Raw genomic sequence first — 55,111 nt, forward strand, 5'->3', positions numbered from 1 at the left:
CACGCCTCCCGACGTCCCCGCGGAAGGGTTCATGTGCGCAGCCGACGCACGAGACCCACGACCGCGACGACGAGCGAGCCCCAGACCAGGCCCCAGATCGCGGAGGTGAGGGTCTCCACCAGCCAGGCGATGACGGATCCGGCGCCCTCGACCGCGTGGACGATGGTGTGCTGCAGCTCGTAGAGCCACGGCAGGCCGAGCGTGGCGAGCTCCATCAGCACGATGTGGCCGCCGACCCACAGCATGGCGACGGTGCCGATCACGGAGATGACGCCCATGACCACGGGCATGGCCTTGACCAGGCCGAGGCCGAACCTGCGCGCGCCGGAGGTGTGCGCGTTCTCGTGCATGTGCAGGCCGACGTCGTCCATCTTCACGATCAGCGCCACCGCGCCGTACACGGCCACGGTGATGACCACCGCGACGATGGCGAGGATGGCCGCCTTCATCCAGAAGCCCTGGTCCGAGACCTCGTTCATGGAGATCACCATGATCTCGAGGGAGAGGATGAAGTCCGTGGTGATGGCGCCGCGCACCACCTTGTCCTCCGCCTCGGGGCCCTGCTCCACGGCCGGCGTGTCCTCCTGCGGCTCGTGGTGGCCCGTGAGCTTGTGCCACACCTTCTCGGCGCCCTCGAAGGACAGGTAGGTGCCGCCCGCGAGCAGCAGCCACGGCAGGGCCCACGGGGCCAGCCAGTCCAGCAGCAGCAGGCCCGGCAGGATGAAGACGAGCTTGTTGCGCAGCGACCCCCGGACGATCCGCAGGATCATCGGGAGCTCACGCTGCGCCGCCGCGCCCTCCATGTACTGCGGCGTGACCGCGGCGTCGTCGACCACCACGCCGGCGGCCTTCGCGGACGCCTTCGCCGCACCGGCGGCGACGTCGTCGACGCTCGCGGCGGCCAGGCGCGCCAGGGCGGCGACGTCGTCGAGCAGAGCGACCAGACCGCTCATTCTTCCTCCTGTGAGGTGGGACGGGACGACGCGCGGGCGTCGGCGCACGCGGCGCGGGGTCAGCCTACCGACTGCCGCGGACCGGCACGCCCCCGGCCCGGACCCTCAGGACGGGACCGGGCCGGAGCGGACCGCGGGGGAGCGAGTGGTCAGCCCGCGTTCTCGGTGGTCTCCACCGGCCGGGCGCCGAGGGCCGAGTCGATGCGGAGCAGGCCGGAGCCGTCCTCGCCCACCAGCTTCAGCTGGCCCACGATCTCGCCGACGGTGGCCTCCTCCTCGATCTGCTCCTCGAGGAACCAGTTCAGCAGCGGCCGGGAGGAGAGGTCCCCGGCGGCCTCGGCCGCGCGGTAGAGCTCCCGGATGGCCTCGGAGACCTTCCGCTCATGGGCGAGGGCGGCCTCGAAGATCTGCACGGGGGTGATGTGCTCCGGCACGTCGGGGGCGGGGATCGCGCCGATCACGGCGCTCGCCTCGCGGTCCACCACGTGGTCGATGAACTTGTTGGCGTGCACGATCTCCTCGTCGGCCTGGTGCCGCAACCACGCGGCCATGCCGGAGAGGTCCTGCATGTCCGCGGCGATCGCCAGCTGGCGGTACACCATGGACGCCTCGAACTCGAGGGTGATCTGCTCGTTGAACTTCCGCGTCAGGTCCTTGTCGATGCTCATGCCCCCGGACCCTAGCCGCGCCCCGCCGCGGATGTCAGCCCCCGCATCCCGCCCGACCTGCCGCACGTTGGTAGGGTGGCGGCCGCCCACGTCCGCCTCCCCTCCGCGAAGGAGCCCTCCCATGACCCCGCCCCACGACGACGCCCCCCGCGGGCCCGGCGGACGCCGCGCCCTGGTCGGGCGCCGGGTCTTCCGCTCGCCCCTGCGGCGGCGGATCGTCTTCGCGGTGGTCTTCGAGCTGCTGGCGATCCTGTTCACCACCCTCATCCTGCGGGCCGTCGGGAACGAGGGGGCGGCCTCGTTCGCCGTGGCCGTGGTGTCGTCGACGGTCGCGCTGATCTGGAACGTCGTCTACAACTCGCTGTTCGAGCGGCTCGAGCGGGCGCTGGGCGTGCATGGCCGCCCCTGGTGGGCGCGGGTGGGGCACACCGTCGGCTTCGAGGGCGGCCTGGTGCTGTTCCTGGTGCCGGCCGTCGCTCTGCTGCTGGGAGTGACCCTCTGGGAGGCGTTCCTGATCGAGCTGGGCCTGATCGTGTTCTTCCTCGTCTACAACGCGGTGTACACCTATCTGTTCGACGCGGTGTTCGGGCTGCCCGACTCCGCCGGCGTCACAGCCCCAGGAACTCCTTGATGGCCGGCATCTCGCGCCGGGCCTGGGCCAGGCCCAGCTCATGGGCGGCCGCCAGCTTGGCCACGGAGCGCTCGCCGTTGGAGACGGGCATGACCTCCGGGACGAAGAGGTAGGCGGTGCCCTCGCGCTCCATCTCGAACAGGCGCTCGCGGGTGGCGTTGTACCGCTGCCACCGCGTCACCAGGGCCTCCGCGACGGCCGGGTAGCGGCGGAACGCGCGCTGATAGAAGGCGGGGAACCGCTCGGGCCGCTTCACGTACGAGCGCTCGCGGGTCATCACCACGAGCAGCTTCGCGAGGCCGGCCTCCTCGGCGGCGGTCACGGGGATGCCGCCGTCGACGCCGAGGGCCCCGTCCACGTAGACCGTGTCCTCCAGGTGCACCGGGGGCATGAGGATCGGCATGGTGGATGAGGCGCGCACCCGCACCATCAGGTCCTGCAGCGTGGTCATGTCCTCCCGGCCCCACCAGCGGGTCTCGCCGGTGACGGCGTCGAACCCGGCCAGGGCCAGGCGCGCGGGGTTCGCCCGGTAGGCGGCGAAGTCGTAGGGCAGGTCCGCCTCGGGCAGGCCCGCGTGCTCGTAGATGTACTCGGCGTTGAACATGCCCTTGCCGCGCAGGAAGGTGCGCCAGTTGCCGAACCTGGGGTCGTCGGCGAAGTCCACGAACGCCTGGCGGGCGCGCAGCGGGTCGCGGGCCAGGTAGTTGACGGCGTTGGACGAGCCGGCGGAGATCCCCGCCACGAAGTCCACGTGCACCCCGGCGCGCAGCAGCTCCGCCACCACGGCGGAGGTGTGGGAGGCGCGCATGCCGCCGCCCTCGAACAGCAGCGCCGTGTCCGTGACGTTGGAGGTCAGCGCCTCCGCCGTGTGGTCCTGCTGCTCCGCCATTCCGTCCCCCGTTCGCCGTGCGCCGTGCGCCGAGACCCGGCGGCGATCGCGTGCGCCGGGCCTGGCCACATCCTAGGCTGGACCCCATGGCCACCACGCATTTCAAGGGCACGTCCGTGCACACCGTCGGCGAGCTGCCGGAGGTGGGCTCCGCCGCCCCGGAGTTCACCCTCACCGGCTCGGACCTGAGCTCCGTGACCCTCGCGGACCTGAAGGGCCGCACGGTCGTGCTGAACATCTTCCCGTCGCTGGACACCGGCGTGTGCGCCGCCTCGGTGCGCCGCTTCAACCAGGAGGCCGCCGGCCTCGAGGACACCACCGTCCTGGCCGTCTCCGCGGACCTGCCGTTCGCGGCGGGGCGCTTCTGCTCGGCCGAGGGCATCGAGAACGTCGTCACCGGCTCCGTGTTCCGCTCGGACTTCGGCACCGCCTACGGCGCGGAGCTCGCCGATGGACCCATGCGGGGCCTCCTGGCGCGCGCCGTCGTCGTCGTGGACGCTGAGGGGACGGTGGCCTACACCGAGCTCGTCCCGGAGATCACCACCGAGCCGGACTACGAGGCCGCCCTCGCCGTCGTCCGCGGCTGACGCATGACCGCTGCACCGCCCCCCGGGGGTGACCCGTACGGCCCGCCTCCCCGCGGGCCGTATGCGTCCGCGCCCCCGGCTCAGCCGCACGGCGCCCCGCCGCCCCACGTCGGCGCGCCCTACGGGGCCGCGCCCCCGGGCTGGCCCGGGCCCGCTCCGCGTCGACGATCACCCCTGAGCGTGGCCATTGCCGTCTTCGGCGTGCTCGGAGCCGTCGTGCTGGCGGTGGGGCTGACCCTCCTGGCCGGCGGCCGGCTGATCGCCGCGGTCGGCGCGGGCTCGTCCTCGTCGGCCGCCGCCCCCTCCGGGCCGCAGGTGACGACGCGGAGCCTGGACGCCCTGGCCGCGAGCCTGGACCACGCGCACGCCGGGATCGCCGTGCCGGCCGCGGACGCCCCGCCCGCAGACGGCTCGCTCGACCCGGGGGAGCGGGTGCGTCGCGCGCCGGGGGTGCTGCTCGTGGAGACCCGCCTGGAGGCCATGCAGGGCACGGGCACCGGCATGGTGCTCACCTCGGACGGCCTGGCCCTGACCAACTACCACGTCGTGGAGGACTCCACGGCGGTGTCCGTGGTCGTCGCCGACACCGGCGCACGCCACGCGGCCACGGTGCTGGGACGGGACGCGAAGAACGACGTCGCGGTGCTCCAGATCGACGGCGTGTCCGGGCTGACGACGACGTCGGTCTCCCGCGACCCCGTGCGGCCGGGGGAGGCCGTGGCCGCCGTCGGCAACGGCGGGGGGCAGGGCTACCTGACCTCGGTCGGGGGCGAGGTGCTGCGCGTGGACCAGTCGATCCTGGCCGCCACCGAGGGCACGGACGACTTCGAGCGCCTCACGGGCCTGATCCAGACGGACGCGGACGTCGTGCCCGGCTACTCGGGTGGGCCCCTGGTGGACGGGGAGGGCCAGGTCGTGGGGGTCACCGTGGCCGCGAGCGAGGGCCGGACGGCCGCGCAGGTGGACGGCTACGCCATCCCGCTCTCCACCGCGTTCGACGTGGTGGCGCAGGTCCTCTCCGGTGAGGAGACGGACTCTGTGAGCATCGGCGCGGACGGCTCGCTCGGGATCTCCGTGGCCGGCTCGCGGGACGGCGTGGAGGTGCTCTCCGTGGACCGCGGCTCGGCGGGGGAGGAGCTCGGGCTGCGCCCGGGGGACGTCATCACCGCCATCGACGGGCGCACGCTGGACGGCAACGCCACCGCGATGTCGCGGCTCGTGAACGACCACGAGGTGGGCGACCGCCTGTCGGTGCAGTGGCGCACCGCCGACGGCGAGGCCCGGCAGGGCGAGGCCGTCCTCCAGAAGGCTCGCCACAACTGAGCCGCCCGCTCGGGCGGGCGTCCGCTCAGGCCAGCAGCGAGAGGGACCCGAGCATCGCGGCCGCGCCCGCGGCGGCCCCGGCCAGGGCCGTCGGGACGCCGCCGCAGCGGACGGCCCCGGGCAGCAGTGCCGCCAGGGACAGTGCGGCCATGACGCCGGTGACGGCGCCGTAGACCCCGCCGAGCACGGCGTCCGTGAGGAGGGGACGGAGCAGCCAGTAGCCGAGCAGCGCGCCGGCCGGCTCGAGGATCCCGGCCGTCGCGGCCCACAGGAAGCCGGTGCGCGCGGAGCCCGTGGCCCGGCGCACCGGCACGGAGACCGCGATGCCCTCGGGCACGTTGTGCACCGCCATCGCCACGGCCAGGGCCAGTCCCACCGCCGAATCCTCGAGGGCTCCGGCGAAGGTCACGAACCCCTCCGGCAGGTTGTGCGCGCCGATCGCGAGCGCGGTGGCCACGCCGAGCCGGCCCACCCGGGCCTCACGGGCGGCGGAGGCCGAGGAGCCGGACGGGGTCGCGGCCTCGGGCAGCAGGCGGTCGATCAGCAGATACGCCAGGGCCCCGCCGCCCACGGCGGCGCCGGCCGCGAGGACGCCGGGTCCGTCGCCGACCGCTGTTGCCAGCCCGCGCGCCGCGGCGGGGCCCATCTCCACTGCGCCGACGGTGAGCATCACACCCGCCGCCAGGCCGAGCGCCGCCGCCAGGGCGCGGTCGGAGACCGGGCGGCCCAGGGCGCCGAGCGCGCCGCCCACGATCGTGGCGGCCCCGGCGAGGGAGGTCAGCGCCACGGCGGTCCAGAACGGTTCCACGGGCTCCTCTCCCTGCAGCGTGTCCGACGATGTGCGTCCACCATGGTGGCAGAGCCGCAGCCCCTCGACCGCCAGGAGAGCCCATGCCCCGCGACGCAGCCCCGATCGACGCCCCGGCCGCCCGCGACCGTGGCTTCGCCCTGCCGCAGGGGGCGGAGCCGGGGCGGGCCGTCGTCGTCGGTGCCGGGCCCAACGGGCTGACCGCCGCCGCGCTGCTCGCCCGGGAGGGCTGGGAGGTGGACGTCTACGAGCGACACCACGCCCCCGGCGGGGCCAGCGCCTCCGCACCCCTGCTCGGCCGGGGCACCGTCGTGGACCTGGGCGCGGCCGGGCACCCGTTCGGCGTGGTGAGCCCCGTGTTCCGGGAGCTGGACCTGACCGGTCACGGCCTGCGCTGGGTCCACCCGGAGTTTCCCATGGGCCACCCTCTGCCGGACGGCCCGGCCGCCGTCCTCCACAGGGACCTCGACGCCACCGCCGAGGGGCTGGGCGTGGACGGGCGGGCCTGGCGCGCCCTGCACGCGCCCCTCGTGCGGGATGCGGACCGCCTCGCGGCGGACGTCCTCGGACCCCTGCTGCGACCCTGGCCGCACCCCGTGTCGATGGCCCGGCTGGGCCTGCGCGCCCCGTGGCCGGCCGGCTGGGTGAACCGCGCGGTGTTCCGCACGGAGCAGGCCCGCGCGCTGTACACGGGCGCTGCGGCGCACGCGATCCTCCCGCCCGGCCGGCCGCTCACCAGCGCGTTCGGCGCGCTGTTCGGGGCGCTCGGCATGTCCTCGGGCTGGCCGGTGGCGGCGGGCGGCTCGCAGTCCATCGTCGACGCCCTGCTCGCCGTGCTCCGGGCGCACGGCGGCCGCCTGCACCTCGACCACGAGGTGACGGACCTCCGGGAGCTGCCGGCCGCGGACGCCGTCGTCCTGGACCTGACCCCGCGGCAGGTGGCGGCGCTGGCCGGGACCGACCTGCCGCCCGCCTACGCGCGGTCCCTGCGCCGCTGGCGACACGGCTCGGCGGTCTCCAAGGTGGACTTCCTGCTGGACGGGCCCGTCCCGTGGACGGACGTGCGCCTGGCCGGGGCCGGCACCGTGCACCTGGGCGGGAACGCCGCGCAGCTCCAGCACGCCGAGGCCGAGGCCGTCGCCGGGCGCATGCCGGAGCATCCGTTCGTCATGCTCTGCCAGCAGCAGGCCGCGGACCCCTCGCGGGCCGTCGGCCCCTCCGCCGGGCGGACGGTGGTCTGGTCCTACGCCCACGTGCCGTTCGGCTGGGACGGGGACGTGCGACCGCTCGTCGAGGAGCAGGTGGAGCGCTTCGCCCCCGGGTTCCGGGATCGCATCGTGCACGCCGTGGCCACCCGGCCTGCGGACCTCGAGGCGTGGAACCCGAACCTGGTGGGGGGCGACATCGCGGGCGGCTCCATGGGCGGCCTCCAGCTGCTGCTGCGCCCGACGGCGTCGCCCCGCCCGCACCGGGCGGGCCGCCCCGGCCTCTACCTGGCCTCCGCTGCCACCCCGCCGGGCGGGGGAGTGCACGGGATGGCGGGCGCCTGGGCGGTGCGCACCCTGCTGCGCGACCGTGCCCGGGCCGCCTTCTGACCCCGCTGACGCGGCCCCGCCACGGACGGAGCCCGTTCACTGCGAGGTCGCTTCCCGTTCACAGGTGATTGCCGTTACAGTATGTCCCATCTCACGTGGTGGTCGTCACTCGTCCGCCGCGGAGGCGGATCGGTCGGTCACTCGCCCGCCGGTCCTCCTAGCACCTTCTGATGAACGGAAGACCCTTCCATGAAGCACACGAAGCTCTCCGCTGCGGCGGCCCTCGCCTTCGGCTCCGCCCTCGTCCTCTCCGCCTGCGCGCCGGCCGGCCCGGCCGCGTCCGGCTCCTCGTCCAACGGCGGCGGCTCCTCCGCCGCGTCCGGCTCCTCCGCCGCGTCCGGCTCCGACGCCGCCGGCGGCGTCACCACCGGCGAGAAGGGCGAGAAGCTCACCGCCCCCGCCGACGGCCCTGGCATGGCCGACCTGGGCGACGTTAAGACCGAGGAAGGCTCCGTGGCCTACTCCGTGGGCAAGGACGACTTCCTCTCCTACAACGGCGTGCAGGCCAACACGTACTCCACGTACAACTCCGCCATCGTGGACCGCCTGTTCTCCGGGTTCTACTACTTCGGCACGGACGGCACCATCGTCCGCAACGAGGAGTTCGGCACGTTCGAGAAGATCTCGGACGACCCGCTCAAGGTCAAGTACACGATCAACGAGGACGCCACCTGGTCCGACGGCACCCCCGTCACCGCCGCGGACTTCATCGTGCAGTGGGCCGCGGACAACCCCAACATCGTGGACGAGTCCGGCAAGGCCGACCCGAAGACCGGCCAGAAGCCGCAGCTCTTCGAGTCCATCACCTCCGAACCGGGCAAGTACATCCCGGAGGCTCCGGAGGGCGACCCCAAGGGCAAGGAGTTCACGGTCACCTACGCCGAGCCCTACGCCGACTGGGAGATCCTCATCACCACCGCCCTCCCGGCGCACGTGATCGCCAAGGGCGCGGACATGTCCCTCGACGACCTGGTCGCGGCCGCCAAGGCCAAGGACTCCACCAAGCTCGTGCCCGCCGCCAAGTTCTGGAACAACGGCTGGGACTTCAACCCGGGCGAGCTCCCGTCCGCGGACATGATCCCCTCCATGGGCCCGTACAAGATCAAGGACGGCGGCTGGGTCGCCGGCCAGTCGATCACCCTCGAGGCCAACGACAAGTACTGGGGCACCCCGGCAGCCACCAAGAACCTGGTCATCAAGTTCGCCGCCCCCGAGACCCACGTCCAGGCGCTGCAGAACAAGGAGCTCGACGTCATCGAGCCGCAGGCCACCGTGGACACCGTGTCCCAGCTCGAGGGCCTGGGCGACTCGGTCAACATCCAGAAGGGCGACCAGCTGACCTGGGAGCACCTCGACTTCAACCGCGGCACCGGCTCGACCTTCGCCGACAGCAAGGAGCTGCGCGAGGCGTTCGCCCTCTGCGTGCCCCGCCAGCAGATCGTGGACAACCTGGTCAAGCCGATCAACCCGGACGCCACGGTCATGAACGCCCGCGAGGTCTTCCCCTTCCAGGACAACTACCAGGAGGTCGTGGACGCGGCCTACCCGAAGGAGATGGACCAGCCGAACATCGAGAAAGCCAAGGAGCTCGTCGCCAAGTCCGGCGTCTCCAAGCCGACCGTGCGCCTGGGCTACCAGGCCGGCAACCAGCGCCGCGCCGAGACCGTGAAGCTGATCAAGGCCTCGTGCGACCAGGCGGGCTTCGACGTCCAGGACGCGAACTCCAACGTGTTCTTCAAGGAGGTCATGCCGACCGGCGACTACGACGTCGCGCTCTACGCGTGGTCCGGCTCCGGCCAGAAGGCCTCCGGCGCCAACATCTACCAGTCGGACGGCGAGCAGAACCAGCAGTCCTACTCCAACAAGACCGTGGACGAGGCGTGGGACAAGCTCGCCGGCTCCCTGGACGAGAAGGAGCAGCTGGAGCAGGTCAAGGTCATCGAGAAGGCGCTCTGGGAGGACTTCCAGGCCATCCCGCTGTACGCCCACCCGGGCGTCGTGGCCCACCAGGCCGACCTGGCCAACGTGCGCGACACCGTCGCGCAGCAGGGCGCGCTGTGGAACGTCGAGCAGTGGAAGCGTGTGAGCTGACGCTCCCCTGACACCGCCCGGGGTCGTTCCCCCCGGGCGCCGCACGACCATCGACCTGGGCCCGGCCGCCAGTGGCCGGGCCCAGGCATGTGGAACGGCGGAGCCACCCCCACCTCCCCCACGAGCACGGAAGGCCACCCCCTGTTGTGCTGAAATTCATCCTGAGACGCCTGGGCAGCTCCGCGCTGGTCCTCTTCGGCGCGTCCATCCTCCTGTACGTCCTGACCGTCAACTCCGGCGACCCCCTGAAGGACCTGCGCGAGTCGCAGGCCAGCAACCGCGAGCAGCTGATGCAGGCCCGCATCGACTACATGGGGCTGGACGACCCCTGGTACGAGCGGTACTGGAACTGGCTCACCGGCGTCGTCAAGTACCTGATCGGCGCCGGCACTCTGGGCACCGACCGCTCCGGCGTGCAGGTGGAGAGCCTGCTCGGCAACGCGGCCGCCTCCACGCTGCGCCTCGTGGTGCTGGCCACCGTGCTCGCGATCGTCATCGGCGTGGCCATCGGCATCATCACCGCCATCCGCCAGTACTCGGGTCTCGACTACGCGGTGACCTTCCTGATCTTCCTGTTCTTCTCCCTGCCCGTGTTCTGGGCCGCCGTGCTCCTGAAGGAGTACCTGGCGATCGGGTTCAACAACTGGATCGCCCGCCCCACCATGGACTGGCCGCTCGTCATCGGACTCGCGGTGGTTCTGGGGCTGGCCCTGCAGGCGGCCATGGGCGGCCGCCTCGTCCGCCGTCTCCTGACCTTCGCGGCCACCGTCGCCGTGATCGTGCTCGGCGGCTACCTGCTCTTCGCCCTAGACATGTGGCGCAACCCGCGCATGGGCCCGCTCGTGCAGCTGCTGATCGGCCTGGCCGTCGCCGTGGGCGGCACCGCACTGGTCGCCGGCCTGAAGAACCGCTCCGTGCTCAAGGCCGCCCTGGCCACCGTGGCCGTGGGCGTCGTCGCCTACTACGCCACGTACGGCGTGCTGATGCAGAGCCCCTCCGGCTGGCTCATCGCCGGCCTCGGCGTCATCGCGGTGCTGGTGGGCGTGCTCGCCGGCCGTCTGCTCGGCGGCTTCTCGAAGGGGTCCGCGGTGTCCGTCTCCGTGGTGACCGCCCTGGTCATGGGCCTGTCCATCTTGGCCGAGCACATGATGAACTACTGGCCGCAGCTGCTGAAGGCCAAGCCCCGTCCGATCGCCACGATCGGCGCGGAGACCCCCAACCTCACCGGTCACTTCTGGGTGCTGTTCCTGGACAAGGGCACGCAGCTGCTGCTGCCCACGGTGCTGCTGACGATCATCTCCGTCGCCACCTACTCCCGGTACACGCGCTCCTCGATGCTCGAGGTCTCGCGTCAGGACTACATCCGCACCGCACGGGCCAAGGGCCTGGGGGAGCGCCAGGTGATCCTGAAGCACGCGTTCCGCAACTCGCTGATCCCGATCACCACGATCATGGCCTTCGACTTCGCCGGCCTGATCGGCGGCGCCGTCATCACCGAGAGCGTGTTCGGCTGGAAGGGCATGGGCGAGCTGTTCCGCACCGGCCTGGACCAGGTCGACCCCGCGCCCGTGATGGCGTTCTTCCTGGTGACCGGCACGGCTGCCGTCCTGATGAACCTGGTGGCGGACATCCTGTATGCCGTCCTCGACCCCCGGATCCGAGTGTGATGACCATGAGCCACTCCGCACAGCAGAACCCCCGGAGCACCTCACCGGCCGTCGTCGACCTCGCCGAGGCCGAGGACCTGAAGCTCCAGCAGAAGACCGGCAAGTCCTATTCGCAGGGCGCCCTGATCCGCATGCGCTTCTTCCGCCACAAGGCGGCCATGGTCTCCCTGGTCGTCCTGGCCTTCATCGCCCTCATGGCGTTCACCTCGATCGGCTTCGCCGGCATCCCCGGTTGGTGGGACGAGTCCTACTCGGCCGCGTCCACCGTCGTGGACGGCGGGCGGCCCACCCTGTCCGTCGTGCCCCAGTTCCTGGGCGGCGAGGGCCTGCGCTGGGGTGCACACCCCTTCGGGCAGACCTCCACCGGCACGGACTTCTTCGCCCTGGTGATGCGCGGCACCCAGCAGTCGCTGATCATCGCGTTCATCGTGGGCCTGATCTCCACGGCCATCGGCGCGCTGGTCGGCGCGGCCTCCGCCTACTTCGGCGGCTGGGTCGACTCCGTGCTCATGCGCCTGACCGACCTGATCATCGTGATCCCGCTGCTCGTCCTGGCGGCGGTGCTGGGCAAGATGGCGGGCGGCCTGCAGCTCGGCATCCTGCCGCTGGCCTTCGTGCTCGGCATCGTCTCCTGGACCTCCCTGGCCCGCCTGGTGCGCGGCGAGATCCTCTCCCTCCGGGAGAAGGAGTTCGTGGCCGCCGCCGTGGCCATGGGCGCCAAGCCCGGCCGCATCATCGGCAAGCACCTGCTGCCCAACACCATCGGCGTGATCGTGGTGAACGCGACCTTCGCCATCGCCGGCGCCGTGCTGCTGGAGACCTCGCTCTCCTACCTGGGCTTCGGCGTGAAGTCCCCGGACTCCTCGCTGGGCCTGCTCATCAGCGACTACCAGACCGCGTTCACCACGCGCCCCTGGCTGTTCTGGTGGCCGGGCATGACCATCCTCGCGATCGCCCTGTCCGTGAACTTCCTCGGCGACGGCCTGCGTGACGCGTTCGATCCGCGCCAGTCCGGCTCGGGGCGTCGCAAGCGCGGCCTGTTCAGCCGCCGCGCGGCGGTCACCGAGGCCACGCCGACGACGGCGGGCGGCCTGCAGGCCTCCCCGGCGTCCGCTCCGGCCGGCCACGCGGACGTCGTAACCGACTCCCGCGGCCTGGACGCCCCCGCCGCCTGGACCGTCACGGACGCCGACGGCACCTCCCGCCCCGCCGGGGACGACGTCGACACCACGGAAGGGGACGCCCGATGAGCTCGAAGGCATTCGATCCCAAGGACTCCGGAACCACCGAGACCTCCGCCGAGGACCTGCGGGCCCGGGCGGAGACCCTGCCGGGCTCGTCCGGCGAGGCGCCCCAGGGCGTCGTGACCACCGCCACCGGCTCCCTCAAGGTGCCCGGGCCGGCGACCACCACGATGGGCGTCGTCGAGCACCACGACGACCTCGGCGGCGAGCCCGTGCTCGCCTTCCAGGACGTGGCCGTGCGCTTCGCCACCGAGTTCGGCTCGGTGCACGCCGTGAAGGGTGTGACGTTCGACGTCAAGCCCGGCGAGGTCGTCGCCCTGGTGGGCGAGTCGGGCTCCGGCAAGTCCGTGACCAGCTCCACGGCCATGGGTCTGCTGCCGCCGTCGGCGGACATCACCGGCTCGGTGAAGCTCGGCGGGCGCGAGGTCCTCACCATGACCGACTCCCAGCTGCGGTCCATCCGCGGCCAGGACGTCGCCATGGTGTTCCAGGAGCCCATGACCGCCCTCAACCCTGTGCTCACCGTGGGCGACCAGCTCACGGAGGCCCTGCAGCTGCACGGCCTGGCGTTCGGCACCGAGGCGACCAAGCGGGCGGTCGAGCTGCTCACCATGGTGGGCATCCCGGACGCGGCCGACCGCCTCAAGCAGTACCCGCACCAGTTCTCCGGCGGCCAGCGCCAGCGCATCGTGATCGCGATGGCGATCAGCTGCTCCCCGCGCGTGATCATCGCGGACGAGCCGACCACCGCCCTGGACGTGACCGTCCAGGCGGAGATCCTCGAGCTGCTGCGCTCCCTCAAGGACAAGATGAACACCGGCATCCTGCTCATCACCCACAACATGGGCGTGGTGGCGGACATGGCGGACCGCGTCTGCGTGATGCTCCACGGCGAGCTCGTGGAGTCCGGCACGGTGCAGCAGGTGCTCCAGCGTCCGCAGCACCCGTACACCCAGCGCCTGCTGGCCGCGGTGCCGCGCCTCGGGGAGGCGCTCGAGACCGCGGAGCCGGAGCCCGTCACCTCCACGCAGACGGCCGTGAAGTACGCGATCGAGGCCGAGGACCTCTGCATCGAGTACGACCACCGCGGCAAGAAGAACCGCGTGGTCCACGACGTCAGCTTCCAGGTGGCCCCGGGCGAGATCCTCGGCCTGGTGGGCGAGTCCGGCTCGGGCAAGTCCACGATCGCCAAGGCCGTGCTCGGCCTGCTCCCGGTGGCCTCCGGCGCCCTGCGTCTGCAGGGCGAGGACCTGGCCACCATGAAGGCGGCCGAGCAGCGGGCGCTGCGCAGGAAGATCGGCGTGGTGTTCCAGGACCCGGCGGCCTCGCTGGATCCCCGGTTCCCGATCGGGGACGTCATCACCGAGCCGATGGTCATCCACGGGGTGGGGGACCGGCGCTCGCGCCTGGCCCGCGCCGAGGAGCTCCTCGACGCCGTGCGCCTGCCGCGCGACGTGGTGAACCGCTACCCGCACGAGCTCTCCGGCGGCCAGCGGCAGCGCGTGTCCATCGCGCGCGCGCTGACCCTGGACCCCGAGGTCCTGATCGCGGACGAGCCCACCTCCGCCCTGGACGTGTCCGTCCAGGCGGCGGTGCTGGAGATGTTCGCCGAGCTGCAGACCCGGTACGAGTTCGCGTGCCTCTTCGTGTCCCACGACCTCGCCGTGGTGGACATGCTGGCCCACAAGGTGCTGGTGCTCAAGGACGGCCGCCAGGTCGAGCAGGGCCCCACGGGCCGCGTGCTGCACCACCCGCAGGCGGAGTACACCCAGCGCCTGCTGGCGGCCGCGCCCGTCCCGGATCCGGACCAGCAGGCCGAGCGCCGCCGGGAGCGCCGGCGCCTGCTGGCCTCCTTCGGCGAGTCGGCGTACTGACCCGCGGTCCCGCGGAGCACGACGGCGGCCCCCACCTCACGGTGGGGGCCGCCGTCGTCGCCGGGGGGGAGGGCCGCGGCCCGCTCGGGGCGCGCCGTGGGGGTGTCCGCGGCGCGTATGATCATCCGGGGCCGCCCGTGTGCCGTGCCCGCACCCCTCTTCTCAGACCGGACAGGACTTCCATGACCTCGACCGACACCCGCCGCTCCGACCTGCGCAACGTGGCCATCGTTGCCCACGTGGACCACGGCAAGACCACCCTGGTGGACGCCATGCTCCGGCAGACCGGCGCCTTCAACACCCACGGGGACGTCGCCGAGCGCGTCATGGACTCGGGCGACCTCGAGAAGGAGAAGGGCATCACGATCCTCGCCAAGAACACCACGGTGTTCTACTCGGGCCCCTCGGCCCCCGAGGGCGAGACCGTGACCATCAACGTCATCGACACCCCCGGCCACGCCGACTTCGGCGGCGAGGTCGAGCGCGGCCTGTCCATGGTGGACGGCGTCGTCCTGCTGGTGGACGCCTCCGAGGGCCCGCTGCCGCAGACCCGCTTCGTGCTCCGCAAGGCCCTCGCCGCCAAGCTGCCGGTGGTGCTCGTGGTCAACAAGACCGACCGCCCGGACGCCCGCATCGACGGCGTCGTCTCCGACTCCATGGACCTGCTGCTGGGCCTGGCCTCCGACCTGGCCGAGGAGGACCCGGAGCTGGACCTGGACTCCGTCCTGGACGTGCCCGTGGTGTACGCCTCCGGCAAGGCCGGCCGCGCCTCCCGCGAGCAGCCGGGCGACGGCGCCCTTCCGGACTCCGAGGACCTCGAGCCCCTGTTCAACGTGATCATGGAGCACATCCCCGCCCCGGTGTACGACGAGTCCGAGGTCCTGCAGGCCCACGTGACCAACCTCGACGCCTCCCCGTTCCTGGGCCGCCTCGCCCTCGTGCGCATCGTCAACGGCACCCTCAAGAAGGGCCAGACCGTGGCCTGGGCCCGCCAGGACGGTCAGCTCAAGTCGGTGAAGATCACCGAGCTGCTCGCCACCAAGGGCCTCGAGCGCGTCCCGGCCGACGAGGCGGGCGCCGGCGAGATCGTCGCCGTCGCCGGCATCGAGGACATCATGATCGGGGAGACCCTCACCGACCTCGAGGACCCGAAGCCGCTGCCGCTGATCACCGTGGACGATCCCGCGATCTCCATGACCGTGGGCATCAACACCTCCCCGCTGGCCGGCCGCGTCAAGGGCGCCAAGGTCACCGCCCGCCAGGTGAAGGACCGCCTGGACAAGGAGCTCATCGGCAACGTGTCCCTCAAGGTGCTTCCCACCGAGCGCCCGGACGCGTGGGAGGTCCAGGGCCGCGGCGAGCTCGCGCTGGCCATCCTGGTCGAGCAGATGCGCCGCGAGGGCTTCGAGCTGACCGTGGGCAAGCCCCAGGTGGTCACCAAGCAGATCGACGGCAAGCTGCACGAGCCGATGGAGCGCATGACCATCGACATCCCCGAGGAGTTCATGGGCGCCGTCACGCAGCTCATGGCCGCCCGCAAGGGCCGCATGCAGGAGATGTCCAACCACGGCACCGGCTGGATCCGCATGGAGTTCCTGGTGCCGGCCCGCGGCCTGATCGGCTTCCGCACCCGCTTCCTCACGGACACCCGCGGCGCCGGCATCGCCTCGTCCGAGGCCGCCGGCTACGAGCCGTGGACCGGCGACATCGAGTACCGCACCAACGGCTCCCTGGTGGCGGATCGCGCGGGCACCGCCACGCCGTTCGCCATGATCAACCTGCAGGAGCGCGGCACGTTCTTCATCCAGCCGGGCGCCGAGGTGTACGAGGGCATGATCGTGGGCGAGAACGCGCGGGCGGACGACATGGACGTGAACATCACCAAGGAGAAGAAGCTCACCAACATGCGTGCCGCCTCCTCCGAGTCCTTCGAGGGCCTGACCCCGCCCCGCACCCTGACCCTCGAGGAGTCCCTCGAGTTCGCCCGGGAGGACGAGTGCGTGGAGATCACCCCCGAGGACATCCGCATCCGCAAGGTGGTCCTGGACGCGAACGAGCGCCTCAAGGCGGCCCGTGCCCGCGCCCGCGCCTGAGCCGCGCCACGGCGCGCACCCCACGACGGCGGCGCCCGTCCCCTCCGCGGGGGGCGGCGCCGCCGTCGCGGCACGCAGGGGACGACGCCGGCCGGCCTGGCGGGACGTGCTGCCCGGCCTGGCGCTCGGCGTCGGGACGGGCGCGCTGGGCACCGCCACGCACCTGAGCCTGCTGCCCGTCGGCTCCTGGCTGCTCCCGTGGGGGCTGGTGCTCGCGCTCGTGCTGGTCGGCTCCACGCAGCGCTGGTGGATGCGCCGCGCCGCGGCCGCCGGGGGACGCCCGGTGCGGGCGGGCGCCGCCGTCGTGCTGGCCGCGTTCACCATGGCCTCCGCGCTGCGCTGGCTGCCGGCCACGGACCGGCTGGACCTGCCCTGGACCGCGGGCGTCGCGCAGGCCATGCCCGTGGCGTTCGCGGCCTCGGTCGGCTGGACGCTGGGCCTGCCGGTGCTCGGCGTCGTCCTGCTGTGGCTGGGCGCCCGTGCCGGCGAGGGACGGGCGGCCGGAGAGAGTACCCTGGAGCGAACCCCGAACCCCGTGCCTGCCAGGAAGGTGGACGGTCAGCCATGACCTATGTGATCGCGTTGCCGTGTGTGGACGTCAAGGACAAGGCGTGCATCGACGAGTGCCCCGTGGACTGCATCTACGAGGGCGAGCGCTCCCTCTACATCCACCCGGACGAGTGCGTCGACTGCGGCGCCTGCGAGCCGGTGTGCCCGGTGGAGGCCATCTACTACGAGGACGACGTCCCCGAGGAGTGGGCCGACTACTACAAGGCCAACGTCGAGTTCTTCGACGACCTCGGCTCCCCGGGCGGCGCGGCCAAGCTCGGCCAGATCGCCAAGGACCACCCGCTGATCTCCGCGCTGCCCCCGCAGGGCGAGGGCGCCTGAGCGCATGCTGACGCTGCCGGACTACCCCTGGGACACGCTCGCCCCCTACCGTGAGCGCGCCGCGGCGCACCCCGAGGGCACGGTGGACCTGTCCATCGGCACGCCGGTGGATCCCACGCCCGCGCTGATCCGCGACGCGCTCACGGCGGCCGCGGACGCCCACGGCTACCCGACGACGCACGGCACCGCCGAGCTCCGGCAGGCCGTCGTGGACTGGTTCGCCCGGCGGCGCGGCGTCCCGGGGCTGGACCCGGAGGCCGTCCTGCCCACGGTCGGCTCGAAGGAGCTCATCGCGTGGCTGCCTACGCTGCTGGGCCTGGGGGCGGGGGACGTCGTCGTCTTCCCGGCCACCGCGTACCCCACCTACGCGATCGGCGCGCAGATCGCCGGCGCCGAGGCCGTGGCCGCGGACACCCTCGCCGAGCTCGACGACGACGTCCGCTCCCGCGTGCGCCTCGTCTGGACGAACTCCCCGGCCAACCCCACCGGCGCCGTCCTGGACGCCGCGGAACTGAGGGCGATCGTGGACGACGCCCGGGCCCTGGGCGCCGTGGTCTGCGGCGACGAGTGCTACGCCGAGCTCGGCTGGGACGAGTGGGAGGACCGCGTCGTCCCGTGCATCCTCGCTCCCGAGGTCTCCGGCGGGGACCTCACCGGCCTGCTCTCCGTGTACTCGCTGTCCAAGCAGTCCAACCTCGCCGGGTACCGCGCGGCGTTCGTCGGCGGCGACCCCGAGCTGATCGCGCCGCTGACCAACACCCGCAAACACGCCGGGATGATCGTGCCCGGGCCCGTGCAGCACGCCATGGCCGTGGCCCTCCGCGACGACGCCCACGTGGCCGCCCAGAGGGACCTCTACCGGGAGCGGCGCGCCGCGCTGAAGGCGGCCCTCGAGTCCGCCGGGTACGCGGTGGACCACTCCGAGGCCGGCCTGTACCTGTGGACCCGCCGGGCGGACCTCGCCCCCGGTCAGGGCACCGCGCAGGACTCGTGGGACCTGCTCGGCGAGCTCGCCGAGCTGGGGATCGTGGCCGGGCCGGGCGTCTTCTACGGCGCCGCCGGCCACGGGCACGTCCGTGTGGCGATCACCGCCTCGGACGAGGCCGTGGCCGCCGGCGCCGCTCGGCTGACCGCGCGCGGCCCGCTGCCCCGCTGAGACGCACGGACGACGGCGCCCCCGGCTCCGGGGGCGCCGTCCACGGCGCGGCCCCGCGGGTCCACCGGTGGCGTGCCGCCCGGCCCGACTGGGTAGAGTGGAGAAGAATCGTCCCCGTGTGCGCGCCCAGTCCTGCGCGCCGCGGGCCCACCTGACAGGAAGACGAGGGAGACACCCGTGAGCGAGATTGAGTCCGCCCGACTGACGGTCGGCGAGAAGACCCTGGACCTCGGCGTCGAGAAGGCGGCCGAGGGCAACGACGGCATCGTCGTCGCCCCGCTGCTCAAGGAGACCGGCAAGGTCACCTACGACCCGGGCTTCATGAACACCGCCAACGCCAAGTCCGCCATCACCTACATCGACGGCGACCAGGGCATCCTGCGCTACCGCGGCTACGCGATCGAGGACCTCGCCGAGCACTCCTCGTTCATGGAGGTCGCCTACCTGCTCATCTACGGCGAGCTGCCGGAGTCCAAGGAGGCCCTGGAGGCCTGGGAGACCAACATCCTGCGCCACAACATGGTCCACGAGGACCTGAAGATGTTCTTCAACGGCTTCCCGCGCGACGCACACCCGATGCCGGTGCTGTCCTCCTCCGTGTCCGCCCTGTCCACCTTCTACGCGGACTCCCTGGACCCCAAGGACCCCGAGCAGGTCCACATCTCCACCGTGCGCCTGCTGGGCAAGCTGCCGGTGCTGGCCTCCTACGCGTTCAAGAAGTCGCTGGGCCAGCCGTTCATGTACCCGCACAACAACCTCAACTACGTGGAGAACTTCCTCCGCCTGTGCTTCGGCGTGCCCGCCGAGGAGTACGAGATCGACCCGGACATGGTCAAGGCGCTCGACCTGCTCCTCATGCTCCACGCGGACCATGAGCAGAACGCGTCGACCTCCACGGTGCGCCTGGTGGGCTCCACGGACGCCAACCTCTTCGCCTCCGTCTCGGCCGGCATCAACGCCCTCTACGGCCCCCTGCACGGCGGTGCCAACGAGGCCGTCCTCAACATGCTGCGCAGGATCCAGGCCGAGGGCATCAAGCCCGAGGACTTCATGGAGAAGGTGAAGCACAAGGAGGACGGCGTCCGCCTGATGGGCTTCGGACACCGCGTCTACAAGAACTACGACCCGCGCGCCAAGATCGTCAAGAAGACCGCCGAGGACATCCTGGCCAAGCTCGGCGGCAACGACGAGCTGCTCGAGATCGCCATGCGCCTCGAGGAGAAAGCCCTCGCCGACGACTACTTCGTGGAGCGTCGTCTCTACCCGAACGTCGACTTCTACACCGGCGTGATCTACAAGGCCATGGGCTTCCCCGAGAAGATGTTCACCGTCCTCTTCGCCCTGGGTCGCCTCCCCGGCTGGATCGCCCAGTGGCGCGAGCTGACGGAGGACCCGGCCACCAAGATCGGCCGCCCGCGCCAGATCTACGTGGGCGAGCAGCTGCGCCAGTACCCGCAGCGCTGACCGGGGCGCCGGGGCGCGCGCCCCGGACCCCGCCGACCGCGCGACGGCCCCCGCACCCGGACAGGGTGCGGGGGCCGTCGGCGTTCAGCTCAGGAGCGTCAGTTCGCGTGCAGCTCCGCGTTGAGCGCCACGGTGCGGCCGTCGCGGGGGAGGACCTCCACGCCGCCGGTCACGGAGTTGCGGCGGAACAGCAGGTTGGTCACGCCCGAGAGCTCGACCGCCTTGACGGTGCGCGGCTTCCGGCCGGGCTCCACCACGGTCACCACGGTGCCCGCGGTGACGTACAGGCCGGCCTCCACCACGGAGTCGTCGCCGATGGAGATGCCCACGCCGGAGTTCGCGCCGAGCAGCACGTGCTCGCCGATGACGACCTTCTGGGTGCCGCCGCCGGAGAGGGTGCCCATGATGGACACGCCGCCGCCGAGGTCGGAGCCGTCGCCCACCACCACGCCGGCGGAGATGCGGCCCTCCACCATGGAGTGGCCCAGGGTGCCGGCGTTGAAGTTGACGAAGCCCTCGTGCATCACGGTCGTGCCCTCGGCCAGGTGCGCGCCGAGGCGGACGCGGTCGGCGTCGCCGATGCGCACGCCGGTGGGCACCACGTAGTCGGTCATGCGGGGGAACTTGTCCACGCCGTAGACGTTCACGGCGCCGCGGGCGCGCAGCTTGGCACGGGTCGCCTCGAAGCCCTCGACCGCGCACGGGCCGAAGTTCGTCCACACGACGTTGGTGAGCAGGCCGAACACGCCGTCCAGGTTCAGCTCGTTGGGGCGCACCAGGCGGTGGGAGAGGGCGTGCAGGCGCAGCCAGGCGTCCTCCGCGGAGGCGGGGGCGACGTCGAGGTCCGCCTCGAGGGCGACGATGTCCTGGGTGGTGCCGCGATCCGCGTCGGCGGCTGCGAGGCCCTCGAGGGTGCCGGCGAGGGACGCGTCGGCGGAAGCCAGCGGGCCGGTGACGGGCGCGGGGAACCAGACGTCGAGGACGGCGCCGTCGGCGGCGCGGGTGGCCAGGCCGTGGCCGGAGACGAGGCGGGCGGAGGAGGTCTGCGAGGTGTCGGTCATGCGCGTCAGACTACCGACCCGCCCGTGCCGGGTCCGGTGCAGCGGCCCGCCCCGTCCGTAGGATGGACGCCATGACCGACGCCGTCGCCCCCGTCCTGCCCGACCTCGCCGCCGCCGACCTCGACGTCGCCGCGCTGACCGCCACGCTGCTGGACGCGCCGTCGGTCTCCGACGACGAGGGCCCGCTCGCCGACGCCGTCGAGGCGGCGCTGGCCCGCCTGCCGCGGCTGGGCGTGCGGCGCTTCGGGGACGCGATCGTGGCCCGCACCGAGCTGGGCCTGCCCGGCCGGGTGATCCTCGCCGGCCACCTGGACACCGTGCCCCTGCCCACTGCGCCCGGAGCGCGCGGCACCGTCCCCTCCGCCTGGGAGGGGGACGTGCTCTACGGCCGTGGCGCCGTGGACATGAAGTCCGGCGTCGCCGTCCAGTTGGCCCTGGCCGGCCTGTTCGGACGGGCGGACGGCCCGGACCCGGTCCACGACGTCACCTGGGTGTTCTACGACCACGAGGAGGTCGACTCCGCGCGGTCCGGCCTCGCCCGCATCGCCCGCCAGGCCCCGGAGCTGCTCGAGGGCGACTTCGCCGTGCTGCTCGAGCCCACGGACGGCGTCGTGGAGGGCGGCTGCAACGGCACCTGCCGGTACCGGGTGCGGTTCGAGGGGGTCGCCGCGCACTCCGGGCGCGCGTGGCGCGGGGACAACGCGATCCACAAGCTGGGCGCACTGCTGAGCGCCCTGGCCGCCTACGAGCCCGCCACCGTCACGGTGGAGGGGCTGGACTACCGCGAGGGCCTGAACGCCATCCGCGTGTCCGGGGGAGTGGCCGGCAACGTCATCCCCGACGCCGCGGCCACCGAGGTGAACTACCGGTTCGCCCCGGACAAGACCCTCGAGCAGGCGCACGCCCACGTCCGGGAGGTCTTCGCGGCCGCCGGCGTGGACTGGGACGCCCAGGTGGAGGTCACGGACGCCTCGCCCGCCGCCCGCCCGGGCCTGGACCGGCCCGCCGCCGCGGCCTTCGTGGCCGCCGTGGGCGGGGAGCCCATGCCCAAGTACGGCTGGACGGACGTCGCCCGCTTCTCCGAGCTCGGCGTGCCCGCCGTGAACTTCGGTCCCGGGGACGCCCTGCTCGCCCACACGGACGACGAACACGTGGAGCGTGCGGCCGTCGAGCGCTGCCGGGACGCCCTCGAGGCCTGGCTGCGGGGCTGAGCCGCCGCCCTGTCATCCCTCCGCCCCCCGAGACGACCACGGGCCGGGCGTCCGTGAGGAGACCCGGCCCGCGGCGACGGAGACCCGTCGGGGGGGGGGGGGGGGGGGGGGGGGCTCAGTCCTTCCCGATGGTCACGGCGGTCGAGCCGGCGTGGGGCTTCGTCCTCCCGGAGGTGCGGGAGGACAGTCGGCGGGAGAGCAGCGTGGCCAACCAGGTGAGCAGCATGTTGATCAGGATGAAGATCACGGCGGCCACCACCAGCGTCTGCAGGATGTTGCCCTGGCCGGAGCCGAGCTGGCGGGCGTACTGCAGCAGCTCGAAGAAGCCGATCAGGTAGCCCAGCGCCGAGTCCTTGAGGATCACCACGAACTGGCTCAGCAGGGACGGGAGCATGGCGACGAGCGCCTGCGGCACCTCCACGAGGCGCAGTGACTGGTTCGGCGTCATGCCGATCGCCGCGGCGGCCTCGCGCTGGCCCTTGGGCAGGCCCGTCACGCCGGACCGGACGAGCTCGGCGATGACGGAGCCGTTGTAGAGGGTCAGGCCCACGATCACGGCGTAGTACGGGCTGTCCGCGGCGTTGATCGCCCCGCCGCGGGCCGCCAGCGCGAACGCCTGGTAGAAGAAGACCATCATCACGAGGACGGGCACGGCCCGCAGGAACTCGACGACGACGGCCGCCAGCCACCGCACCGGCGCGACCGGCGCCAGGCGCAGGAAGCCGAACACCAGGCCGAACACCACCGAGGTGACCACGGCGATGCCCGCGGACTGCAGGGTGAACTGCAGGCCCGGCAGGTAGTAGTTGGTCCAGGCGTTGGCGTCGAGCGCGGCCAGCCAGCGGCGCGGCTCGAGCTGGCCGCGGTCCTGGAGCGCCATGCCGACGACGACGGCCACGGCCAGCACGAGGGCCAGGGCCACGAGGTTGACGATCAGGATGCGCCGCCGGGTCGCCGGACCCGGGGCGTCGAACAGCACGGAGGCCTGCGCGCTCATCGGCTCACCGCCCACTTGTCGGAGGCCCACGTGGTCAGCAGGCCGATCGGGATGACGATCAGGCAGAACCCGATCGCGATGGTCAGGAAGATCGCCACCATGGCGTCGGGCCGGAACTCGATCATGGTTTTCATCAGCCCGGAGGCCTCGGCCACGGACGCGGCGGCGGCCACGGTGGTGTTCTTGGTCAGGGCGATCACGGTGTTGCCGATCGGGGTGATCGCCCCGCGCAGGGCCTGCGGCAGGATCACCAGGCGGGCGGCGGGCAGGAAGCCCAGGCCGATCGCGCGGGCGGCCTCGGCCTGGCCCAGGGGCACCGTGTTCACGCCGGAGCGGATCGCCTCGCACATGAACGCCGCGTGGTACAGGGACAGGGCGAGCACGGCGTAGACGAAGAAGTTGACCTTGAAGTCCGGGGCGAACGTGACCTTCAGCTGGCCCCAGACCGCGAGCACGCCGATCAGCATGATGATGGTCAGCGGGGTGTTGCGCACGATGTGGACGTAGCCCGCTCCGACGGCCCGCAGGGAGGGCACGGGGGAGATGCGGCAGAGGGCGAGCAGCACGCCGAGGACGAAGGCGCCCAGGGTGGCGAGCGCGGCCAGCCGGATGTTCATCCAGAAGGCCTGCGGCACGGCGGCGCCGTACTGCTCGACGAGGGTGGACAGGGATTCCATGTCTCCTCCGGGGATCGGGAGCGGGTGCCAGACGACGGCGGCGGCTCCGGTCTCGGAGCCGCCGCCGGCGCGTGGGGCGTCAGGAAGGGATCAGGCGCAGGGCTCGAACTCGGCGTCGGCGCCGGAGTTCTTGTCCTCGGAGTACTCGTAACCGGTGCCCTCGGTGTTGGCCTTCAGGGACTTCTCCCACTCGCCGGAGTCCTTCATGGCCTTGATGGCCTCGTTGATGTCCTTGCACTTGTCCGAGCCCTTCTGCAGGCCGACGCCGTAGCGCTCGGTGGTGAAGGGCTGGCCGACGACCTTGAACTTGCCCTTGTTGGCGTCGGTCGCCGCGAGGCCGGCGAGGATGATGTCGTCCGTGGTCACGGCGTCCACCTGGCCGGACTCCAGGTAGGTCACGCACTCCGCGTAGCCGCCCTGCTCGACCAGGTTCACGCCGGAGGCGTAGTTGTCCTTGATCTTCTGGGCGGAGGTCGAGCCGGTGACGGAGCACAGGTTCTTGCCGTTGAGGGAGTCCGGGCCGGTGATCGAGGTGTCGTCCTGGCGGACCAGCAGGTCCTGGCCGGCCACGAAGTAGGGGCCGGCGAAGTCCACGCGCTGCTTGCGCGCGTCGGTGATGGAGTAGGTCGCGAAGATCATGTCGACCTCGCCGTTCTCCAGGGCGTTCTCGCGGTTCGCGGACGGGGTCTGGACCCACTCGATCTTGTCCTCGGCAACGCCGAGCTTGCCTGCCACGTAGCGGGCGACGTCGGTGTCGAAGCCGGTGGGCGCGTTCTGGCCCTCACGGAAGCCGAGGCCCGGCTGGTCGTACTTGATGCCGATCCGGAGGGTGTCCGAGGAGCCGGACTGGGCGGCGGTCGAACCGGAGGCGGACGACGCGGAGCCCGAGCCGCCCGAGGAGGAGGGGGAGCAGGCGGAGAGGGACAGGGCCGCGGCGGCGGCCACCGCGGCGACGGAGAGGATGCGGGAACGGGCCATGATGACTCCTTGGGTGCGGAGGGTGCTGACGGGGAGGGTGACGACGACGGCGCCCCGGTCGGGGCCGGCACGCGTCAGTGGACGAGGATCTTGCCCAGGAATTCCTGGGCGCGGGGGTGCTGAGGGCGGGTGAAGAAGGACTCGGGGTCGGTGTCCTCGAGGATCTCGCCGTCCGCCATGAAGACGACCCGGTCGCCGGCCTTGCGGGCGAAGCCCATCTCGTGGGTCACGACGACCATGGTCATGCCCTCGCGGGCCAGGCCGACCATGACGTCGAGGACCTCCTGGACCATCTCCGGGTCCAGGGCGGACGTGGGCTCGTCGAAGAGCAGCGCCTGCGGCTCCATGGCCAGGGCGCGGGCGATGGCCACGCGCTGCTGCTGGCCGCCGGAGAGCTGGGCGGGCATCTTCTTGGCCTGGTGGGCCACGCCCACGCGCTCGAGCAGCTCGAGGGCGTGACGCTCGGCCTCCGCCTTCTTCCTGCCCTTCACCCGGATGGGGCCCAGGGTGACGTTCTCGAGGATTGACTTGTGCGCGAAGAGGTTGAAGGACTGGAAGACCATGCCGACCTCGGCCCGCAGGCGGGCGAGTTCGCGCCCCTCGGACGGCAGGGGCCGGCCGTCGATGAGGATGCGGCCGCCGTCGTCGTCGATGGTCTCGAGACGGTTGATGGTGCGGCAGAGGGTGGACTTGCCCGAGCCGGACGGCCCCAGGACGATGGCCACCTGGCCGCGCGGGATGGCGAGGTCGATGTCCTTGAGGGCATGGAACTCGCCGAAGTGCTTGTTGACGTGCTCCAGCCGGATGAGGGCGTCCGAGGCCGCGGCGGGCGCCGGGCCGGAGGCGGCCGTGGAGCCGTGGACGGTGCCGGAAGTGATCTCGCTCATACCCGGGAATATAGCGCACGTCACACCTTGCGCCGCCCACCTGTTCGGTGGGGTGACCCACGAGCAGAGGACCGCCCGCGAATGGGGCACGGCGCCGGTCAGCCGCAGCGGGAGGCGTCCGGGGCGGGGCGCCCCTGACTAGGCTGGAACCATGACCGACAAGCCCGATCCCGCCCGCGCGGACCGCGTGGACCGTCACCGCGTGCACCGCGGCGGCCAGATCCTGCGGGGGGACGCGGCGGCGTCCCCCACCTTCGACCAGCTCCTGCTCGACGCGCGGCGGGCGCCGGCCGGGAAGACCCGTACGCCCTCGACCTCGTCCACCTCGGACGCCTGGCGGGTGCTGCGCATCCAGTCGGAGTTCGTCGAGGGGTTCGGCACGCTGGCGGACCTCGGGCCGGCGATCTCCGTGTTCGGCTCGGCCCGCACGGGTGAGGGCACGGACGAGTACGCGCTCGGCGTCGAGATCGGCCGTCGGCTGGCGGAGGAGGGCTGGGCCGTCATCACCGGCGGCGGGCCGGGGGCCATGGAGTCCGCGAACCGCGGCGCGGACGAGGCCGGCGGCGTGTCCGTCGGCCTGGGGATCGAGCTGCCGTTCGAGACCGGGCTGAACCCGTGGGTCGGGATCGGGGTGGACTTCCGCTACTTCTTCGCCCGCAAGGTCATGTTCCTGCGCTACGCCCAGGGGTTCGTCGTCCTGCCCGGCGGGTTCGGGACGCTGGACGAGCTCTTCGAGGCTCTCACCCTGGTCCAGACCGGGACGGTCACCCGCTTCCCCGTGGTGCTCGTGGGCACGGAGTTCTGGGGGCCGCTCGTGGACTGGATCCGCGGCACCCTGACGGCGCGCGGCATGATCTCGCCGGGGGACGCGGACCTCATCACGGTGGTGGACACGGCCGAGGAGGCCGTGGCCCACGTCAGCGCGACGTGCGGGGGTGCCCGCGCATGACGCAGCCGATCTGGATCGCCGTCCTCGTCGTGGCCGTCGTCGCCGTCGCCGCGCTGGCGGCCGCCGCCCTGGGCCGCGCCCTGCCCCGGCCCGCCGACCCCGCAGGGCAGGCCCCGCCCCACCCGGTGCTGCTGCCGGAGCACCCGCGCGCCGCCGACGTCGACCGCCTGCGGCTGGCCACGGCGGTGCCCGGCTACCAGCGGGATCAGGTCGATGAGGTGCTCGCCCGGCTGCGGGCGGCGCTCGCCGCCGACGAGGAGCGCATCGCCGCCCTGGAGGCCCGCCTGGGCGAGGGGGACGGCGTCGGGCGGTGATGGCGCACGGCGGCTCGTTTGGCGCGGCCCCGCCGGATCCGCGATAATGGCTGTGTGTCCCGTCACGCGCGCCACCGACGCGCGGGGGCGGGACGACCTCTGACACGTGGCACGGTCCGCGCGTCTGATTCGCGAAGCCAGAGAAGGGAAGTCGCAATGGCCGCCATGAAGCCCCGCACCGGGGACGGTCCCATGGAAGTGACCAAGGAGGGCCGCAGCCTCATCATGCGCGTCCCGATCGACGGCGGCGGACGCCTGGTCCTGGAGATCAACGCCGACGAGGCCAAGGAGCTCCAGCAGTGCCTCGAGGGCGTCACCCAGGCCTGAGCCCGGCCCCGCGCGCACGACACGGCCCCCGCACCGCACGGTGCGGGGGCCGTTCCGTGTCCGGACGGGGAGGCGCCGGTTCAGCGGCGCACGGCCAGCAGGACCCCCGTGCCCGTGGGGACCACGGCCGAGACCCACGCCTCGTCCTCCCGGACCAGGCGGTCGACGTCCCGGGCGGAGACGGTGGAGTCCTCCCGGACCGCCGCGCGCGGCACGCGGTCCGAGTCCAGGGCGTCGACGACCACCAGCAGCCCGCCGGGGGCGAGCATGCGGGCCGCCTGCTCCACGTCGAAGGCCCGGGAGGCGGGCTCGCCGTCCACCACGACCATCTCGTACGCGCCCGTGGTGAGGCGGGGGAGGACCAGGCGGGAGCGGCCCGAGATCATGCGCGTCCGGCTGGTGGGCAGGTGCGCCTCGGAGAAGGCCTCGCGGGCGGCGCGCTGGGCCTCGGCGTCGGGGTCCACCGTGGTGAGCACGGTGCGCTCCGGCAGCCCGCGCATCAGCGCGAGCCCCGAGACGCCGGCGCCGGTACCGATCTCGACGACGGCCGAAGGCGCCCGGGTGGCCGCCAGGACGGTGAGCAGCGCCGACGTCCCCTCGCCGACCGCACGGACGCCCAGCTCCGCGGAGCGCTCCCGGGCGCGCAGCAGGACCTCGGACTCCGCGGTGCGGGCCTCGGCCCACGCCCAGGAGGCGTGCTTGTCGGTGGGCTGGGGATGCAGGGCGCTCATGGGGACCTCGGAGTCGGCGGTCGGAGGCGGCGGCTGCCCCTCCGGGGGCGGGGCCAGTGTACGGAATCCGGGCGCGGCGCCGGGGGACGGTCCAGCCTCCTCCCAGGTGCGGTGGCCATGATGGAGGCCATCACGAGCGCACCGGCCCCGCGGACCCCTCCAGCCCCGCGACGGCCCGGCCGAGGAGACGAGGAGGTGGGGGTGCTGGCACGAGGACACTGCCTGCCCGTGCTCGACTCCTACCTGGAGGGCGTGCTGGCCCCCCGGGCGTCCCGCCGGGTGGAGGCCCACCTGTCCCGCTGCCCCGACTGCCGGGCGGTGGCCGGCCAGCGGGCCCGGGTGCTGGACGCGGCCCGGTCCGTGGACGCCCGCCCGGCGGCCGGTGCCGTCATGCGTCCCCGGGGCGTCTCCGGGCGGGCGGTCGTCTGCGGCCTCCTGGTGCTCGTCGTCCTCGCGGGGTTGGTCGCGGCCGTCTGGATGCTGGGCGGGCCGGCCTCCACGGCCGCCCCGGCCGACGTCGACCCCGTCCGGGCGGTCAGCGCGCCCGTCAGTGCGAGCGCGGACGAGGACGACGTGGCGACCCGCGTGGACGAGCTGCGCGGCCAGGGCTGGGCCCTGCCGTCCCTCTCCGCCTCCGGGATGCGCCCGCTGTCCGTGCACGCGGACCGCGTGGGGGAGGCCGCGGAGGTCTCCGTCGCCTGGGGTCGCACGAGCCCGGTCGTCACCGTCCGGGAGTGCCGCGGGGCGGACGCGGACGAGCGCACCCGGTGCGCCCGCCAGGGTGGGGTGGGGGTGTCCGGAGCGAGCGAGGCCCGGCTCCCCGTGGGCATGGACTACCGCATCGCCGACCACGCCGACGGCGGCTGGGAGGCGTGGCTGAGCACGTCGGACGCCGTCTACCGGGTGGACGCCTCCGTGCCCCGGTCCCAGGCGGAGGCGCTGCTGAGCCAGCTCGTCGTCGTCGAGCGCTCGGGGCTGGCCCCGCCCCGCCGCGACGAGGATCCCCGCGACCGGCTGGAGCGCGGTCTGGACCGCCTCCTGGACGGCCGCGTGGGCGGCGCGGCCGTGCGGAACCCGGCCGCGGGCGCCCGGTGAGCGTCTAGTAGAGTCACGAGCGTGTTTGGCATCAACGGCTCCGAGCTGATCGTCCTGATCGTCCTGGCCTTCGTGGTCCTCGGGCCGGAGAAGCTCCCCGAGTACACCCGCGCCCTGGCACAGGGCATCCGCAAGACCCGGGACATGGCCGAGGGCGCCAAGACGCAGTTCAAGGAGGAGACCGGGACGGACTTCGACTCCGTGGACTGGCGCAGGTACGACCCCCGCCAGTACGACCCCCGCCGGATCATCCGCGACGCGCTCCGCGAGCCGGCCGACGGTTCCACGGCCGCGGCCCGCGCGCAGGAGCTGACCGGCGTGGCCGCCGAGGACCTGCAAGGCGGCCTCTCCGCCCAGGACCTGCGGGACATGGACCCCCGCTCGCTGTTCCGCCGCCCCTCGGGCGACGGCAGCACGGCCGCCCCGGCAGGCGGGGGCGCCTCGGCGCCGTCCGACGCCCCCACCCCGGAGGACGTCCCCTCCGCCGCGGTCCCCGTGGCGGCCGCGTCCCCTTCCCCGGCCGGGGCCGCCGCCGCCGGCGTCGCGGCCGCCCTCCTGGCCTCCGGACGCGCCGAGGAGGTCCTCACGGACCCGGCCCCGCTGCAGCACCTGGGCACCGACCCGGATCCCCTCGACCTGCTCGGCAAGGCCCCGGCGCCGTTCGACGTCGACGCCACCTGAGCGCCCGCCCCTCCGGGCCCCGCCCGGTCAGCGAGGGCTGACGGGGAGCCCGCGCCCGCGCAGGCTCCCGGGGCGCACCGCCAGCCGAGCGGCGACCTCCTGCAGGGCCGCGGCCGCCGGGCTCTCCGGCGCGGAGACGACCACGGGCTCGCCCGCGTCGCCCCCGCGGCGCAGCGCCGGGTCCAGGGGCACGGTGCCCAGCAGCGGCACCGACGTGCCCAGCGCGCCGGAGAGCCGGTCCGCGACCTCCTGGCCGCCGCCGGCGCCGAAGACGTCCAGCACGGTGCCGTCCGGCAGGGCCATCGGCCCCATGTTCTCCACGACGCCGGCGACCCGCTGACCGGTCTGCGCCGCCAGCTGACCGGCCCGCGCGGCCACCTGCGCGGCGGCGTGCTGCGGGGTGGTCACCACCACGAGCTCCGAGGCCGGCAGCAGCTGCGCCGTCGAGATGGCGATGTCCCCGGTGCCCGGGGGCAGGTCCACGAGGAGCACGTCCAGGTCCCCCCAGTGCACGTCCGTGACGAACTGCTCGAGCGCGCGGTGCAGCATGGGCCCGCGCCAGGCCACCGGCCGGTCCGCGTCCAGGAACATGCCGATCGAGATGACCTTCACGCCCCGCGAGACGGGCGGCAGGATCAGCTCACCCACGCGTGTGGGGGAGGCCTGGACGCCGAGCAGGCCCGGGATGGAGTAGCCGTGCACGTCCGCGTCGATCAGCCCCACGGACAGTCCCCGGCCGGCCAGCGCGACCGCCAGGTTGGCCGTGACCGTGGACTTGCCGACGCCGCCCTTGCCCGAGGCGACCGCGAGGACGCGGGTGAGCGAGTCCTCCGCGAAGGGGTTCGCGGGGCGTGCCCCGCGCAGCGCCTCCTGGAGGGCGGCACGCTCGGTGGGGGTCATCACGCCCAGGCGCACGTCCACGCCGGCGCACCCCGGCACGTCCGCGACGGCGGCGGCCACGTCCGCCTGGATGGTCCCCTTCAGGGGACACCCGGCGATGGTCAGCAGCACCTCGACGGCCACATGGCCCCCGCCGGTCTCCGCCACGGAGCGGACCATGCCGAGCTCCGTGATCGGCCGGCGGATCTCCGGGTCGACCACGCCGTCGAGAGCCGCGAGGACCGCAGCCTCCAGAGGGGTCCGCACCTCCGGGCGGGGCAGGGCCGGGGCGCTCACGGGGCGTCCTGCCCGGCGTCGTCGGCGGCATGGGCCGCGTCAGGGGCGGCGCCACCCTGATCCGCAGCCTCCTGGGCGGCGATGATCGCCAGCGTGGTCGTGTGCGCCTCCGTCCCGTCGGGACGGCCCGGCTCCCGGCGGGACGACTTCTTCTTGGACTTCTCCTTGGGCTTGGGGGCCACGGCCGGGCCCGCCTCCTCGGCGCGCAGCTCCTCGCGGACCTCCTCCCGGACGACCTCGCGGAGCGCGGCCACGAGGTCCTCGTTCATGGCGCGGAGCTCACCGCGGACGTAGTCGCGGGTGGCCATGTCCTGGAGGGCGATGCGCAGGCCGGAGATCTCGCGAGTCAGGAACTCGGTGTCCGCGAGGTTGCGCTCGGCACGGTCGCGATCCTCGCGCAGGGCCACCTTGTCGCGGTCGTCCTGCCGGTTCTGCGCGAGCAGCAGCAGCGGGGCCGCGTAGGAGGCCTGGAGGGAGAGCATGAGGGTCAGTGCCGTGAAGCCCAGGGCCGCGGAGTCGAAGCGCCAGGGTTCGGGGGCGTAGGAGTTCCACCCCACCCACACTAGGCAGAACAAGGTCATCCACAGCAGGAACTGCGGGGTGCCCATGAACCGGGCGATGCCCTCCGTCCACTCGCCGAACGCGTCCGGGTTGGGCGTCAGGCGCGGCATGACACGCTCACGGGCCCGCATCGGCGTGTCGAGGCCGGTGGCGCGGGTGTCCCGTGGGTCGCGGGGGCTCTGGGGCATGGTCAGTCCTGGCCTTCCGTCTCGGGGTGGTCCTCGGGGTCCATGGCGCGCCAGTCCTCCGGCAGGATGTGGTCCAGCACGTCGTCCACGCTGACGGCGCCGACCACGCGGTGCTGGGCGTTGACCACGGGGATGCTCGTCAGGTTGTAGGTCGCCAGCTCGCGGGTCACGTGGGCCACGGAGTCCATGTCGGAGACCGGTTCGAGGTCCTTGTCCATGATGTTGCCGATCGCCTCGGGCGGAGGGTAGCGCAGCAGGCGCTGGAAGTGCACGACGCCCAGGTAGCGGCCGGTGGGGGTCTCCAGGGGAGGCCGGGCGACGATCACCAGGGACGCCAGCGCCGGGGAGATCTCCTGCTGGCGGATGGTGGCCATCGCCTCGGCCACGGTGGCCTCCGGGGGCAGCACCACGGGCACCGGCGTCATGATCGAGCCGACCGTGTCCTCCTCGTACTCGAGCAGGCGCCGCACGTCCTCCGCGTCCTCGGGCTCCATGAGCTCCAGCAGGAGCTCCTGCTGCGAGTCCGGCAGCTCGTTGAGGAGGTCCGCCGCGTCGTCGGGATCCATCTCCTCCAGGACGTCCGCGGCGCGCTCGATGTCCAGGTGGGAGAGGATCTGGACCTGGTCGTCGTCGGGGAGCTCCTGGAGGACGTCGGCGAGGCGCTCGTCCTGCAGCTCGTTGGCGACCTCGACGCGCCGCTTGTCCGTCATCTCGTGGAGCATGTCCGCGAGGTCCGCGGGCTTGAGGTCGTCGTGGGCGGCGACGAAGCTCGAGGCACCCTGCGGCTCGGCCGCCGCGCCCCAGGCGACCTCGTCCCAGGAGACGAGCAGGTGCTCGCCGCGGGGCCGGCCGAACGCGGTGCGGCCGTCGTCGCGGCGCACGTAGTAGTCCGTCACCAGCCAGTCGCCGTTGCGCTGCTGCTCGATGCCCAGGTCCTCCACGACGGCGCGGCCGGAGCCGTCCGTCAGGTGCACCCGCCGGTCGAACAGGTCGCCGGCCACCGTCTGCTCCGCGCCCCGCCGGGAGAACCGGCGGAGGTTGATCAGGCCCGTGGTGATGATCTGGCCGGAGTCCATGGAGGTCACGCGCGTCATCGGCACGAACACGCGCTTCTTGCCGGGGACTTCGATGACGAGGCCCGTGGCCGCCGAGCGGGCCCCGCGTCCGCGGTCGAGCACCACCACGTCCCGCAGACGGCCGAGGCGGTCGCCGAGCGGGTCGAACACGTCCAGGCCCAGCAGTCGGGCCACGAAGATCCGAGGGGAGTTCACCGGACCAGCCTAGTGGGTGGCGCCCGTCCGCCCGCGGCGGAGGCCGCCGCGGGCGGGCGGAGGGCCGGGCACAATGGAGGCATGTCGATGATGATGTCCGGACCCGCCGCCGGCGGCCTGCCTCAGGGCGAGCTCCTGGCCACGTACAGCACCTACGAGCAGGCCCGTGAGCAGGTGGACCGCCTGGCCGAGGCCGACTTCCCGGTGACCGCGCTCTCCATCGTGGGCAAGGACCTGCGCGTCGTGGAGCGGGTGCGCGGCCGCCTGAACTACGGCCGGGTGGCCCTCGGAGCGGCCGTGCAGGGCGCCCTGTTCGGCGCGATGATCGGCGCCTTCCTGCTCCTCCTCGACTCCTCCGCCGGCGGCATGCAGATCGTCACCTCGGCGCTGCTGGGCGTGGCGGTCTGGGTGATCTTCGGCGTCGTCGGCTTCGCCTCCCGCAAGGGCCGCCACGGCTTCGCGTCCACGCAGGCCCTCGTGCCCGGCGGCTACGACCTCGTGGTCGCCTTCGAGCATGCCGGGCGCGCCCGCCAGGAGCTCGGCCTCGGCGCCCGCGGGGCGGCGACGCCGGCACCCGCACCGATGCCCGTGCAGGAGTCGGCCCCCGCCCCGGCCCCCGCCCCCGCGCCGTCCGGCTCGGCGGTGTCCGGCCCCTCGGGCTCGCACGCCGCCCCGGCCTCCTCCGCCGAGCCCGCACCGGCGCACGTCGACGGCCCGGCGCAGGACCCCGCCGCGCCCGCCGGCCTGGACCGCTCCTACGGGGTGACGCTGCCCCCGGAGGAGGTCGCCCGGCTCATCGAGGCGCGCGGCGGCCGACCGCGGCAGGATCCGCAGGCCCCGCAGGGTCAGCCGCACCCCTGGGACCGTCCGCAGTCCTGAACCGCCCCCGCGGCATGCACCGTCAGAGCGACCAGGAGCGCAGGCGGCGCAGCATGTCGCGCTTCTTGTCCGCGTGGCCCCCCATGCGGGTGAGGATGTCGGAGAGGGCCCCGATCGCCTCGTCGATGTACGGGCCCTTGTTCAGCATGGCCGCCTCGGCGCGCTGCGCCATGGCGGCGTCCGTGATCTCGGCGCGGGACGGCAGGCCCTGCTTGGCCAGGGTCTCCAGGATCTGCGTGGCCCAGACGGCGGGGACGTGCGCGGCCTCGCAGAGCCAGAGGATCTCCTCCTGGAGCTCGGCCATGCGCTCGAACCCGGCCTCCACGGCGAGGTCGCCGCGGGCGATCATGACGCCCACGTCGTTCCACCGCATGGCCTCGAGGAGCATCGCCGGCAGCCGCTCGAACGCCCCGACGGTCTCGATCTTCAGGGAGACGCCCACGCCCCGGGCGTCCTCCGCGTCGAGGGCGTCGATGAGGGCGGCGACGTCCGCGGGGGAGCGGACGAAGGACATGTTCACGACGTCCGCGTGCGCGGCCGCGAACGGCAGGTGAGAGCGGTCCTCGTCCGTCAGGGCCGGCAGGCGCAGGTCCGTGTCCGGGAAGTTCACGCCCTTCTCCGCCCGGAGCTTGGCCCCGGTCGGGCCCGCCTCGGTCACGGTCAGCGTGATGGCCTCGCCGTCGTTCGAGACGACCTCGCCCGTGATCTTGCCGTCGTCGATCAGGACGCGCTCGCCCGGGCGCACGTCCTGGAACGCCTGAGGCAGGGAGCAGCCGATCGTGAACGGCCCCTCGCTCACCGCGGGGCGCGGGTCCATGGAGCGGGTGAGCACGATCTCGTCGCCGGCGTGCACGCGCATCGCCTGGGGGACGGACGGCAGCGCGCCGACCACCAGGGTCCCGCGCGGGGTGTCCACCTCGAGGCCGGTGTGCCAGTACACGGTCTTGCGGCAGGCCAGGAGCACGCCCGCCTCCGTGGCGGCCAGCACGTGCAGGGTGCGGTCGGAGTCGCGGGCGTCGGTGAGCATCGCGTGGTCGCCGGGGCGCAGCGCGGACAGCACCGGTGAGTGCCCCGAGCCGGCCGGGTCCAGCGGCAGGACGACGGCGTCCGCGGCCTCCGGGGCGTCCGCCTCGCCCAACCACACGCGGGAGCGCTCCAGCACGGTCCCGTCCACGTCCCGGCGGGGCTTGACCTTCACGACGCCGGGTCCCGGCTCGAGCGGCCCCGTGCGCAGCTTCGGCCCGGCCAGGTCCATGCAGATGCGGGGGGCGGGACGGCCCCCGTCCCGGGCGACGCCGCGGATGTTCGCGACCATCGCTGCCCAGGCGGCCTCGCCGTCATGGGCGGCGTTCACGCGGGCCAGGTCCATGCCGGCGTCGGCCATGCCCTGGACCAGGGCGGCGTTCGTGGCGGCCTCGGAGGGCATGGTGACCATGATCCGGGTCTCCCGGCCCGGGCGGCTGGGCCCGAGGAGCGACTCCGCGTTGGCGGCGAGGAGTGCGCGCCCCTCCGCGGGGGAGAGGGGGTCGTCGTCGGCCGGGTCGGGTGCGGGGCGGCCGCCCAGGGGGTGGAGGGCGGTGCGCACGGCGTCGAGGTGGCCGAGCACGCCGGCCTCCATCCGGCCGAGGGAGGACAGGCCGACGGCGGACAGGGCGTCCTGGAGGGGGCGCAGGTCCTCCCCGCGCAGCGTCACATAGTGGACGAGGTTCCGCGCCGACGCGCGGTGGCGGTCGGCGACGCGGTCGAGGCGCTCCGCATGGGCCTGCTCGGCGGCGACGATCCGCGCGCGGAGGGCGTCGATCGCCTCGATGAGCTCGGTGACGGCGGCACCGGGGGCGACGACGGGAGACTCGGCGGTCGGACGGGAGTCGGGGGCGTTCTCCGGGAGGGTCGACATGCCGCCGACCCTAGCCAGGCCCCGGCCCCCGGGGCACGGTCCCGCCCACCGCGCCCCGGGAGCGCGCAGGAGACGCCGACGGTTCAGCCCTGCAGGCGCGCCATCCAGGCCTCGACGTCCTCCGGGGTGCGCGGCAGCGCGGCGGAGAGGTTCTCGGCGCCGTCCTCGGTCACGAGGATGTCGTCCTCGATGCGGACGCCGATGCCGCGGTACTCCTCCGGGATGGCCAGGTCCTCGGCCTTGAAGTACAGGCCCGGCTCGATGGTGAACACCATGCCCGGCTCGAGCACGGCGTCCAGGTAGAGCTCGCGCCTGGCCTGGGCGCAGTCGTGCACGTCGAGCCCCAGGTGGTGGCTCGTGCCGTGCGGCATCCAGCGGCGGTGGTGCTGGCCGGCCTCGGACAGGGCCTCCTCGGGGGACACCGGCAGCAGGCCCCACCCGTGGAGGCGGCCCGCGAGCACGCGCATGGCCTCGGCGTGGATCTCCCGGAAGCGGATCCCCGGCTTCACGAGCGCGAACGCGGCGTCGGCGGCGTCGAGCACGGCCTGGTACACGCGGCGCTGGACGTCCGAGTACGTGCCGGAGACCGGCAGGGTGCGGGTGATGTCGGCGGTGTAGAGGGAGTCGTCCTCGACGCCGGCGTCCACGAGGATCAGCTCGCCCTCACGCACCCGCCCGGTGTTGCGGATCCAGTGCAGCACGGTGGCGTTGTTGCCGGATGCCGCGATCGTGTCGTAGCCGAGGTCGTTGCCCTCCTCGCGGGCCCGGGCGAAGAAGGCGCCCTCCACCACGCGCTCGCCGCGGGCGTGACCCACGGCGCGGGGCAGGGCGCGCACGACGTCCTCGAACCCGGCGATCGTGGAGGCCACGGAGGCGCGCATCCGCTCGACCTCCCACTCGTCCTTCACCAGGCGCAGCTCCGAGAGGGCCTCGGCGAGGGCGGCGTCGGCGGCCCCGGCCGCCTGCGCGTCCACCCCGGCGTCGGCCCGGGCGGCGGCGACGACGGCGTCCATGTCCTGGTCCGCCTCGCGCAGCAGGCGCACGGCCGTGGCGGCGACGTCCTTGGTCACCGCGTTCTCCAGCTCTTCCAGGCCGGCGGTGCGCAGACCGGTGCGTGCGGCCAGCTCCGCGAGCGTGGGGCGGGGGCCGATCCAGAACTCGCCCGCGCGGGGGTCGGAGTAGAACTGCTCCGTGTCCCGGCCGGCCAGCGGACGGAAGTACAGGGTGGCCGCGTGGTCCGTGCCCGCGTCGCCCGCGCCCGCGTCCGTGGGCTCCAGGACGAGGACGGCGTCCGGCTCGTGGTCCACGCCCAGGCCGGTCAGGTGGGCGAACGCCGAATGCGCGCGGAAGCGGTAGTCCGTGTCGTTGGAGCGGACCTTGGGGCGGCCGGCCGGCACCACGATCCGCTCACCCGGGAACATGGCCGAGACCGCGGCGCGGCGGCGCGCGGCGAACGGGGCGGAGGCGTCCGGACCGGGCAGCTCCCGGGAGGCGGGCGCCCACTGCGAGGCCATGAAGGCGCGGAACGCGTCCGAGGTCGGCTTCTGCGAGCGGTTCTCCACGCGCTCGGCCAGCGGCTGCGGGCTCAGGGCCGCGCCGGAGTCCGCGGCCGCCTCGGGCGCCAGGTCGTCGTTCTGCTGTGCGGATGCGTCGGTCATGCCCCCATCGTCTCACCGCCCCGCCGCGGGGACGACGACTACGCTGTGAGCCATGTCCACGGCGCGCTACGACCTGCACACGCACTCCACCGAGTCGGACGGCACCGAGCCGGCCGCCGACGTCGTGCACGCCGCCGCTCTCGCCGGACTGGACGGGCTCGCGTTGACGGACCACGACACCACGGCCGGCTGGGCCGCGGCCGCCGACGCCGCCCGGGAGACCGGGCTGCTGCTCGTCCCCGGCATGGAGATGTCCTGCATGGCCGCGGACGGCACGAGCGTGCACCTGCTCAGCTACCTGCACGACCCCGCGGACCCGTCCCTGCTGGCCGAGCTGGGCGCCTCGCGCGACGCCCGGCTCACCCGCGCGCAGTCGATGACCGACCGCCTGGCCGAGGACTTCCCCATCACCTGGGACCTCGTGCGCGAGCACGCCTCGGAGAACGCGACGATCGGCCGCCCGCACATCGCCGACGCGCTCGTGACGATCGGCGCCGTCCCGGACCGCTCCGCGGCGTTCTCCTCGATCCTGCGCGGCGGCTCCAAGTACTACGTGCCGCACTACGCCGTCGACCCCGTGGAGGCGGTCCGGCTCGTCCGCGCCGCCGGCGGGGTGCCCGTCTTCGCGCACCCGCGCGCCCGACTCCGCGGGCGGATCGTGGGCGACGACGTCCTGGAGGCGATGATCGAGGCGGGCCTGGCCGGACTCGAGGCCGACCACCGGGACAACCCCGAACAGGAGCGCACGTGGCTGCGCGAGACCGCGACGCGGCACGGACTGTTCGTCACGGGCTCCTCGGACTACCACGGGGCCGGCAAGCCGAACCTGATCGGAGAGTTCACCACCGGCCCCGAGGTGCTCGCCGAGATCGAGCACCAGGGGACGGGCGCGGCGGTCGTCCGCGGCTGAGCCGACGCGCCGCCTCCGACGCTTTCGATCGCGAAACGGACGGCGTGTCCGGGGTTGTCGTGCGCGAAACGGAGGGCGCCCCGCACCCCGGGACGAGGGGATGCGGGGCGCCGTCGTCAATGGAGTCCACTTCACGGACGAAAGCCTCTCCCGAGGCGTTCACTTCGCGGACGAAAGCGTCCGCGCGTCAGCCGTCGATCACGTCACCGCCGCGCCGACGCGTGCGGGTGCGGCGTCGGCGCTCGCCGGAGGCGCCTTCCGAGCGCTCCGCGGCGGCCGGGCGGTCGGCCTTCTCGGCCCGCGGGGCACGCTCCGCGCGGGGCGCCCGCTCCGCCTTCACCGTCTTCTCGGGGCGCGGCGCCCGCTCCCCGCGAGGCGTGCGGTCCTCACGCGGGGGCCGATCCTCGCGGGAGGCCCGGGAGCCGCCGCCGGCGCGCCCGCCCCGGCCGCCGGAGCGCTCGCCGCGCCCGCCGGACCGGGAGCCCGACCGCTCGTCGCGACCGCCGCGGGCCGCCTTCTCCTTGGCCTCCGGGCCGCCGAGGTCCTCGAGCCGCTCGGCGTCCAGGCCGGCGAGCACGCGCTTCTCTTTCGGGAGGCGCCCCTTGGTGCCCTTCGGGATGCCGAGGTCGGAGAAGAGGTGCGGGGACGAGGAGTACGTCTCGACGGGCTCGGGCTGGTTCAGCCCCAGCGCCTTGTCGATCAGCGACCAGCGCGGCATGTCCTCCCAGTCCACCAGGGTCACCGCGGTGCCCTTGTGGCCGGCGCGGCCGGTGCGGCCCACGCGGTGCACGTAGGTCTTGGCGTCCTCGGGGGCCTGGAAGTTGATCACGTGCGTGACGTCGTCGACGTCGATGCCGCGGGCCGCCACGTCCGTGGCCACCAGGATGTCCACCTTGCCATTGCGGAACGCGCGCAGGGCCTGCTCGCGGGCGCCCTGGCCGAGGTCGCCGTGCAGCGGGCCGGCGGCGAACCCGCGGTTCGTCAGCTCCTCCGCCACGCGGGCGGCGGTGCGCTTGGTGCGCGTGAAGATGATGGTGCGGCCGCGGCCCTCGGCCTGCAGCGCGCGCGCCACGAGCTCGTCCTTGTCCATGTGGTGGGCCCGGTAGACGAGCTGGCGGATGTCCTTCTTGGTGAGGCCCTCGTCCTCCGGGTCCGATGCGCGGATGTGCGTGGGACGGGTCATGTACCGGCGGGCCATGGCGATCACGGGGCCGGGCATCGTGGCGGAGAACAGCATGGTCTGGCGGACCTCGGGCACGGCGGCCAGGAGGGTCTCCACGTCGGGCAGGAAGCCGAGGTCCAGCATCTCGTCGGCCTCATCCAGGACCACGGTGTTCACGGCGTCCAGGCGCAGGTGCTTCTGCCGCAGCAGGTCGATGAGGCGGCCGGGGGTCCCGACGACGACCTCCACGCCGCGCTGCAGCTCCTCGATCTGGGGCTCGTAGGCGCGCCCGCCGTAGATCGTGGCGATGCGCAGCGGACGGTGCTTGGCGGCGGCCACCAGGTCGCCGGCCACCTGCACGGCGAGCTCGCGGGTGGGGGCGACGACCAGGGCCTGCGGGGCGCCGGCGGCGCCGGCCGCGACGCGCGTGTCCCAGCCCGCCTCGTCGGGGCCCACGGCCCGCTGCAGGGCCGGGATGCCGAAGCCCAGGGTTTTGCCGGTGCCGGTCTTGGCCTGGCCGATGATGTCGTGGCCGCCGAGGGCGACGGGCAGGGTCATGGCCTGGATGGGGAACGGGTGGACGATGCCCTTCTCGGACAGGGCCCGCACGATGGGCTCTTGGACGCCGAAGTCGGCGAAGGTCTGCTCGGGGGCGGTGGGGGCGACGGCCTCCGCGGCGGCGGTGTTCTCGGTCATGGCGACTCGCAGTTCGTCTCGGGCGCCGCGGGCGGCGGCCGAGGGGCCGGGCCGGGCGCGATGGGGGAGCCGATCGCGGGAACACGGGCGGGGCCGGACTGTCCGGGCCCCGTGGAACCGGTCTGGGCCGCGTGCGAGGCGGGCCGTGCCGAATCCGGCAGGACGGGCGCCGCCGGGCCGCTCACGCGAGAGGACGGGCGGGCGCTTCAGGGTGATCAGATGCGACCGGTCATCCTGGTTCAGCGTGCGCTGTGGGGCCAGTCTACCCCGGAGGCCGTGACCTTCCCGGCGGCGACGTCGACGGCGTCGACGCGCACCCGGACGACGGTGCCGGGCTCGGCCCGGCCGGGCACCCGCAGCGACACCGCGGGGTCGGTGAGCTGCACGTCCGTGCCCTTCTCCGAGGTCCGGACCGCCGTGCCCTCGAGGACGGACCCCACCCGGGCGGCCAGCAGCGCGGCCTCGACCAGGTCGGTGGCCGCGCGGTCCGCGGCCGAGGCCCGTCGCCCGGACTCCGCCATCAGCGCCGGCAGGTCCGGCAGCGCCCGGCGCACCCAGTCCGGGACCGGCTCTCCGGCGACGTGCGCGTGGCAGAGCACCAGCACGAAGCGGTCCACGAGGCGGCGCAGGGGCGCGGTGGTGTGGGCGTAGGGGGCGGCGAGGGCGGCCTGCTCGGGGTCCTCGGGCAGGGCGCGGAGCGCCGGGTCCACGGACCCGCGGTCGAAGGCGGTGTACCCGGCGCCGCGGAACAGGGTGGTGGCGGCGTGCATGACGGCCAGCCCACGCGGGTCGGTGGGGTCCACGGTCCGCAGGTAGGCGCCATAGTCCAGCTCCTCGCCCCACGGCAGGCCGAGGGCCCGGGTGCGGGCGCGGAAGGCGTCCACGGCGTCGGGGTCGGGGGCGGGCATGGTCCGCAGGATCCCGACGCCGGCCTCCAGCATGATCCGCGCCGCGGCCATCCCCGTCATCAGCGACAGCTGGGCGTTGTGGTCCTCCGCCGCCAGGGGGACGCGCTGCACGAGCGTGTAGGCGCCGTCCACGACCGAGATCTCCTGGTCCGGCATGGAGAGGGAGGCGCCGCCGCGCGCGGCCTCCTGGGCGGTGCGCCGTGCCCCGACCTCGGGCAGCAGGGCGAGGGACGCCCGCACCTCGGCGGGCCAGTCGGCGGCCTCGGGGGCGGCGTCGTCGTCGAGGAGGGCCTGGACCTGCGGATAGGCCAGCTGCGCGCGGGAGCGGATGCGGGCGCGCACCAGGTCGGTGGAGGCCACGGCCCCCTCCGCGTCCAGGACGAACGTCCACACGAAGGTGGGGCGCTCGACCTCGGGAAGGAGGGAGGCGGCGTCCTCGCTGAGGACCTCCGGGTGCAGGGGGACGCGCCCGTCCGGCAGGTAGACGGTCTGCCCTCGCCGACGGGCCTCGGCGTCGACGGCGCCCTCCGGCGCGACGAACCCCGGCACGTCCGCGATGGCGTACCGCACCGTGAGCTCGTCCCGGCCCGGGCCGGCCTGCAGGTGCAGGGCCTGGTCCAGGTCCGTGGACCCGGCCGGGTCCACGGTGACGAACGGCACGGCCGTCAGGTCCGCCCGGTCCGGGTCCGCGGCCACGCGGCCGGGGACCTCCGCCGCGGCGCGCTCCGCCTCGGTCAGGACGTCCGCGGGGAACTCACCGGGCACGTCGAGCTCCGCCCGCAGGGCGCGCAGGCGGGCGGCGAGGGCGGCGTCGGGGCCGCCGCGGACCTCGAGGGCGTGGTGGGGCACGGCCGGATGGGGCTGCGGTGGTCAGGCGGCGCGGATCAGACCGCGGCGAAGCCCAGCGGGGCGGACTTCTTGGCGCCGATCTCCACGAAGCCGATGCGGTCGGCCGGGACGATCACCTGGCGGCCCTTGGTGTCCGTGAGCGCCAGGGTGGTGCCGTCGGCGAGGGCGGCGTCCACGAGGGCGCGCACCTCCTGGGCGGTGTGGTCGCTCTCCAGAACGACTTCGCGGCCGACGTGCTGCACGCCGATGCGGATCTCCATGGTCACGTTCCTCTCGTCACGGGATGATGCTGCGGCAAGCCTACGGGAGCCGGGGGCGTGCGCCAGGGGGGCGCCGGGCGTTCACCCCGGGGCGTAACGCGGCGCGGCTCAGGACGCGCCGTCGACGCGGTCCGCGATCGCGTCCAGGCCCAGCCACAGCACGTTCTCCACGACCTCGGCCGCCTTCGCGGCGGTGGGCCGAGGTGGGGGAGTCCATGTAGCGGAACACGGCGTGCACCGCGCTGCGGGCGCGGGTGCGGTTGTCCTGCGTGGAGGCGGTGCCCTCGACGATCAGGGCGCGCAGGCGCTCCACCTCCGCGTCCAGGAGCTCCAGGAACAGCTCCTGCTTGCCCCCGAAGTGCTGGTACACGACCGGCTTGGACACGTCGGCCCGTTCGGTGATCTCGTCCATCGACGTGCCGACGTAGCCCTGCGCCGCGAAGACGACGCGGGCGACCTCCAGGAGCTGGCCGCGCCGCTCGGCCCGGGGCAGGCGCGCGGGGGCGGCCACGGCTCAGGCGGTCCTGCGGGCGTCGTCGGCCTCGGTCGCGGGGCAGGCGTCCCCGGGGGCGTCGGCGGGTCGCGTGCCGGGCACCGGGATGTCGAAGAGGACCTCGAGGGCGTGCTCGAACTCGTCGAGGCGTCCCTGGGCGGCCAGCTCCCTGGCGCGCACGCTCGGGGTGTGCAGCAGCTGGTTGACCATGCGCCGCAGGGCGAACTGCACCTCGTCCGCGGCGGCGGTGCAGCCGTGACGGGCGCGCACGCGCTCCATCTCCCGGTCCAGCGCGGCCATCGTGTGTCCGCGCAGAGCCTTGATGGCCGCGTCAGCGGTGCGGCCGCGACGCGCGGAGGTGTACTCCTCGAGCGCGGTCTCCACGAGCCCGCGCGCCTCGGCGACGGCCGCCTGCGCCTGCTCGGGGGCGGCCAGCCGCACGGACTCGAGGGTGATCAGGTCCACGCCCTCGAGCTCCCCGACGGCGGGGTCGAAGTCCCGGGACAGGGCCAGGTCCACCACGGTGACCGGCCGCTCGGCGCCGCGGCGCAGCCCGGCCATCCGTTCGGGGCTGATCTGGCGGTCGCCGCCGGACGAGCCGATGATCACGTCGGCCTCGGCGACGGCCCCGGCCACGTCCGCGCCGCCGAGGGCCAGCGCCCAGCCGCCGCGGTCGGCGACGAACTGGGCCGCGCGGCCGGAGGCCGAGTGCACGCCGACGGCCTGGGCGCCGCGGTCGGCCAGCTGGGCCAGGGTGGTGCCGGCGTACGCGCCGGTGCCGATCAGCAGGACGTTGGCCTCCTGCCAGAACGTGCGGCGGGCCATGGCGTCGGTGAGGCCGCGCAGCTCCTCGGCGAGGTCGAGGGCGACGGAGACCACGGAGCGTCCGGTGGCCCCGAGCGCGGTGTGGGAGCCGACGTCCTTCGCGGTGCGGGTGGCGGACTCGAACAGACGCGTCAGGCTGCCGGTGGCCGTCCCGGCGTCGCGCGCGTCGACCAGGGCGCGGCGCACCTGGCCGGCGATCTCGCGCTCGCCCACCACCGCGGAGTCGAGGCCGGCCCCGACCTCGAAGAGGTGGCGGGCGGAGGCGTCGTCGTCGAGGACGCGGAAGGCGCTGCGGACGGCGTCCTCGGGCAGGCCGGACTGCTCGGCGATCGCGGCGACGATCCGCTCGCGGGCCGCGTCGGCGTCGCGGGCGTCGGCGTACACCTCGACGCGGTTGCATGTGGCCAGCACGACCGCCCCGTCGTCCGTCGAGGACGCCAGGGCGGAGCCGACGCCCGCGGACCCCGCGCTCAGGCGGGCGACGGTGTCGAGGCTCAGGTCTTTGTGGGAGGCCACCAGGGAGAAGACAGTCACAGCAACGTCCATCTTAGCCCCGTGGTCGCCCGGGCCCGCCCCGTGGCGGACCACCGCCCGCCAGAGCGGGCGGTGGTGTGGCGTGCGCCACGCGGATGCGGCGTCGGCGGGCTCCGGATGGGATGATCGTGGGCATGTCCGCCATGACCACGCCCCCCGGCCTGCCTGCGGAGCATCCGCTGAGCACGGCCGACCCCGCCCGTTCGACCGCCGACGCGCCTCTGGTGTGCGCCCTGCGCGGCCGACGCCCGCACCGGCACCCGGTCTGGTTCATGCGCCAGGCCGGCCGCTCCCTGCCGGAGTACCGGAAGGCGCGGGAGGGCGTCGGCATGCTCGAGTCCTGCCTGCGCCCGGAGCTCGCGGCCGAGATCACCCTGCAGCCGGTGCGCCGGCACGACGTCGACGCCGCGATCTTCTTCTCGGACATCGTGGTGCCGCTGAAGCTGGCCGGCGTGGGCGTCGAGATCGTCCCGGGCGTCGGTCCGGTGCTCGACCACCCGGTGCGCACCGCGGAGGACGCCGCCGCCCTGCCCGAGCTCGAGGACTCCGCCCTGGACGTCATCCGGGAGGCCGTGTCCCGCACGGTCGCCGAGCTGGGGCCCACCCCGCTGATCGGTTTCGCCGGCGCCCCCTTCACCCTGGCGGCCTACATGGTGGAGGGGCGTCCCTCCCGCGACCACCTGGGCCCGCGCCGCATGATGCACGGCGACCCGCAGACGTGGGCCGCGCTCGCCGCGTGGGCCGCCACCGTGTCCGGGCAGTTCCTCCGCGCGCAGCTGGAGGCCGGCGCCTCCGCCGCGCAGCTGTTCGACTCCTGGGCCGGCTCGCTCTCCGCCGCCGACTACCGCAAGCACGTCCAGCCGCACTCCGCGGCGGCGCTCTCCGCCGTGTCCGACCTGGCCGGGCCCGGCGTCGAGGGCGGCGCCCCGCTGCTGCACTTCGGCACCGGCACCGGCGAGTTCCTGGACCTCATGCGCGACGCCGGCGCCTCCGCCGTCGGCGTGGACCACCGCATCACCCTGGCCGAGGCGCACCGCCGCCTCTCCTCCCGCCCCGGCCCCGACGGGCGCGCCGCCGTCCCGCTGCAGGGCAACATCGACCCGGCCCTGCTGGGCGCCCCGTGGGAGGTCCTCGAGGCGCACGTGCGCGAGGTCGTCGCCTCCGGCGCCGCGGCCCCGGGCCACGTGGTCAACCTCGCCCACGGCGTGCCCCCGGAGACCGATCCGGAGGTCCTCACCCGGGTGGTGGAGCTGATCCACTCGATCCCCGTGGCGGACGGGGCGGAGAAGTGAGCGGGTCGGCCCTCGTCGTCGGCGGCGGGATCGCCGGGCTGCTGGCCGCACGCCGCCTGAACCAGCAGGGCTGGGAGGTGACGCTGGCCGAGGCCACCTCGGTGCTCGGCGGCACGCTCTCCGCCCGCTTCCTCGACGTGCCCTCCGTGTCCGACTCCGGCGCGGTCGAGCGGCAGACCCTCGAGCTCGACGGCGGCGCCGAGTCCTTCGCGGTGCGCGGGGCCGCCGTGCGCGCGCTCGTCGACGAGCTCGGCCTGGGGGACGACGTCGTCTCTCCGGAGCCGCTGGGCTCCTGGCTGCACGGCCCCGCCGGCGCCGTCCCCGCCCCGCGCGTGGGCCTGGTGGGCATCCCCGGCGACCTGGACGCCCCCGACGTCGCCGCGGCCCTGAGCCCCGCCGGACTCGAGCGCGCCCGCCGCGACCTGACGGAGCCGATGGACCGCTGGGCGGCCGCCCGCGCGGCCGGTGAGCCCGTCACGGTGGCCGCCCTCGTGGCGGACCGCCTGGGCGACGACGTCCTCGAGCGCCTGGTGGTCCCCGTCGTCGGCGGCGTGCACTCCGCCGACCCGGCCGTGGTGGACGTCGAGCGCGTCGCCCCCGGCCTGCTGGCCGCGGCCGTGGAGCAGGGCTCGCTGGCCCGGGGGGTGGCCGCCCTGCGCGGCGGGCAGACCCCGGGCGCGGCGGTCGCCGGCGTCGACGGCGGCATGGCCAAGGTCACCGGCCGTCTGGTGCAGACCCTGCGCGAGGACGGCGTGACCGTGCTGCGCGGCGTGCGCGTCGCCGCCCTGTCCCGCCTCGGCGCGGACGGCCGCTGGTGGGCCCAGATCTCCGATCGGGACGAGGAGGTCGTCCGCGGCCTCGAGGCGGACCGTGTGGTCCTCGCCGTCGACGGCGTCGCGGCCTGGGAGCTGCTGGCCCCCGTCAGCGGCGACGCCGTCGACCCCGACGCCGGCCCCGCCCTCGGCGAGGGCGTCGCCCTGGCCACGCTCGTGGTGGAGGCTCCCGGCATGGACGCCGCCCCGCGCGGCACCGGCCTGCTCGTGGCGCCCGGCACGGACGTCCGCGCCAAGGCGCTCACCCACTCCACCGCGAAATGGGCGTGGCTGCGGTCCGTGGTGGACCGCCCGGACGAGTCCGGCGCGCCCCGCCACCCGCACCGCCACGTGCTCCGCCTCTCCTACGGGCGGCACGGCGGCGCGGCCGGCGACCTCGGCTTCCGCAGTGCCGACGAGGACCTGCTGGCCGCCGCCGTCGCGGACGCCGAAGCCCTGACCGGGGTGGAGCTGTCCGCCGACGACGTGCTCGCGTCCACCGTGACCCGCTGGCGCCGGCCCATCCCACCGCAGCACGGCCCGGACCGCGAGGCCATGGACCGCCTCATCGCCTGGGCGCAGGATGTGCCCGGCCTCGACCTCGTGGGCTCCTGGGTCCACGGGACGGGCCTGGCCGCCGTCGTCGCGGGCGTGGAGCGCACCGTGGCGCCCGCCGCCGCCTGAGACCCCGCCGGAACGAACTCACCGAAGTACCACGAAGGAAAGAGGACACCATGTCGAACACCGCGGCCCAGCCGGGCCAGGACTGGTTCACCACCTACACCGTCTTCGCGCGCCCGCAGGGCGAGCCGGGCTGGCTCGGCCTCGACGGCCGGGAGGCCAAGAAGGCCGTCAAGGAGTTCGACGGCGTCGTGAAGTCGCTGGCCACGCGCGGCGTGACCGTGCGCGGCGTCTACGACGTCTCCGGGATGCGTGCCGAGGGCGACGTGATGGTGTGGATGTACGCCCACGCGCCCGAGGACCTGCAGGCCGCCATCCGCGACCTGCGCCGCACCCGCCTGCTGGACGGGACGAACATGGTCCTCTCCGCCATGGGCGCCGACCGCATGGCCGAGTTCAACAAGGACCACATCCCCGCGTTCGCCATGGGCCGCAAGCCCCTGGACTGGCTCTGCTTCTACCCGTTCGTGCGCTCCTACGACTGGTACACCCTGGACCCCAAGGAGCGCGCCCGCATGCTCCGCGAGCACGGCAAGCTCGGCCAGGACTTCCCGCAGGTGTGGGCCAACACCACCTCCGCGTTCGCCCTGAACGACTGGGAGTGGCTGCTGGGCCTGGAGGCTCCGAAGCTCAACGACCTCGTGGACATGATGCGCCACCTGCGCGACAACGAGACCCGCCACTACGTCCGCGAGGAGGTCCCGTTCTACACGGGCCGCCGCCTCGAGACGTCCGAGCTGCCCGAGGTGCTGGCCTGATGACCGCCGTTCCGACGCACCGCGTCCCCGAGGACGCCCGGCGTCCCGTCCACGAGCCCGAGCGGGCCGCGGCGGGCGTCGACTACGACGCGTGCGGCGCCATGGCGCCCAAGGCCTACGACGCGCTGATCCTGGCGTCCTTCGGCGGCCCCGAGGGCCAGGAGGACGTGATCCCGTTCCTGCGCAACGTCACCCGCGGCCGCGGGATCCCGGACGAGCGCCTCGAGGAGGTCGCCACCCACTACCGGGCCAACGGCGGCGTGTCCCCGATCAACGCGCAGAACCGCGCGCTGATCTCCGCGATCGAGGCCGAGCTGGTCCGCCGCGGCCTGGAGCTGCCGGTCTACTTCGGCAACCGCAACTGGGAGCCGTACTTCCCGGACGCCCTCCAGCGCGCGTACGACGACGGCCACCGCCGGATCCTCACCGTCACCACCTCCGCCTACTCCTGCTACTCGTCCTGCCGCCAGTACCGCGAGGACATGGGCCTCGCCATGGAGAGGACCGGGCTCGAGGGCAAGGTGGACCTGGACAAGACCCGCCAGTACTTCAACCACCCCGGCTTCGTGGAGCCCTTCGCGGAGGGCCTGCGCGCTGACCTGGCCTCCCTGCGCGAAGAAGTGGGCGAGGACGCCCGCGTGCACCTGCTGTTCGCCACGCACTCCATCCCCACCGCGGATGCCGCGGCGGCCGGCCCCCGCGGGCTCGCCGCAGCCCTGCGCGAGCAGGCCGGCGGCGAGCCGGGCGACGTCGAGGGCGCGGACGCGTACTCGGCGCAGCACCTCGACGTGATCCGCGAGGTGCTGGCCCGCGTGCCCGAGGCCGAGGGTGTCGACTGGTCCCTGGTGTACCAGTCCCGCTCCGGCGCCCCGCACGTGCCGTGGCTGGAGCCGGACATCAACGACGCCCTCGAGGCCCTGGCCGGTCCCGACGCCCCCGCGGACGCGGACGGGCGCGCCCTGGCCGGCGTCGTGGTGGTGCCGGTGGGCTTCGTGTCCGACCACATGGAGGTGGTCTGGGACCTCGACACCGAGGCCAAGGACACCGCGGCCGAGCTCGGCGTGGCCTTCCGCCGCACGCCGACCCCGGGGACCGACCCGCGGTTCGTCTCCGGCCTCGTGGACATCGTCGAGGAGCGCCTGGGCCGGCGGGAGGGCCGCGAGGCCGTGGGCTGCTTCCCCGCCTGGTACGACGTCTGCCGCCCGGACTGCTGCGTCAAGGTGATGCGGGACGGGTCCGTCCGTCCCACCACCTCCGCGGTGGACGCGCCGGTGCGCGGCCTCGCCGAGCACCGGGGCGAGCAGGACGGGGCCGACGACGCGGGAGCGCAGGACTCGTGAGCGGGCCGGGCGCGCCCGCCGGGGACGGGCTGCGGGTCGGCACCCGCGGCTCCGCCCTGGCCACCACCCAGACCACGCACGTCGCCGAGGCTCTCACCGACCGCTCGGGGATGCCCCACGAGCTCGTGGTGATCCGCACCGAGGGGGACGTGACCACCGGCTCCCTGGCGTCCCTGGGCGGCACCGGCGTGTTCGCCTCGGCGTTGCGGTCCGCCGTCCTGGACGGGCGCGTGGACCTGGCCGTGCACTCCCTCAAAGACCTGCCGGCCGCCCAGCCGGCCGGCCTGGAGATCGCCGCCGTGCCCCCGCGCGCGGACCTGCGCGACGCCCTCTGCGCCCGCGACGGGCTCACCCTGGCGACCCTCCCCGAGGGCGCCCGGGTGGGCACCGGCTCCCCGCGTCGCGTGGCCCAGCTGCGCGCCCTGCGCCCGGACCTGGAGCTCGTGGACATCCGCGGCAACGTGCAGACCCGCCTGGCCCGTGTGGCCGGGCACGAGGTCCACGACGACGACGCCCCCGCCGCCGCCGGCGCCCCCCGCGGGGACCTCGACGCGGTGGTCCTGGCCTGCGCCGGGCTCGACCGGCTGGGCCTGCAGCACGTCATCACCGAGCGGATCGATCCCGAGGTGATGCTCCCGGCCCCCGGCCAGGGCGCGCTCGCGGTGGAGATCCGCGAGGAGGACGGGCCGCTGCTCGGCCCGTCCGCCGTGGACCCGGACAGCCACGCCGGCCGGCTGCGCGCCGCACTGGAGCTGGTCGACGACCGCGACACCCACGTGGCCGTGACCGCCGAGCGGGCCCTGCTGCTGCGCCTGGAGGCCGGCTGCGCCGCCCCGATCGGGGCCGTGGCCCGCGTGGAGGAGGGCACGGCCGTGGACGGCTCGCCCGCCCCGCGGATCGTCATGTCCGCGATGGTCGCCGCCGTGGACGGTTCCCAGGTGCTGCGCCGGACCTCGTCCGTGCAGCTGGACGCCGTCCCGGAGGACGTGGCCGGGGACCCGGCCGAGGCCGACGAATGGATCGAGGACACGCTCTTCATGGCCGCCGGCGCCCTGGGCGTGCACCTGGCCGAGCTGTTCGTCGCCGAGGGGGCGGACCTGCTGCCCGGCACCGTGCGCGGCGTCGCGAAGCCCGACCCGGAGGCCTGAGGTGGACGGGCGCCCGCTCGTGCTCACCCGGCAGCCGGCTCAGGCCGGCACCCTCGAGGCGGACCTGGCCGCGGCCGGGCGGCGGGTGGCGTTCTGCCCGCTGACGGACTTCGAGCTGCCCCCGACGCCCGGCGGTCTGCGGGCGGTGGTCGAGGCCGTCGTCGGGGGTCGCTGCGCCTGGCTGCTGGTGACCAGTCCGAACGCGGTGCGCGCCCTGCAGGCCGCCGGGTGGACGGGCGCCGTGGGGGCGGGGGTCCGCGTCGCCGTCACCGGCGCCGGCACGGCCCGGGTGCTGGCCGACGCGGGCTGCGCCGTGGAGCCCTGGATGCCGGAGAGCGCCTCCGCGGCGGGCATCCTGGCCGAGTTCCCGGCGGCGCCGGCGGAGACGGGCGACGGCGCCCGCCGCGTCCTCCTGCCGCAGTCGGCGCTGGCCACCGCGGAGCTGGAGGAGGCGCTGACGCGGCGCGGCTGGGCCGTGGACCGCGTCGAGGCCTACCGCACCGTGCCGTACCCGGCGGACGCCGCGCGTCGCCTGCTGACGGAGGAGCCCGGGGACGCCGGGACGGTGGTCCCGGTGGCGGAGCTGGCGGGCGCGGACGTGGTCCTCACCAGCCCCTCGGCGGCGCGGGCACTGGCCGTGCACCCCGCCCTGGACGACCCGGAGCTGCGGCGGACCTGGCGACTCGTCGCGCTCGGTGCGCCCACCGCACGTGAGGCGCGCCGGCTGGGCCTGCGCCTGACCGGGCAGGCGGCCACGCCCGACGCCACGGGGATCCTCGCGGCGCTGGCCCGGCCGGTCGGCTGAGTCAGCGGGCGCCGTCGTCGGGATCCGCGGGAGCGGACCCCGCGGGGGGCTCCTCGGGATCGTCGGCGCCGCCCGAGGCGGGGGGCTCCTCGGCGGGCGCGGACGCGTCGTCGACGACGGGATGGGTGTGGACCTCGTCCTCGACGGAGGCGCCCAGTCCGGCCAGCAGGTCCACCCGCGGCTCGCGGAGGATCGCGACGGACACGTTGGCGAAGCCCGTGTGGGCGAGCAGGCGCGAGGCCTCCTCGTCCGAGAGGTCGTAGGCGTGCGCCAGCATGCGCACGTTCTCCGTGTAGAAGGCGTGAAGGCGGTCGACGCCGCGGAGGAACTCGAGGGTGTTGGCCATGCGGACACTGTCCGGCACGGCGGCGACGTCCTGGTGACCGCCGGATGAACGCCCGGCGACCACGATGCCGGACGGCCGACGGCCGACGGCCGCCGCGGCTCCGGGCGGGGCGTCGGCTCAGCCCTGCGCGCGGCGGCGCCGCTGCTTGAGGGTGACCTCCATGGACCGGCCCTCGGTGCGGGTCTCCAGGTAGGGCTGGTCCGCGACGAGCGTGGACAGCTTCGCGTGGCCGAAGTCGCGGGGGTCGAAGTCCACGTGGGTGCGGGACATGTGCTGGCCGATGAGGGACAGCGAGGCCCAGCCGTCGTCGCCGGAGGTGGCGTTCACGGCCTTGACCAGGGCGGACTGCAGGTTGATGCGGGAGGCGGGCTCGGCGTCGTCGTCGGCGTCCGCGCGCACGTCCGGCGGGGTCGGGTCCTCGGCGGTGATGACCTCGGCGGAGTCCACGTCCACGAGGACGGAGCCGCGACCGGCGCCCCGGCCGCGGCCGCGCACGGCGCGCTGCGGGGCGGCCTCGTCGGATTCGGGGGCCGGCGTCACGTCCGGGGCGGGTTCGACGACGGGGGCGGGCTCGGCCTCGGCCGGCTGCTCGGAGGCGACGTCGGCGGCCGGCTTGGCCTTGGCCCCGCGGCCCCGGCTCCCGCGGCGGTTGCCGGTGGCGGGGCCCTCCTTGGCCTCGCGCTCGTCCTTGGGGGAGGGCTCGGCCTGCAGGGAGGGGGCGGGCTCGTCGTCGTCGACGCCCTCGGTGTGCGTGCCCAGCAGCTCGAGGTAGATGAACTGGTCCACGGCGTTGCGCAGGGAGGCGGGCGTCTTGCGGGCGCCCAGGCCGATCACGCGCTTGCCGGACTCGCGGAGGCGCGTGGCCAGGCGGGTGAAGTCGGAGTCGGAGGAGACCAGGGCGAACGCGTCCACGTTGCCCATCCAGAGCAGGTCCATGGCGTCGATGATCAGCGCGGAGTCCGAGGAGTTCTTGCCGATGGTGTAGGCGAACTGCTGCACCGGCTGGATGGCGAGCTCGTTCAGCGCCTTCTTCCAGCCGTTGAGGTTGGTGGTGGTCCAGTCGCCGTACGCGCGCTTGATGGTCGGCGTGCCGTAGGTGGCCAGCTCCTCGAGGATGAGGCCGGCGTACTTGGGGGAGACGTTGTCGCAGTCCAGCAGGACGGCGATGCGCAGCGAGGCGGGAGTGGGTTCGGACATGCCTCCCAGGGTAGCCGGGGGACCGTGATGGGGAGGGGCGACGACGGCGGCCCCGGGTGTGGGTGGTCAGGGCGCGTCATGAACGGTGGTGCGACGGAGGTCGTGGCGAGGTGGTCGTGGCGACGGTTGGGGCATGTCCAGGGAGTCGTGGGCACGCCATTCGGAGCCCTTCGGCGGGGACGCCACAAACGACCGATTGTGCCGCCCCGGTCGCTGGGGGTCAGGCCGTCCGCCGGGCGATGACGGTAAAGGTGTGCCAGTGCTTGATGCCGTCGAAGGAGCGCCCCTCTTCGTTGCGTTCGTTCAATTCGATCACCTCCAATGCGTCGAGGAGTCGTTCCACCTCTTGCAGGGTGAGGTAGGTGCCTTGGTCTGAGGCCCAGGTGTCCTCGCAGCCGAAGAGATCGACCGCCAGGATGCCGCCAGGCAGCAGGGCCTGCCTGAGTCGTTCCCACACCGGTGCGAAGTGTGCGCGGGGGATGAAGGGCAGGGAAGCGTTGGCCAGAATCAAGTCGGCGAGGGGGAGGGGATCCCACTCTTCGATGAGGCCTGTCCGGTGTTCGAGGACGCCGAGGGAGGTGAGCTCGTGCATCCGCTCTTCGACGGAGGCATCGACGTCGATGGTGTGAACCGTGAGGCCTTCCTGGAGAAGGCGCCGCGCTTCGATGCCGGCGCCGCTGCCCAGTTCGACAGCACGTAGGCCTGACAGGTTCTGGTGGGTGGCGCGCAGTGCTGTGAGTGCCCGCTCGGTGAGAGGGCGCACGGCGGACGTGCCCGCGCGGGCGGCGTTGTAGGAATTCCAGTCGCTGGAGCTTGTGGGGGTGGCAATCATGAGGGCAGTGTCCCCCATGGTGGCCGCAGGAAGAGAGGTGAGAACGAGGGTTGACTCGCAATGGCGGCCCTGTGGCGAGTCTTGTGGCGGTGGTCCGGTCCGTCACAAACGACCCTTTCGGGCAGAGACGTGGAAACTCCGTCTCGGGGCCAGCAGAGTAGGGAAGGGGCCTGGCACCGCGGATCTGGCCCTCGACAGTGTCTGGAGGCCGGGGAGGAGGGGCCGATGAAGGCGAGTGTGCAGGACCTGCTGCCCGGCCCGCGTGGGCGGCGTCTGTGTCTGGAGGCGGCGAGGATGCTCAGCCACCGGGTCGCCGATCTGGTGTTCTGGCTGGGCTATGAGCTGGATCCGGACCGGGGCATCTCCTCCCTGGTCATGTGGCCCCCGGGCGGCGGTGCCCTGGAGGCGGGCGCGCGTCCTGCCGTGTCCATCGATCAGGTGGCGCAAGCCTTGGCCGACCTCGACCTCTCGGGCCTGACGGATGGGGTGGTCCAGGCGGCCCTGGTCGGTTCGGTCATGTCGGCCCGGTACTGGCAGGAGCCCGACGGCGAAGACGTGCTCGCCGGCCATCCGGACATCCACGCCGCCCTGGAGGCGGTGGCCGCGGGCGTGCTGGGCTCGGCGGCGGCCCGGCACTGGGGGAGTCCGCGCGCAGCGGCGCAGTGGGTCATCGACTGGCGTGCGTTCGAGGATCCGGCCCCGGTGCCCCGGGACGCTCGACGGGTCCTGGCGGCCTGGGCTCGAGAAGAACGGCGGCAGGAAGTCCGGGCCGCCGCTGAGCATCCTGTTGATCCGACGGCGAACTTCTCCGGGACCTGGTGGTCCATCCCGCAGGGGGCCGTCGTCAGCGTCGGGCAGATCCCGACTGGGTTGGACCTCGTCGAGGACGACATCGGCGCGGAGGCGGCCACGGTGATCCCGGTGCGGGGAGCGGGTCGGACGTATGAGGTCCGCGGCCCCGGGGACTGGATCCGGCTGTGCCGGCGGTTCCCGCTGGAGGTCAGTGCCTCGCGGCGGCACGACTGGTACCGGGTGACCGGACGGTCCGGGCGGTGGGTCATCCCGGACTGGGAGCAGGTCGCCTCCGAGTGGGACGCGGTGCACCTGACCACCTTGGGCTATCTCAGCGCGGCCACCCGCGCTCTGCCCGTGGAGGCGGGCGTGGCCACGGTGCTCGCCGGGTGGGACCCGGACACCACCGTGTGGCTCGCCGACGCGGTCCGTGAGTCGGAGGAGCCCCGCCAATGCTGGCAGCGCGTATCCGGCGACGACGGATGGGCCCGTTGCGTGCCCGTCCGTGATGTCGGCTCGGAGGGCCCCGCGCGGGGACGCGGGGCCAGCCCGCCGGTGGAGGGGTGAGCGGGCGTGGGCCTTCTGCGTCGGGCCAGATGCCTTCCACGGAGGCTGTGCTCAGCATCCTTCGGCGTCTGGAGCGGCGTCACTTCAGCCGTGATGCGTATGCGCGGTTGCTTGACGCCGACGTGACCGGGGAGGTGCTCACGGTGGTGGCCTGGCAGGGGGGTCCGTCCCCGTCGGACCCGGAGCGGGTGATCGCCCACCGCACGGACCTGCGCCAGCGTCTGACCGAGTGCCGTGGCGATCTCGAGGCGGTGCTGATGGATGCGTTGCAGTTCGGTGTGTACGAACCAAGCTCGCCGGGCAGGCCGCCGGCGGGGGATGAGCCTGCCCGGCTGCTGGAGAAGTATCCCGAGGCCACCTGGTACGAGTGAGGAAGCTGGAGCGACGCGCGGCAGCATCTGGTCAGCGTCCAGGCGGGTATACCCCCGATTG

General features: G+C 73.9%; 53 protein-coding genes (1 of these 53 running past the window's edge). 29 read left to right on the plus strand and 24 right to left on the minus strand.

Annotated features, from left to right (window positions below; genetic code table 11):
- From KW076_RS06240 to KW076_RS06250, 3 genes are all read right to left on the minus strand, one after another.
- A protein-coding gene (locus tag KW076_RS06240) for an MFS transporter (RefSeq protein WP_224356707.1) crosses the window boundary here: on the minus strand, positions 1–33 show its 5' end (the start). 1,398 nt of this gene lie to the left of the window's left edge; only the first 33 of its 1,431 coding nucleotides appear in the window; it begins with the start codon at positions 31–33; its stop codon lies beyond the left edge, outside the window.
- Positions 30–953, minus strand: a complete 924-nt coding sequence (locus KW076_RS06245; RefSeq protein WP_224356708.1) for a DUF808 domain-containing protein — start codon at positions 951–953, stop codon at positions 30–32. The genes KW076_RS06240 and KW076_RS06245 overlap by 4 nt, the downstream gene beginning before the upstream one ends.
- A gap of 149 nt (positions 954–1,102) precedes the next feature.
- Entirely contained in the window at positions 1,103–1,621 is a 519-nt protein-coding gene (locus tag KW076_RS06250; protein WP_224356709.1) for a ferritin, read from the minus strand.
- A gap of 121 nt (positions 1,622–1,742) precedes the next feature.
- On the opposite strand from KW076_RS06250, the gene KW076_RS06255 reads away from it, so the two are divergent.
- Complete coding sequence (locus KW076_RS06255; RefSeq protein WP_224356710.1) at positions 1,743–2,252, plus strand: PACE efflux transporter; 510 nt, start codon at positions 1,743–1,745, stop codon at positions 2,250–2,252.
- Here KW076_RS06255 and KW076_RS06260 read toward each other — a convergent pair.
- Entirely contained in the window at positions 2,230–3,141 is a 912-nt protein-coding gene (locus tag KW076_RS06260; RefSeq protein WP_224356711.1) for a patatin-like phospholipase family protein, read from the minus strand. The genes KW076_RS06255 and KW076_RS06260 overlap by 23 nt on opposite strands.
- Before the next feature lie 86 nt (positions 3,142–3,227).
- Here KW076_RS06260 and tpx point away from each other — a divergent pair, with 86 nt between their 5' ends.
- Both tpx and KW076_RS06270 read left to right on the plus strand, forming a co-directional pair.
- Positions 3,228–3,728 (plus strand): thiol peroxidase, encoded by a 501-nt coding sequence (gene tpx, locus KW076_RS06265; RefSeq protein WP_224356712.1) that lies wholly within the window; start codon positions 3,228–3,230, stop codon positions 3,726–3,728.
- Positions 3,729–3,908: 180 nt separating this feature from the next.
- Entirely contained in the window at positions 3,909–5,051 is a 1,143-nt protein-coding gene (locus tag KW076_RS06270; RefSeq protein WP_224356713.1) for a S1C family serine protease, read from the plus strand.
- A 25-nt stretch (positions 5,052–5,076) separates the two neighbouring features.
- Here the strand turns inward: KW076_RS06270 and KW076_RS06275 are convergent, their stop codons facing one another.
- A complete protein-coding gene (locus tag KW076_RS06275; RefSeq protein WP_224356714.1) occupies positions 5,077–5,859 on the minus strand; it encodes a ZIP family metal transporter in 783 nt (260 codons plus the stop codon).
- Between the two features lie 83 nt (positions 5,860–5,942).
- On the opposite strand from KW076_RS06275, the gene KW076_RS06280 reads away from it, so the two are divergent.
- From KW076_RS06280 to KW076_RS06325, 10 genes are all read left to right on the plus strand, one after another.
- On the plus strand, positions 5,943–7,454 hold the full coding sequence (locus tag KW076_RS06280; protein ID WP_224356715.1) for a phytoene desaturase family protein: 1,512 nt from the start codon (positions 5,943–5,945) through the stop codon (positions 7,452–7,454).
- Positions 7,455–7,643: 189 nt separating this feature from the next.
- Positions 7,644–9,545 (plus strand): ABC transporter family substrate-binding protein, encoded by a 1,902-nt coding sequence (locus KW076_RS06285; protein WP_224356716.1) that lies wholly within the window; start codon positions 7,644–7,646, stop codon positions 9,543–9,545.
- A 146-nt stretch (positions 9,546–9,691) separates the two neighbouring features.
- On the plus strand, positions 9,692–11,212 hold the full coding sequence (locus KW076_RS06290; RefSeq protein WP_224356717.1) for an ABC transporter permease: 1,521 nt from the start codon (positions 9,692–9,694) through the stop codon (positions 11,210–11,212).
- A complete protein-coding gene (locus KW076_RS06295) occupies positions 11,212–12,462 on the plus strand; it encodes an ABC transporter permease (protein ID WP_434084364.1) in 1,251 nt (416 codons plus the stop codon). Before KW076_RS06290 ends, KW076_RS06295 begins: the two co-directional genes overlap by 1 nt.
- Positions 12,459–14,330: an ABC transporter ATP-binding protein gene (locus KW076_RS06300; RefSeq protein ID WP_224356719.1), complete on the plus strand. Its 1,872-nt coding sequence runs from the start codon at positions 12,459–12,461 to the stop codon at positions 14,328–14,330. The genes KW076_RS06295 and KW076_RS06300 overlap by 4 nt, the downstream gene beginning before the upstream one ends.
- Positions 14,331–14,512: 182 nt before the next feature.
- Entirely contained in the window at positions 14,513–16,423 is a 1,911-nt protein-coding gene (gene typA, locus KW076_RS06305; RefSeq protein WP_224356720.1) for a translational GTPase TypA, read from the plus strand.
- Positions 16,404–16,991, plus strand: coding sequence for a hypothetical protein (locus KW076_RS06310; protein WP_224356721.1), 588 nt, complete (start codon positions 16,404–16,406; stop codon positions 16,989–16,991). Before typA ends, KW076_RS06310 begins: the two co-directional genes overlap by 20 nt.
- Entirely contained in the window at positions 16,988–17,314 is a 327-nt protein-coding gene (gene fdxA / locus KW076_RS06315) for a ferredoxin (protein ID WP_135029672.1), read from the plus strand. The genes KW076_RS06310 and fdxA overlap by 4 nt, the downstream gene beginning before the upstream one ends.
- A gap of 4 nt (positions 17,315–17,318) precedes the next feature.
- Entirely contained in the window at positions 17,319–18,470 is a 1,152-nt protein-coding gene (dapC, locus tag KW076_RS06320) for a succinyldiaminopimelate transaminase (RefSeq protein WP_224356722.1), read from the plus strand.
- A gap of 177 nt (positions 18,471–18,647) precedes the next feature.
- Positions 18,648–19,934 carry a citrate synthase gene (locus KW076_RS06325; protein ID WP_224356723.1) on the plus strand — a complete coding sequence of 429 codons (1,287 nt, stop codon included), beginning with the start codon at positions 18,648–18,650 and terminating at the stop codon, positions 19,932–19,934.
- Positions 19,935–20,032: 98 nt separating this feature from the next.
- On the opposite strand, the gene dapD is transcribed toward KW076_RS06325, so the two are convergent.
- The gene (gene dapD / locus KW076_RS06330; protein WP_224356724.1) at positions 20,033–20,995 is read right to left on the minus strand and encodes a 2,3,4,5-tetrahydropyridine-2,6-dicarboxylate N-succinyltransferase; all 963 of its coding nucleotides are present in this window, start codon (positions 20,993–20,995) and stop codon (positions 20,033–20,035) included.
- Positions 20,996–21,066: 71 nt separating this feature from the next.
- Between dapD and dapE the strand changes: the two genes are divergently transcribed.
- Entirely contained in the window at positions 21,067–22,206 is a 1,140-nt protein-coding gene (gene dapE / locus KW076_RS06335) for a succinyl-diaminopimelate desuccinylase (RefSeq protein ID WP_224356725.1), read from the plus strand.
- Positions 22,207–22,321: 115 nt separating this feature from the next.
- On the opposite strand, the gene KW076_RS06340 is transcribed toward dapE, so the two are convergent.
- The 4 genes from KW076_RS06340 to KW076_RS06355 all read right to left on the minus strand — a co-directional run bounded on the left by KW076_RS06340 (position 22,322) and on the right by KW076_RS06355 (position 25,745).
- Positions 22,322–23,203, minus strand: a complete 882-nt coding sequence (locus KW076_RS06340) for an amino acid ABC transporter permease (protein ID WP_224356726.1) — start codon at positions 23,201–23,203, stop codon at positions 22,322–22,324.
- The gene (locus KW076_RS06345) at positions 23,200–23,880 is read right to left on the minus strand and encodes an amino acid ABC transporter permease (protein ID WP_224356727.1); all 681 of its coding nucleotides are present in this window, start codon (positions 23,878–23,880) and stop codon (positions 23,200–23,202) included. Before KW076_RS06345 ends, KW076_RS06340 begins: the two co-directional genes overlap by 4 nt.
- 90 nt (positions 23,881–23,970) lie before the next feature.
- Entirely contained in the window at positions 23,971–24,858 is an 888-nt protein-coding gene (locus tag KW076_RS06350; RefSeq protein WP_224356728.1) for a glutamate ABC transporter substrate-binding protein, read from the minus strand.
- 74 nt (positions 24,859–24,932) lie between these two features.
- A complete protein-coding gene (locus KW076_RS06355) occupies positions 24,933–25,745 on the minus strand; it encodes an amino acid ABC transporter ATP-binding protein (RefSeq protein ID WP_224356729.1) in 813 nt (270 codons plus the stop codon).
- A 151-nt stretch (positions 25,746–25,896) separates the two neighbouring features.
- Here KW076_RS06355 and KW076_RS06360 point away from each other — a divergent pair, with 151 nt between their 5' ends.
- The 3 genes from KW076_RS06360 (at position 25,897) to KW076_RS06370 (ending at position 27,335) form a co-directional block, all read left to right on the plus strand.
- Positions 25,897–26,694: an LOG family protein gene (locus KW076_RS06360; protein WP_224356730.1), complete on the plus strand. Its 798-nt coding sequence runs from the start codon at positions 25,897–25,899 to the stop codon at positions 26,692–26,694.
- Positions 26,691–27,008 (plus strand): cell division protein DivIVA, encoded by a 318-nt coding sequence (locus KW076_RS06365; RefSeq protein ID WP_224356731.1) that lies wholly within the window; start codon positions 26,691–26,693, stop codon positions 27,006–27,008. The genes KW076_RS06360 and KW076_RS06365 overlap by 4 nt, the downstream gene beginning before the upstream one ends.
- A gap of 156 nt (positions 27,009–27,164) precedes the next feature.
- Positions 27,165–27,335, plus strand: a complete 171-nt coding sequence (locus KW076_RS06370; protein ID WP_224356732.1) for a DUF3117 domain-containing protein — start codon at positions 27,165–27,167, stop codon at positions 27,333–27,335.
- A gap of 80 nt (positions 27,336–27,415) precedes the next feature.
- Here the strand turns inward: KW076_RS06370 and KW076_RS06375 are convergent, their stop codons facing one another.
- On the minus strand, positions 27,416–28,066 hold the full coding sequence (locus KW076_RS06375) for an O-methyltransferase (RefSeq protein ID WP_224356733.1): 651 nt from the start codon (positions 28,064–28,066) through the stop codon (positions 27,416–27,418).
- Between the two features lie 201 nt (positions 28,067–28,267).
- Here KW076_RS06375 and KW076_RS06380 point away from each other — a divergent pair, with 201 nt between their 5' ends.
- Together KW076_RS06380 and KW076_RS06385 are read left to right on the plus strand one after the other, a co-directional pair.
- Positions 28,268–29,161, plus strand: coding sequence for a zf-HC2 domain-containing protein (locus KW076_RS06380; RefSeq protein ID WP_224356734.1), 894 nt, complete (start codon positions 28,268–28,270; stop codon positions 29,159–29,161).
- A 21-nt stretch (positions 29,162–29,182) separates the two neighbouring features.
- Positions 29,183–29,842, plus strand: a complete 660-nt coding sequence (locus KW076_RS06385; protein WP_224356735.1) for a Sec-independent protein translocase subunit TatA/TatB — start codon at positions 29,183–29,185, stop codon at positions 29,840–29,842.
- A gap of 27 nt (positions 29,843–29,869) precedes the next feature.
- Here the strand turns inward: KW076_RS06385 and KW076_RS06390 are convergent, their stop codons facing one another.
- Genes KW076_RS06390 through KW076_RS06400 form a run of 3 tightly spaced genes read right to left on the minus strand, consistent with a single transcriptional unit; the run spans position 29,870 to position 33,038 of the window.
- Complete coding sequence (locus KW076_RS06390) at positions 29,870–31,018, minus strand: Mrp/NBP35 family ATP-binding protein (RefSeq protein ID WP_224356736.1); 1,149 nt, start codon at positions 31,016–31,018, stop codon at positions 29,870–29,872.
- Positions 31,015–31,767, minus strand: a complete 753-nt coding sequence (locus tag KW076_RS06395) for a DUF1003 domain-containing protein (RefSeq protein ID WP_224356737.1) — start codon at positions 31,765–31,767, stop codon at positions 31,015–31,017. The genes KW076_RS06390 and KW076_RS06395 overlap by 4 nt, the downstream gene beginning before the upstream one ends.
- A 2-nt stretch (positions 31,768–31,769) precedes the next feature.
- On the minus strand, positions 31,770–33,038 hold the full coding sequence (locus KW076_RS06400; RefSeq protein ID WP_224356738.1) for a magnesium transporter MgtE N-terminal domain-containing protein: 1,269 nt from the start codon (positions 33,036–33,038) through the stop codon (positions 31,770–31,772).
- An 81-nt stretch (positions 33,039–33,119) separates the two neighbouring features.
- Here KW076_RS06400 and KW076_RS06405 point away from each other — a divergent pair, with 81 nt between their 5' ends.
- Positions 33,120–33,917: a YflT domain-containing protein gene (locus KW076_RS06405; RefSeq protein ID WP_224356739.1), complete on the plus strand. Its 798-nt coding sequence runs from the start codon at positions 33,120–33,122 to the stop codon at positions 33,915–33,917.
- A 22-nt stretch (positions 33,918–33,939) separates the two neighbouring features.
- Here the strand turns inward: KW076_RS06405 and KW076_RS06410 are convergent, their stop codons facing one another.
- Both KW076_RS06410 and KW076_RS06415 read right to left on the minus strand, forming a co-directional pair.
- Positions 33,940–35,814 (minus strand): pyruvate kinase, encoded by a 1,875-nt coding sequence (locus KW076_RS06410; protein ID WP_224356740.1) that lies wholly within the window; start codon positions 35,812–35,814, stop codon positions 33,940–33,942.
- An 83-nt stretch (positions 35,815–35,897) separates the two neighbouring features.
- Positions 35,898–37,472: an aminopeptidase P family protein gene (locus KW076_RS06415; RefSeq protein ID WP_224356741.1), complete on the minus strand. Its 1,575-nt coding sequence runs from the start codon at positions 37,470–37,472 to the stop codon at positions 35,898–35,900.
- Positions 37,473–37,524: 52 nt separating this feature from the next.
- Between KW076_RS06415 and KW076_RS06420 the strand changes: the two genes are divergently transcribed.
- On the plus strand, positions 37,525–38,382 hold the full coding sequence (locus tag KW076_RS06420; RefSeq protein WP_224356742.1) for a PHP domain-containing protein: 858 nt from the start codon (positions 37,525–37,527) through the stop codon (positions 38,380–38,382).
- A 187-nt stretch (positions 38,383–38,569) separates the two neighbouring features.
- On the opposite strand, the gene KW076_RS06425 is transcribed toward KW076_RS06420, so the two are convergent.
- The 5 genes from KW076_RS06425 to KW076_RS06445 all read right to left on the minus strand — a co-directional run bounded on the left by KW076_RS06425 (position 38,570) and on the right by KW076_RS06445 (position 44,109).
- Positions 38,570–40,240, minus strand: coding sequence for a DEAD/DEAH box helicase (locus tag KW076_RS06425; protein ID WP_224354531.1), 1,671 nt, complete (start codon positions 40,238–40,240; stop codon positions 38,570–38,572).
- 239 nt (positions 40,241–40,479) lie between these two features.
- Entirely contained in the window at positions 40,480–41,997 is a 1,518-nt protein-coding gene (locus KW076_RS06430) for a ribonuclease catalytic domain-containing protein (protein ID WP_224354532.1), read from the minus strand.
- Positions 41,998–42,032: 35 nt separating this feature from the next.
- A complete protein-coding gene (locus tag KW076_RS06435) occupies positions 42,033–42,257 on the minus strand; it encodes a DUF3107 domain-containing protein (RefSeq protein WP_224354533.1) in 225 nt (74 codons plus the stop codon).
- 40 nt (positions 42,258–42,297) lie between these two features.
- Complete coding sequence (locus KW076_RS06440; RefSeq protein ID WP_224354534.1) at positions 42,298–42,768, minus strand: TetR/AcrR family transcriptional regulator; 471 nt, start codon at positions 42,766–42,768, stop codon at positions 42,298–42,300.
- Positions 42,769–42,771: 3 nt separating this feature from the next.
- A complete protein-coding gene (locus KW076_RS06445; protein ID WP_224354535.1) occupies positions 42,772–44,109 on the minus strand; it encodes a glutamyl-tRNA reductase in 1,338 nt (445 codons plus the stop codon).
- A 134-nt stretch (positions 44,110–44,243) separates the two neighbouring features.
- Here KW076_RS06445 and hemE point away from each other — a divergent pair, with 134 nt between their 5' ends.
- Genes hemE through KW076_RS06475 form a run of 6 tightly spaced genes read left to right on the plus strand, consistent with a single transcriptional unit; the run spans position 44,244 to position 50,945 of the window.
- Positions 44,244–45,401: a uroporphyrinogen decarboxylase gene (gene hemE, locus KW076_RS06450; RefSeq protein ID WP_224354536.1), complete on the plus strand. Its 1,158-nt coding sequence runs from the start codon at positions 44,244–44,246 to the stop codon at positions 45,399–45,401.
- Positions 45,398–46,897 carry a protoporphyrinogen/coproporphyrinogen oxidase gene (locus KW076_RS06455; RefSeq protein WP_224354537.1) on the plus strand — a complete coding sequence of 500 codons (1,500 nt, stop codon included), beginning with the start codon at positions 45,398–45,400 and terminating at the stop codon, positions 46,895–46,897. Before hemE ends, KW076_RS06455 begins: the two co-directional genes overlap by 4 nt.
- Positions 46,898–46,947: 50 nt before the next feature.
- The gene (gene hemQ / locus KW076_RS06460; protein ID WP_224354538.1) at positions 46,948–47,652 is read left to right on the plus strand and encodes a hydrogen peroxide-dependent heme synthase; all 705 of its coding nucleotides are present in this window, start codon (positions 46,948–46,950) and stop codon (positions 47,650–47,652) included.
- Positions 47,652–48,992: a ferrochelatase gene (locus KW076_RS06465; RefSeq protein WP_434084311.1), complete on the plus strand. Its 1,341-nt coding sequence runs from the start codon at positions 47,652–47,654 to the stop codon at positions 48,990–48,992. The genes hemQ and KW076_RS06465 overlap by 1 nt, the downstream gene beginning before the upstream one ends.
- Entirely contained in the window at positions 48,989–50,140 is a 1,152-nt protein-coding gene (gene hemC, locus KW076_RS06470) for a hydroxymethylbilane synthase (RefSeq protein WP_224354539.1), read from the plus strand. Before KW076_RS06465 ends, hemC begins: the two co-directional genes overlap by 4 nt.
- Before the next feature lies 1 nt (position 50,141).
- On the plus strand, positions 50,142–50,945 hold the full coding sequence (locus KW076_RS06475) for a uroporphyrinogen-III synthase (RefSeq protein WP_224354540.1): 804 nt from the start codon (positions 50,142–50,144) through the stop codon (positions 50,943–50,945).
- Between the two features lies 1 nt (position 50,946).
- Here the strand turns inward: KW076_RS06475 and KW076_RS06480 are convergent, their stop codons facing one another.
- The 3 genes from KW076_RS06480 to KW076_RS06490 form a co-directional block, all read right to left on the minus strand.
- Positions 50,947–51,291, minus strand: coding sequence for a hypothetical protein (locus KW076_RS06480; RefSeq protein WP_224354541.1), 345 nt, complete (start codon positions 51,289–51,291; stop codon positions 50,947–50,949).
- A 117-nt stretch (positions 51,292–51,408) separates the two neighbouring features.
- Positions 51,409–52,488, minus strand: a complete 1,080-nt coding sequence (locus KW076_RS06485) for an NYN domain-containing protein (RefSeq protein ID WP_224354542.1) — start codon at positions 52,486–52,488, stop codon at positions 51,409–51,411.
- 220 nt (positions 52,489–52,708) lie between these two features.
- Positions 52,709–53,320, minus strand: coding sequence for a class I SAM-dependent methyltransferase (locus tag KW076_RS06490; RefSeq protein WP_224354543.1), 612 nt, complete (start codon positions 53,318–53,320; stop codon positions 52,709–52,711).
- Positions 53,321–53,545: 225 nt separating this feature from the next.
- Between KW076_RS06490 and KW076_RS06495 the strand changes: the two genes are divergently transcribed.
- Positions 53,546–54,679, plus strand: a complete 1,134-nt coding sequence (locus KW076_RS06495) for a hypothetical protein (RefSeq protein ID WP_224354544.1) — start codon at positions 53,546–53,548, stop codon at positions 54,677–54,679.
- Between the two features lie 47 nt (positions 54,680–54,726).
- The gene (locus tag KW076_RS06500; RefSeq protein WP_224354545.1) at positions 54,727–55,050 is read left to right on the plus strand and encodes a hypothetical protein; all 324 of its coding nucleotides are present in this window, start codon (positions 54,727–54,729) and stop codon (positions 55,048–55,050) included.
- The last annotated feature ends 61 nt before the right edge of the window (positions 55,051–55,111 follow it).

Source organism: Micrococcus porci (genome assembly GCF_020097155.1).
Classification (GTDB): Bacteria; Actinomycetota; Actinomycetes; order Actinomycetales; family Micrococcaceae; genus Micrococcus; species Micrococcus porci.

What these genes read in the sequence shown, in the direction of transcription:
- KW076_RS06245 (WP_224356708.1), bottom strand. Translation starts at nt 953, where the DNA reads ATGAGCGGTCTGGTCGCTCTGCTCGACGACGTCGCCGCCCTGGCGCGC.
- KW076_RS06250 (WP_224356709.1), bottom strand. Translation starts at nt 1,621, where the DNA reads ATGAGCATCGACAAGGACCTGACGCGGAAGTTCAACGAGCAGATCACC.
- KW076_RS06255 (WP_224356710.1), top strand. Translation starts at nt 1,743, where the DNA reads ATGACCCCGCCCCACGACGACGCCCCCCGCGGGCCCGGCGGACGCCGC.
- KW076_RS06260 (WP_224356711.1), bottom strand. Translation starts at nt 3,141, where the DNA reads ATGGCGGAGCAGCAGGACCACACGGCGGAGGCGCTGACCTCCAACGTC.
- tpx (WP_224356712.1), top strand. Translation starts at nt 3,228, where the DNA reads ATGGCCACCACGCATTTCAAGGGCACGTCCGTGCACACCGTCGGCGAG.
- KW076_RS06280 (WP_224356715.1), top strand. Translation starts at nt 5,943, where the DNA reads ATGCCCCGCGACGCAGCCCCGATCGACGCCCCGGCCGCCCGCGACCGT.
- KW076_RS06285 (WP_224356716.1), top strand. Translation starts at nt 7,644, where the DNA reads ATGAAGCACACGAAGCTCTCCGCTGCGGCGGCCCTCGCCTTCGGCTCC.
- KW076_RS06295 (WP_434084364.1), top strand. Translation starts at nt 11,212, where the DNA reads ATGACCATGAGCCACTCCGCACAGCAGAACCCCCGGAGCACCTCACCG.
- KW076_RS06300 (WP_224356719.1), top strand. Translation starts at nt 12,459, where the DNA reads ATGAGCTCGAAGGCATTCGATCCCAAGGACTCCGGAACCACCGAGACC.
- typA (WP_224356720.1), top strand. Translation starts at nt 14,513, where the DNA reads ATGACCTCGACCGACACCCGCCGCTCCGACCTGCGCAACGTGGCCATC.
- fdxA (WP_135029672.1), top strand. Translation starts at nt 16,988, where the DNA reads ATGACCTATGTGATCGCGTTGCCGTGTGTGGACGTCAAGGACAAGGCG.
- dapC (WP_224356722.1), top strand. Translation starts at nt 17,319, where the DNA reads ATGCTGACGCTGCCGGACTACCCCTGGGACACGCTCGCCCCCTACCGT.
- dapD (WP_224356724.1), bottom strand. Translation starts at nt 20,995, where the DNA reads ATGACCGACACCTCGCAGACCTCCTCCGCCCGCCTCGTCTCCGGCCAC.
- dapE (WP_224356725.1), top strand. Translation starts at nt 21,067, where the DNA reads ATGACCGACGCCGTCGCCCCCGTCCTGCCCGACCTCGCCGCCGCCGAC.
- KW076_RS06340 (WP_224356726.1), bottom strand. Translation starts at nt 23,203, where the DNA reads ATGAGCGCGCAGGCCTCCGTGCTGTTCGACGCCCCGGGTCCGGCGACC.
- KW076_RS06345 (WP_224356727.1), bottom strand. Translation starts at nt 23,880, where the DNA reads ATGGAATCCCTGTCCACCCTCGTCGAGCAGTACGGCGCCGCCGTGCCG.
- KW076_RS06350 (WP_224356728.1), bottom strand. Translation starts at nt 24,858, where the DNA reads ATGGCCCGTTCCCGCATCCTCTCCGTCGCCGCGGTGGCCGCCGCCGCG.
- KW076_RS06355 (WP_224356729.1), bottom strand. Translation starts at nt 25,745, where the DNA reads ATGAGCGAGATCACTTCCGGCACCGTCCACGGCTCCACGGCCGCCTCC.
- KW076_RS06360 (WP_224356730.1), top strand. Translation starts at nt 25,897, where the DNA reads ATGACCGACAAGCCCGATCCCGCCCGCGCGGACCGCGTGGACCGTCAC.
- KW076_RS06365 (WP_224356731.1), top strand. Translation starts at nt 26,691, where the DNA reads ATGACGCAGCCGATCTGGATCGCCGTCCTCGTCGTGGCCGTCGTCGCC.
- KW076_RS06370 (WP_224356732.1), top strand. Translation starts at nt 27,165, where the DNA reads ATGGCCGCCATGAAGCCCCGCACCGGGGACGGTCCCATGGAAGTGACC.
- KW076_RS06375 (WP_224356733.1), bottom strand. Translation starts at nt 28,066, where the DNA reads ATGAGCGCCCTGCATCCCCAGCCCACCGACAAGCACGCCTCCTGGGCG.
- KW076_RS06395 (WP_224356737.1), bottom strand. Translation starts at nt 31,767, where the DNA reads ATGCCCCAGAGCCCCCGCGACCCACGGGACACCCGCGCCACCGGCCTC.
- KW076_RS06405 (WP_224356739.1), top strand. Translation starts at nt 33,120, where the DNA reads ATGTCGATGATGATGTCCGGACCCGCCGCCGGCGGCCTGCCTCAGGGC.
- KW076_RS06410 (WP_224356740.1), bottom strand. Translation starts at nt 35,814, where the DNA reads ATGTCGACCCTCCCGGAGAACGCCCCCGACTCCCGTCCGACCGCCGAG.
- KW076_RS06415 (WP_224356741.1), bottom strand. Translation starts at nt 37,472, where the DNA reads ATGACCGACGCATCCGCACAGCAGAACGACGACCTGGCGCCCGAGGCG.
- KW076_RS06420 (WP_224356742.1), top strand. Translation starts at nt 37,525, where the DNA reads ATGTCCACGGCGCGCTACGACCTGCACACGCACTCCACCGAGTCGGAC.
- KW076_RS06425 (WP_224354531.1), bottom strand. Translation starts at nt 40,240, where the DNA reads ATGACCGAGAACACCGCCGCCGCGGAGGCCGTCGCCCCCACCGCCCCC.
- KW076_RS06435 (WP_224354533.1), bottom strand. Translation starts at nt 42,257, where the DNA reads ATGGAGATCCGCATCGGCGTGCAGCACGTCGGCCGCGAAGTCGTTCTG.
- hemE (WP_224354536.1), top strand. Translation starts at nt 44,244, where the DNA reads ATGTCCGCCATGACCACGCCCCCCGGCCTGCCTGCGGAGCATCCGCTG.
- hemQ (WP_224354538.1), top strand. Translation starts at nt 46,948, where the DNA reads ATGTCGAACACCGCGGCCCAGCCGGGCCAGGACTGGTTCACCACCTAC.
- KW076_RS06465 (WP_434084311.1), top strand. Translation starts at nt 47,652, where the DNA reads ATGACCGCCGTTCCGACGCACCGCGTCCCCGAGGACGCCCGGCGTCCC.
- KW076_RS06480 (WP_224354541.1), bottom strand. Translation starts at nt 51,291, where the DNA reads ATGGCCAACACCCTCGAGTTCCTCCGCGGCGTCGACCGCCTTCACGCC.
- KW076_RS06485 (WP_224354542.1), bottom strand. Translation starts at nt 52,488, where the DNA reads ATGTCCGAACCCACTCCCGCCTCGCTGCGCATCGCCGTCCTGCTGGAC.
- KW076_RS06490 (WP_224354543.1), bottom strand. Translation starts at nt 53,320, where the DNA reads ATGATTGCCACCCCCACAAGCTCCAGCGACTGGAATTCCTACAACGCC.
- KW076_RS06495 (WP_224354544.1), top strand. Translation starts at nt 53,546, where the DNA reads ATGAAGGCGAGTGTGCAGGACCTGCTGCCCGGCCCGCGTGGGCGGCGT.